The 55,426-nt window shown below is 61.6% G+C and carries 54 protein-coding genes and 3 tRNA genes (1 of these 57 cut by a window edge); 37 read left to right on the top strand and 20 right to left on the bottom strand.

What is annotated here, in order from left to right; translation table 11 throughout:
• Positions 1-43: 43 nt before the first annotated feature.
• Positions 44-130 (bottom strand) — tRNA-Leu (locus tag QQJ84_RS07210).
• 107 nt (positions 131-237) lie between these two features.
• Between QQJ84_RS07210 and QQJ84_RS07215 the strand changes: the two genes are divergently transcribed.
• A complete protein-coding gene (locus QQJ84_RS07215) occupies positions 238-2,076 on the top strand; it encodes a transglycosylase domain-containing protein (protein WP_284257453.1) in 1,839 nt (612 codons plus the stop codon).
• Positions 2,077-2,086: 10 nt separating this feature from the next.
• Here the strand turns inward: QQJ84_RS07215 and QQJ84_RS07220 are convergent, their stop codons facing one another.
• From QQJ84_RS07220 to QQJ84_RS07230, 3 genes are read right to left on the bottom strand one after another with little or no spacing between them, the layout of a single operon-like run.
• Positions 2,087-2,533 (bottom strand): OsmC family protein, encoded by a 447-nt coding sequence (locus QQJ84_RS07220; protein ID WP_284257454.1) that lies wholly within the window; start codon positions 2,531-2,533, stop codon positions 2,087-2,089.
• Positions 2,530-3,738: a glycosyltransferase family 87 protein gene (locus QQJ84_RS07225; RefSeq protein WP_284257455.1), complete on the bottom strand. Its 1,209-nt coding sequence runs from the start codon at positions 3,736-3,738 to the stop codon at positions 2,530-2,532. The genes QQJ84_RS07220 and QQJ84_RS07225 overlap by 4 nt, the downstream gene beginning before the upstream one ends.
• A 4-nt stretch (positions 3,739-3,742) precedes the next feature.
• A complete protein-coding gene (locus tag QQJ84_RS07230) occupies positions 3,743-4,927 on the bottom strand; it encodes a UbiH/UbiF/VisC/COQ6 family ubiquinone biosynthesis hydroxylase (protein WP_284257456.1) in 1,185 nt (394 codons plus the stop codon).
• A gap of 364 nt (positions 4,928-5,291) precedes the next feature.
• On the opposite strand from QQJ84_RS07230, the gene QQJ84_RS07235 reads away from it, so the two are divergent.
• The 5 genes from QQJ84_RS07235 (at position 5,292) to QQJ84_RS07255 (ending at position 12,611) form a co-directional block, all read left to right on the top strand.
• Entirely contained in the window at positions 5,292-6,608 is a 1,317-nt protein-coding gene (locus tag QQJ84_RS07235) for an ammonium transporter (protein ID WP_284257457.1), read from the top strand.
• A 489-nt stretch (positions 6,609-7,097) separates the two neighbouring features.
• Complete coding sequence (locus tag QQJ84_RS07240) at positions 7,098-8,462, top strand: ammonium transporter (RefSeq protein ID WP_284257458.1); 1,365 nt, start codon at positions 7,098-7,100, stop codon at positions 8,460-8,462.
• Positions 8,463-8,587: 125 nt separating this feature from the next.
• On the top strand, positions 8,588-10,972 hold the full coding sequence (locus tag QQJ84_RS07245) for an FtsK/SpoIIIE family DNA translocase (protein ID WP_284257459.1): 2,385 nt from the start codon (positions 8,588-8,590) through the stop codon (positions 10,970-10,972).
• A gap of 172 nt (positions 10,973-11,144) precedes the next feature.
• Positions 11,145-11,846: a Crp/Fnr family transcriptional regulator gene (locus tag QQJ84_RS07250; protein WP_284257460.1), complete on the top strand. Its 702-nt coding sequence runs from the start codon at positions 11,145-11,147 to the stop codon at positions 11,844-11,846.
• 321 nt (positions 11,847-12,167) lie between these two features.
• On the top strand, positions 12,168-12,611 hold the full coding sequence (locus QQJ84_RS07255) for a cupin domain-containing protein (protein ID WP_284257461.1): 444 nt from the start codon (positions 12,168-12,170) through the stop codon (positions 12,609-12,611).
• Positions 12,612-12,658: 47 nt separating this feature from the next.
• On the opposite strand, the gene QQJ84_RS07260 is transcribed toward QQJ84_RS07255, so the two are convergent.
• Positions 12,659-13,315, bottom strand: coding sequence for a glutathione S-transferase family protein (locus tag QQJ84_RS07260; protein WP_284257462.1), 657 nt, complete (start codon positions 13,313-13,315; stop codon positions 12,659-12,661).
• Between the two features lie 120 nt (positions 13,316-13,435).
• Between QQJ84_RS07260 and QQJ84_RS07265 the strand changes: the two genes are divergently transcribed.
• Positions 13,436-14,653, top strand: a complete 1,218-nt coding sequence (locus QQJ84_RS07265) for a polyhydroxyalkanoate depolymerase (protein ID WP_284257463.1) — start codon at positions 13,436-13,438, stop codon at positions 14,651-14,653.
• 139 nt (positions 14,654-14,792) lie between these two features.
• On the opposite strand, the gene QQJ84_RS07270 is transcribed toward QQJ84_RS07265, so the two are convergent.
• The 3 genes from QQJ84_RS07270 to QQJ84_RS07280 form a co-directional block, all read right to left on the bottom strand.
• A complete protein-coding gene (locus tag QQJ84_RS07270; RefSeq protein WP_284257464.1) occupies positions 14,793-15,071 on the bottom strand; it encodes a hypothetical protein in 279 nt (92 codons plus the stop codon).
• A gap of 119 nt (positions 15,072-15,190) precedes the next feature.
• On the bottom strand, positions 15,191-15,439 hold the full coding sequence (locus QQJ84_RS07275; protein ID WP_284257465.1) for a DUF3297 family protein: 249 nt from the start codon (positions 15,437-15,439) through the stop codon (positions 15,191-15,193).
• Positions 15,436-16,686 carry a D-alanyl-D-alanine carboxypeptidase family protein gene (locus tag QQJ84_RS07280; protein WP_284257466.1) on the bottom strand — a complete coding sequence of 417 codons (1,251 nt, stop codon included), beginning with the start codon at positions 16,684-16,686 and terminating at the stop codon, positions 15,436-15,438. Before QQJ84_RS07280 ends, QQJ84_RS07275 begins: the two co-directional genes overlap by 4 nt.
• Positions 16,687-16,797: 111 nt before the next feature.
• Here QQJ84_RS07280 and lepB point away from each other — a divergent pair, with 111 nt between their 5' ends.
• Genes lepB through QQJ84_RS07335 form a run of 11 tightly spaced genes read left to right on the top strand, consistent with a single transcriptional unit; the run spans position 16,798 to position 27,926 of the window.
• Positions 16,798-17,544, top strand: a complete 747-nt coding sequence (lepB, locus tag QQJ84_RS07285; protein WP_284257467.1) for a signal peptidase I — start codon at positions 16,798-16,800, stop codon at positions 17,542-17,544.
• Entirely contained in the window at positions 17,541-18,212 is a 672-nt protein-coding gene (rnc, locus tag QQJ84_RS07290) for a ribonuclease III (protein WP_284257468.1), read from the top strand. Before lepB ends, rnc begins: the two co-directional genes overlap by 4 nt.
• Positions 18,209-19,105, top strand: coding sequence for a GTPase Era (era, locus tag QQJ84_RS07295; protein WP_284257469.1), 897 nt, complete (start codon positions 18,209-18,211; stop codon positions 19,103-19,105). Before rnc ends, era begins: the two co-directional genes overlap by 4 nt.
• Positions 19,089-20,402, top strand: a complete 1,314-nt coding sequence (locus QQJ84_RS07300) for a glycosyltransferase 87 family protein (protein WP_284257470.1) — start codon at positions 19,089-19,091, stop codon at positions 20,400-20,402. Before era ends, QQJ84_RS07300 begins: the two co-directional genes overlap by 17 nt.
• Positions 20,403-20,406: 4 nt before the next feature.
• A complete protein-coding gene (locus QQJ84_RS07305) occupies positions 20,407-21,783 on the top strand; it encodes a hypothetical protein (protein WP_284257471.1) in 1,377 nt (458 codons plus the stop codon).
• Positions 21,784-21,837: 54 nt separating this feature from the next.
• A complete protein-coding gene (locus QQJ84_RS07310) occupies positions 21,838-22,956 on the top strand; it encodes a glycosyltransferase family 87 protein (protein ID WP_284257472.1) in 1,119 nt (372 codons plus the stop codon).
• Positions 22,949-24,595, top strand: coding sequence for a hypothetical protein (locus QQJ84_RS07315; protein ID WP_284257473.1), 1,647 nt, complete (start codon positions 22,949-22,951; stop codon positions 24,593-24,595). Before QQJ84_RS07310 ends, QQJ84_RS07315 begins: the two co-directional genes overlap by 8 nt.
• Complete coding sequence (locus tag QQJ84_RS07320) at positions 24,592-25,536, top strand: glycosyltransferase family 2 protein (protein WP_284257474.1); 945 nt, start codon at positions 24,592-24,594, stop codon at positions 25,534-25,536. The genes QQJ84_RS07315 and QQJ84_RS07320 overlap by 4 nt, the downstream gene beginning before the upstream one ends.
• On the top strand, positions 25,526-26,260 hold the full coding sequence (locus tag QQJ84_RS07325) for a class I SAM-dependent methyltransferase (protein ID WP_284257475.1): 735 nt from the start codon (positions 25,526-25,528) through the stop codon (positions 26,258-26,260). The genes QQJ84_RS07320 and QQJ84_RS07325 overlap by 11 nt, the downstream gene beginning before the upstream one ends.
• A gap of 36 nt (positions 26,261-26,296) precedes the next feature.
• Entirely contained in the window at positions 26,297-27,127 is an 831-nt protein-coding gene (locus QQJ84_RS07330) for a carbon-nitrogen hydrolase family protein (RefSeq protein ID WP_284257476.1), read from the top strand.
• Positions 27,128-27,167: 40 nt separating this feature from the next.
• Positions 27,168-27,926, top strand: a complete 759-nt coding sequence (locus QQJ84_RS07335; RefSeq protein WP_284257477.1) for an NAD kinase — start codon at positions 27,168-27,170, stop codon at positions 27,924-27,926.
• A 64-nt stretch (positions 27,927-27,990) separates the two neighbouring features.
• Here QQJ84_RS07335 and QQJ84_RS07340 read toward each other — a convergent pair whose 3' ends face one another.
• The 3 genes from QQJ84_RS07340 to QQJ84_RS07350 all read right to left on the bottom strand — a co-directional run bounded on the left by QQJ84_RS07340 (position 27,991) and on the right by QQJ84_RS07350 (position 29,967).
• Positions 27,991-28,515, bottom strand: coding sequence for a hypothetical protein (locus QQJ84_RS07340; protein WP_284257478.1), 525 nt, complete (start codon positions 28,513-28,515; stop codon positions 27,991-27,993).
• A gap of 179 nt (positions 28,516-28,694) precedes the next feature.
• Positions 28,695-29,351: a 2OG-Fe(II) oxygenase family protein gene (locus QQJ84_RS07345; RefSeq protein ID WP_284257479.1), complete on the bottom strand. Its 657-nt coding sequence runs from the start codon at positions 29,349-29,351 to the stop codon at positions 28,695-28,697.
• Positions 29,344-29,967 carry a 2OG-Fe(II) oxygenase gene (locus tag QQJ84_RS07350; RefSeq protein ID WP_284257480.1) on the bottom strand — a complete coding sequence of 208 codons (624 nt, stop codon included), beginning with the start codon at positions 29,965-29,967 and terminating at the stop codon, positions 29,344-29,346. The genes QQJ84_RS07345 and QQJ84_RS07350 overlap by 8 nt, the downstream gene beginning before the upstream one ends.
• Before the next feature lie 172 nt (positions 29,968-30,139).
• On the opposite strand from QQJ84_RS07350, the gene QQJ84_RS07355 reads away from it, so the two are divergent.
• Positions 30,140-30,625: a hypothetical protein gene (locus QQJ84_RS07355; protein ID WP_284257481.1), complete on the top strand. Its 486-nt coding sequence runs from the start codon at positions 30,140-30,142 to the stop codon at positions 30,623-30,625.
• Positions 30,626-30,633: 8 nt separating this feature from the next.
• Here QQJ84_RS07355 and QQJ84_RS07360 read toward each other — a convergent pair whose 3' ends face one another.
• Positions 30,634-32,058, bottom strand: coding sequence for an ArnT family glycosyltransferase (locus tag QQJ84_RS07360; RefSeq protein ID WP_284257482.1), 1,425 nt, complete (start codon positions 32,056-32,058; stop codon positions 30,634-30,636).
• A 29-nt stretch (positions 32,059-32,087) separates the two neighbouring features.
• Here QQJ84_RS07360 and QQJ84_RS07365 point away from each other — a divergent pair, with 29 nt between their 5' ends.
• The 4 genes from QQJ84_RS07365 (at position 32,088) to QQJ84_RS07380 (ending at position 33,171) form a co-directional block, all read left to right on the top strand.
• Entirely contained in the window at positions 32,088-32,567 is a 480-nt protein-coding gene (locus QQJ84_RS07365) for a DUF192 domain-containing protein (RefSeq protein WP_284257483.1), read from the top strand.
• A gap of 64 nt (positions 32,568-32,631) precedes the next feature.
• Positions 32,632-32,708, top strand: a tRNA-Pro gene (locus tag QQJ84_RS07370).
• Positions 32,709-32,761: 53 nt separating this feature from the next.
• On the top strand, positions 32,762-33,067 hold the full coding sequence (locus QQJ84_RS07375) for an ETC complex I subunit (RefSeq protein WP_284257484.1): 306 nt from the start codon (positions 32,762-32,764) through the stop codon (positions 33,065-33,067).
• A gap of 27 nt (positions 33,068-33,094) precedes the next feature.
• Positions 33,095-33,171 (top strand) — tRNA-Arg (locus tag QQJ84_RS07380).
• Between the two features lie 138 nt (positions 33,172-33,309).
• Here the strand turns inward: QQJ84_RS07380 and QQJ84_RS07385 are convergent.
• Positions 33,310-33,840 (bottom strand): Hsp20/alpha crystallin family protein, encoded by a 531-nt coding sequence (locus QQJ84_RS07385; RefSeq protein WP_284257485.1) that lies wholly within the window; start codon positions 33,838-33,840, stop codon positions 33,310-33,312.
• A gap of 404 nt (positions 33,841-34,244) precedes the next feature.
• Between QQJ84_RS07385 and QQJ84_RS07390 the strand changes: the two genes are divergently transcribed.
• From QQJ84_RS07390 to QQJ84_RS07425, 8 genes are all read left to right on the top strand, one after another.
• Entirely contained in the window at positions 34,245-35,741 is a 1,497-nt protein-coding gene (locus tag QQJ84_RS07390) for a basic amino acid/polyamine antiporter (protein ID WP_284257486.1), read from the top strand.
• A gap of 35 nt (positions 35,742-35,776) precedes the next feature.
• A complete protein-coding gene (locus QQJ84_RS07395) occupies positions 35,777-38,155 on the top strand; it encodes an Orn/Lys/Arg family decarboxylase (RefSeq protein ID WP_284257487.1) in 2,379 nt (792 codons plus the stop codon).
• Positions 38,152-39,378, top strand: a complete 1,227-nt coding sequence (locus tag QQJ84_RS07400) for an arginine deiminase (protein ID WP_284257488.1) — start codon at positions 38,152-38,154, stop codon at positions 39,376-39,378. Before QQJ84_RS07395 ends, QQJ84_RS07400 begins: the two co-directional genes overlap by 4 nt.
• A 110-nt stretch (positions 39,379-39,488) precedes the next feature.
• Positions 39,489-40,487: an ornithine carbamoyltransferase gene (gene argF, locus QQJ84_RS07405; RefSeq protein ID WP_284257489.1), complete on the top strand. Its 999-nt coding sequence runs from the start codon at positions 39,489-39,491 to the stop codon at positions 40,485-40,487.
• 4 nt (positions 40,488-40,491) lie between these two features.
• Positions 40,492-41,493: a carbamate kinase gene (gene arcC / locus QQJ84_RS07410; RefSeq protein WP_284257490.1), complete on the top strand. Its 1,002-nt coding sequence runs from the start codon at positions 40,492-40,494 to the stop codon at positions 41,491-41,493.
• A 63-nt stretch (positions 41,494-41,556) separates the two neighbouring features.
• Positions 41,557-42,033, top strand: a complete 477-nt coding sequence (locus QQJ84_RS07415) for a CBS domain-containing protein (RefSeq protein ID WP_284257491.1) — start codon at positions 41,557-41,559, stop codon at positions 42,031-42,033.
• Between the two features lie 85 nt (positions 42,034-42,118).
• Complete coding sequence (gene ftsH / locus QQJ84_RS07420; RefSeq protein ID WP_284257492.1) at positions 42,119-43,960, top strand: ATP-dependent zinc metalloprotease FtsH; 1,842 nt, start codon at positions 42,119-42,121, stop codon at positions 43,958-43,960.
• Positions 43,953-45,503, top strand: a complete 1,551-nt coding sequence (locus QQJ84_RS07425) for a bifunctional aminoglycoside phosphotransferase/ATP-binding protein (RefSeq protein ID WP_284257493.1) — start codon at positions 43,953-43,955, stop codon at positions 45,501-45,503. The genes ftsH and QQJ84_RS07425 overlap by 8 nt, the downstream gene beginning before the upstream one ends.
• A gap of 94 nt (positions 45,504-45,597) precedes the next feature.
• Here the strand turns inward: QQJ84_RS07425 and QQJ84_RS07430 are convergent, their stop codons facing one another.
• Genes QQJ84_RS07430 through QQJ84_RS07440 form a run of 3 tightly spaced genes read right to left on the bottom strand, consistent with a single transcriptional unit; the run spans position 45,598 to position 47,815 of the window.
• A complete protein-coding gene (locus QQJ84_RS07430) occupies positions 45,598-46,341 on the bottom strand; it encodes a YiiX/YebB-like N1pC/P60 family cysteine hydrolase (RefSeq protein ID WP_284257494.1) in 744 nt (247 codons plus the stop codon).
• 4 nt (positions 46,342-46,345) lie between these two features.
• Positions 46,346-46,897, bottom strand: a complete 552-nt coding sequence (locus QQJ84_RS07435; RefSeq protein WP_284257495.1) for a nucleoside 2-deoxyribosyltransferase — start codon at positions 46,895-46,897, stop codon at positions 46,346-46,348.
• Between the two features lie 9 nt (positions 46,898-46,906).
• On the bottom strand, positions 46,907-47,815 hold the full coding sequence (locus QQJ84_RS07440; protein ID WP_284257496.1) for a helix-turn-helix transcriptional regulator: 909 nt from the start codon (positions 47,813-47,815) through the stop codon (positions 46,907-46,909).
• 108 nt (positions 47,816-47,923) lie between these two features.
• On the opposite strand from QQJ84_RS07440, the gene hslV reads away from it, so the two are divergent.
• From hslV to QQJ84_RS07460, 4 genes are read left to right on the top strand one after another with little or no spacing between them, the layout of a single operon-like run.
• Positions 47,924-48,475, top strand: coding sequence for an ATP-dependent protease subunit HslV (gene hslV / locus QQJ84_RS07445; RefSeq protein WP_284257497.1), 552 nt, complete (start codon positions 47,924-47,926; stop codon positions 48,473-48,475).
• On the top strand, positions 48,475-49,782 hold the full coding sequence (hslU, locus tag QQJ84_RS07450; protein WP_284257498.1) for an ATP-dependent protease ATPase subunit HslU: 1,308 nt from the start codon (positions 48,475-48,477) through the stop codon (positions 49,780-49,782). Before hslV ends, hslU begins: the two co-directional genes overlap by 1 nt.
• Before the next feature lie 7 nt (positions 49,783-49,789).
• The gene (locus QQJ84_RS07455) at positions 49,790-50,260 is read left to right on the top strand and encodes a disulfide bond formation protein B (protein ID WP_284257499.1); all 471 of its coding nucleotides are present in this window, start codon (positions 49,790-49,792) and stop codon (positions 50,258-50,260) included.
• On the top strand, positions 50,257-50,766 hold the full coding sequence (locus QQJ84_RS07460; protein WP_284257500.1) for a demethoxyubiquinone hydroxylase family protein: 510 nt from the start codon (positions 50,257-50,259) through the stop codon (positions 50,764-50,766). Before QQJ84_RS07455 ends, QQJ84_RS07460 begins: the two co-directional genes overlap by 4 nt.
• A gap of 134 nt (positions 50,767-50,900) precedes the next feature.
• On the opposite strand, the gene dnaQ is transcribed toward QQJ84_RS07460, so the two are convergent.
• The 4 genes from dnaQ to QQJ84_RS07480 are packed head-to-tail and all read right to left on the bottom strand — an operon-like array spanning position 50,901 to position 54,098.
• Entirely contained in the window at positions 50,901-51,572 is a 672-nt protein-coding gene (gene dnaQ, locus QQJ84_RS07465) for a DNA polymerase III subunit epsilon (RefSeq protein ID WP_284257501.1), read from the bottom strand.
• A complete protein-coding gene (gene coaE, locus QQJ84_RS07470; protein ID WP_284257502.1) occupies positions 51,569-52,153 on the bottom strand; it encodes a dephospho-CoA kinase in 585 nt (194 codons plus the stop codon). Before coaE ends, dnaQ begins: the two co-directional genes overlap by 4 nt.
• Positions 52,150-53,001 (bottom strand): shikimate dehydrogenase, encoded by an 852-nt coding sequence (locus QQJ84_RS07475; protein WP_456304811.1) that lies wholly within the window; start codon positions 52,999-53,001, stop codon positions 52,150-52,152. Before QQJ84_RS07475 ends, coaE begins: the two co-directional genes overlap by 4 nt.
• Positions 52,884-54,098 (bottom strand): glycosyltransferase 87 family protein, encoded by a 1,215-nt coding sequence (locus tag QQJ84_RS07480; protein ID WP_284257504.1) that lies wholly within the window; start codon positions 54,096-54,098, stop codon positions 52,884-52,886. Before QQJ84_RS07480 ends, QQJ84_RS07475 begins: the two co-directional genes overlap by 118 nt.
• Positions 54,099-54,139: 41 nt before the next feature.
• Here QQJ84_RS07480 and QQJ84_RS07485 point away from each other — a divergent pair, with 41 nt between their 5' ends.
• On the top strand, positions 54,140-55,333 hold the full coding sequence (locus tag QQJ84_RS07485; protein ID WP_284257505.1) for an aspartate aminotransferase family protein: 1,194 nt from the start codon (positions 54,140-54,142) through the stop codon (positions 55,331-55,333).
• Positions 55,330-55,426: the 5' end (the start) of an ornithine carbamoyltransferase gene (gene argF / locus QQJ84_RS07490; protein WP_284257506.1), read on the top strand. The gene runs 839 nt beyond the window's last position; 97 of the gene's 936 nt are visible here — the first part of the coding sequence; it begins with the start codon at positions 55,330-55,332; the stop codon falls past the right edge of the window. The genes QQJ84_RS07485 and argF (QQJ84_RS07490) overlap by 4 nt, the downstream gene beginning before the upstream one ends.

Genomic DNA, 55,426 nt, shown 5'->3' on the forward strand with positions numbered 1-55,426 from the left:
GCTCTTTGATTTGACTAATTCTTTTCAATTCAGCCAGTTATGCTGGTGCGGGTGGGGGGACTCGAACCCCCACAGGACTATGTCCCAACGGATTTTAAGTCCGGTGCGTCTACCATTCCGCCACACCCGCACACCGTGCCGTCTATAAGGGCTCGCCGGAGCGAAGCCAAGAACCCGCGCACGCCCCCTCGCCAACCCCATTGACGCGGCGCGCCCGCTCTTGGCAGCAACAGCCCCATGGCCCGCCCATCCCCTCCTCCCGCTAAACCATCCAGGGCGAAACGCGCAGCGCCGCCGCCGCCGCCAGCGCGCGTCCCGGTTCCGGTGCGCGCGCGGCAGCATTTGCGTGTCGCCGCGTTCCTCATGCGCCATTTCACCATCATCGCCATCTGGGGCACGGCCGCCCTCGGCCTCGCCGGTCTCTGGTTCACATGGGACATGCCAAACCCCGCCACCGCCGTCACCACCGCGCGCCGCCCGGCCATTATGCTGCTCGACCCCGCGGGGCATCTGGTCGCCCGCTTCGGCGACGCCTCGGGCCGCGTCGTGCTGCCCGCCGAACTGCCGCCCTACGTCCCCGCCGCCTTCATCGCCATAGAAGACAGGCGCTTCTACGCGCACGGCCCGTTTGACCTGCAAGGCGTCCTGCGCGCCGGCGTGTCCGACCTCTTCCACCGCCGCATCGTGCAGGGCGGCTCCACCCTCACGCAGCAGGTCGCCAAAACCCTGTTCCTCACCGACAAACGCACCATGCGCCGCAAGGTGCAGGAAGCCGTCCTCAGCCTCTGGCTAGCCAAACATTATTCGCAGGCCGACATCCTCGGCATCTATCTCAACCGCGTCTACCTGGGGGAGGGCGCCTACGGCGTTGACGCCGCGGCCAGACTCTATTTCGGCGTCCCCGCCTCGCAGTTAACCCTCGCCCAGGCCGCCATTCTCGCCGGGTTGCCCAAAGCCCCCTCCAATCTCAACCCGCTGGCCAACCCGCAAGCCGCCGCCGCCCGCGCCACCCAGGTGCTGGACGCCATGGTTGCCACCCAGGCCATCACTTTGGACCAGGAGAACGCGGCCGAAGCCCAACTCGCCAACGCCGCGTCGCCCAGCTCGCGCACGTCCTGGTTCGCGCTGTGGCTCATGCAGAGCCAGGGCGCCGCGATCCCCGAGGGCGAGGATGTCACGCTCAAAACCACCCTCAACGCCGGGCTGCAAACCGTGGCTGAAGCAGCCCTCGACAACACCATAGCCCTCCAAGGCCCGGCCATGAACGTATCCCAGGGCGCGGTGGTGGTGCTCGATGCCCACACCGGCGCCGTGCGCGCGCTGGTCGGCGGCGTGGGCGACCGCGAGGGCTATAACCGCGCTGTTCTCGCCCGCCGCCAGACCGGCTCGGCGATCAAGCCCATCGTCTGGCTCGCGGGCCTGCGCGCGGGCATGTCGCCATCGGACACCGTGTTCGACGGCCCGCTCTACCTGCATGGCTACCACCCGCATGACTATGAGGCGAGCTATCGCGGCAATGTCTCCATGACCGAGGCGCTGGCCGATTCCATGAACACCGCCGCGATCAGAATCCTGCTGCGCGCGGGCGGCGCGCGCCGCGTCATCGCCTTGGCGCGCGAGCTTGGCCTGAACGACAATTTCCCGGATGATGCCACCATGGCGCTGGGCTCCGGCGCCGTCGGCGTGCTGCAACTGGCCGGCGCCTACGCCACCTTCTTCAATGGCGGCAACCGCGTCACCCCTTACGGTGTCTCCGCCATCAACGGCGTTCCCGTCGCCAACCCCGGCCCCGTGCCGGTTGTCAGCGCCAGTCAGGCCCAGGCCGTCGCGGGCATGATGCGAGCGGTCGTCACCGGCGGCACCGGCACCGCCGCTTTCATCCCCACGGTCTTCACCGCGGGCAAAACCGGCACCACGCAGGATTACCGCGACGCCTGGTTCGCCGGCTACGCGGGCGGCGACATCATCGCCGTATGGCTGGGCAATGACGACAACTCGCCCACCAACAAGGTGCTGGGCGGCACGCTGCCCGCCCAGATATTCAAAACCATCGCGACGGGCCTGGGAGGCTCATAACCCGGCGGCTTCAGCCCTTCACCATGGTTCCGGTGCCGTCCGTCACCGTGACCCGTGTTGGAATACCCCGCGCCACCGCCGCGCCCACCGTGCAGAACGACTCGAACTGTTCCAGCACGCGCGCCAGATGGCTGACGCTTGCGGCCTCCGCCGCGAAATGGATGGCGATTTCCAGTTGCTGCACGCGCAAATGGTTCGCCTCGTCGCGGCCCACGGTGGCGGTGGCGGTGGTGTTGATGGCGCCGGGCGCCTCGCGGAATTTCTTCATCGCGAAATTAAAGCTGGAGGACATGCACGACCCCACGGCCGAGAGCAGCAACTGCACCGGACTAGGCCCCGCCGCGGCGCCCAGCGGCGGTGGCTCGTCGGAGATGAGTGTGGGCTTGCTCCCACCATAATCATGCGAGAACTGAAAATTCTCCACCTGCCGCAAGGTGATGCTGTGGGTTTCCGTCATGTCATCCTCCATGTCCTGAAATTGTCAGCCAGCAGCGGGGCGCCCTTCAGCGCCAGCCGTGCGATGCTTAAAAACATCAACGCCTCCAGCACGATATAAATGAGACATATATCGGCGTTGCGGCTGATCGCCAGCGGAAACACATAAACCGCCAGGAACAGCGCCAGCAGCGGGGTGGAAATACGCATCCCCCGCGCGGCCATCCACTCGCCCGCCAGCAGCAGCGCCACTGGGAGGAATACCGTGTCATAAACATAGTCATGCGGCGCGGCGAGCGCGGTGCCTGCCAGCAGCGCCGCCACCGCCAGCCGGTAATCCGCCCGGCGGAAGCAGACCCACACAACAAGCGCAATCGCGATGCCGCCGATAAGCTGCGCCGCCAGGGCAACGCCCGCGCCCGCATGCAGGTCCAGCGCCGCGGCGTTGAGGGTCGCCATGAAATGCGACAATTGCGCCGTGTTGCCCTCCATCACTTGTTGATAGCGCGGCAGCACCCGCAGCCAGGCCCGCCACAGGCTGAAGGGAAATACCAGCAGCGAGGCCCCTGCAAGTCCCAGCGCGGTCAACCCGGCGGTAACGATCGCTCGCCAGTCGCCGCGCGCCAGCAGGGCAATGGGCACCAGCACGCCCAGTTGCGGCTTCAGCGTCAGCAGCCCAAAGGCAATGCCCGCCAGCACAGGGCGCGCGGGCAGCCACGCAAACCCGGCCATCAGCAGGGCGGTGCCAAAAAACGCGGTCTCCCCGATCGTGGCGTTCAGCAGCGAGGCCGGGGCCAGCGCGATCGCCAGCAGCGCGAACCCGCGCAGCGGCGGGCGGAACATCACCCAGCCAGCCCCTGTCAGCAGCGCCAGCCCCGCCACGGTCCACAGGGATTTTGCCAGCCCGATCGGCAAATGCCCCAGCCAGGCGATCATCGCCAGAAAGCTCGGCGGGTAAGGGCAGGGGTAGAAGCCGGCGAAATCGGGCGCGGCTTCCTGTTGGAACGCCTGCAGCCGCGCGAAATCGTAAATCCCCGCCCCCGGATGCAGCACGCTGAACCGCGCGAACGACCAGATGCCGAAAAAATCCTCATGCAAATCGGGACCCAGCCAGCCGATCCAGGCCAGATCGTTCAGCCCCACTGCCGCGCAGCCCGCCAGCACCGCCAACAGGCACCACCGCAACGCCCGCCCGTTTATGTCCCAGCCGGACTCCTCGGGGGGCAAACGCCTATCGCCCCATTGCCGTCAGCATGAACCGCCGTTTCAGCCGCGGCATCCGCTCCACCGCCGCCAAACCGGCGTCCCGTGCCAGCCGCAGCAGCGGGTTGTTGGTGGAGAACAGCCGGTCCAGCGCATCGGTCGCCACCAGCATGAGCATATTCGCCGGCCGCCGCGCCGCCTGATACGCCGCCAGAAGCTCGGGCGCCCCGCAGTCGGCGGCTCCGGCCAGCAACTCCACCAGCGCGATCGCATCCAGCAGACCCAGGTTCAGCCCCTGACCCGCGATCGGGTGTATTCCATGTGCCGCATCGCCGATCAGCGCCAGGCGCGTGTCATAATATCGCGCCGCGTACATCGCCGAGAGCGGATACGTCCACCGCCGCCCCGCCAGCGTCACCTCGCCCAGGTGCTCCCCAAGCCGCTTGCGCACTTCGGGCAGGAAGCGCGCGTCATCCATCGCCGCCAGCCGCTTCACGGTCTCATGCCGGTCGGTGAACACAATCGCCGAGAGATGCGGATGCGCCAGCGTTCCGGTCATCGGCAGCTGCGCGAACGGCCCGCCGGGCAGAAAATGCTCCAGCGCCACGCCTTTATGCGGCTTCTCATGCGCGATGGCGCAGACCACGGCCGACTGCCCATAATTCAGCCGCGTCACCACTATTCCGGCCTGCCCGCGCAACTGCGAGCCCCGGCCATCCGCCGCCACCACCAGCCCGGCCGTGAAAACCTCCGCGCCCACGGTTATGCGTACGCCATGCGCATCGCGCGACACTGTTGCCTCCGCTGGCGCGCGCAACGTCACCCCCGGCGCTTCGTGCAGCCGCTGGTTGATGGCAACGCGTAGGCTGCGCGCCTCGATAATCCAGCCAAACGCACCATCGCCGACATCGCCCGAATCAAAATGCAGCTGCAGCTTTGAGGCCGGGCGCCCCACCTTGCCGTCCGTCACGTCGATCTTCTCGATAGGGCAGGGGGCAAAGGGCAGCGCCTCCCACAGCCCGGCCATATCCAGCAACCGCCTGCTTCCCGCCGCGATGGCATAGGCCCGCCCGTCAAAATCGGGGTGTTCCATCGGCGGCAGCGCCGCGCGGTCCACCAGCAACACCTTTTTCCCTTGCGCGGCCAGGGCGCAGGCCAAAGCGCCGCCAACCGGTCCGGCTCCGATAATCGCAATGTCATGGCTGAATGTCATGGCGCATATGTGCCTGAGCTTTGGCGCGGCGCAACCCATTTCCACGGTTTCCAGCCCGGCGCGGCGCGTGTTTCCATAAAATGGCCAGGACGCCACGGATTGCATAAAATATAATCATATTTTGCCGTCCAGTTGAGCAAATGTGCGCTGTGCAACTCATCAGCTCCGTCCGGCGCCGCGAACCCGAGGCCGGTAAATAGGTGTACGCGGGATGCCGCATCTTTAATTTTCCTGCCGGGGCAGGAACGGCACGGTCCTTGCTTTCCTCTTGAGCGCTACCCTTAAGAGCTCTCCACAACGTGCTCTGCTGACCTGCCCAGGCTCCAGGTCTCTAAAAGCAGAGGAAAAGAGGAATAAACACTCGATGAGTAAACGATCGATATTGGCGGTCCCGGCAGGTTTAGGCTTGCTCGTCGCAGGCGCCGCGCCAGCCTTGGCGCAAACCGCAGCCCCCACGTTGAACTCCGGCGACACCGCCTGGATGCTGACCTCATCGGTCCTGGTTCTGATGATGACGGTCCCCGGCCTGGCCCTTTATTATGGCGGGCTGCTGCGCCGTAAAAATATTCTCGCCATGTTGATGCAGTGCTTCTTCGCCACGGCGTTGATCTCGGTGCTCTGGGTCATCGTCGGCTACAGCCTTGCCTTTACGGCTGGCAGCGGCCCCAGCGCGCCCTTCATCGGCGGTTTCTCCCGCGTCATGCTCAACGGCACCGGCCTCAACGGGCTTTCCGGCACCATCCCGGAGACCGTGTTCGCCATGTTCCAGTGCACCTTCGCGATCATCACCCCGGTGCTGATCCTGGGCGGCCCGGCTGACCGCCTGAAGTTCTCCTCCTCCATGGTGTTCCTCGGCATCTGGCTGCTGGCGGTCTATGCCCCCATCGCGCATATGGTCTGGGGCCCTGGCGGCTTCCTCGCCAACGCGGGCGTGCTGGATTTCGCAGGCGGCACGGTCGTGCATATCAACTCCGCCGTGGCTGGTTTGGTTGCCGCCATCATGGTGGGCAAGCGCACGGGCTATGGCCGTGACAACATGGCCCCGGCCGATCTGGGCTACACCATGCTCGGCGGCGCGCTGCTCTGGGTTGGCTGGTTCGGCTTTAACGCCGGTTCCGCCCTCACCTCCGGCGGTCAGGCTGGCATGGCGATGATCAACACCCATCTCGCCACCTCGGCCGCCGTGGTCTCGTGGACCCTCACGGAATGGATGCTCAAAGGCAAACCCAGCCTGCTGGGTGCCGTCTCTGGCGCCGTCGCCGGCCTTGTCGCCATCACCCCCGCCTGCGGCTTCGTGGGTGTCAGCGGCGCGCTGGTCATCGGCCTGGCCGCCGGCGTGGTCTGCTACTGGGGCGTCACCGGCTTCAAGGGCATGTTCAAATATGACGACGCGCTCGACGTCTGGGGCGTTCACGGCCTGGGCGGCATCTGCGGCGCCATGCTGACCGGCGTGTTCGCGCTCACCGAAGTCGGCGGCCATGCCGGTCTCATCGAAGGCAATGCCCACCAGCTGCTGATCCAGGCTGAAGGCATCGTCGTCACCATTCTCTACAGCGGCATCGTCAGCTTCATCATCCTCAAGCTGATCGACCTGACCATGGGCCTGCGGGTCAGCAAGGAAGAGGAAATCGAAGGACTGGATATTTCCCAGCACGGCGAGGTCCTGCAGCACCTCACCTAATTCGTGACGCACCATCCGGCGCCTGCGTGCCGGATGGTGTCCCTCATTTGTCTGGGTTGAGGCACACCAGCTTCAACCCAGATTTTGATTCTCACCCCTCGACAAGACAAGGCTGACGCCGCCGCCGCGGCCAGGGCATAAATCCCTGGCTGTCTTTGTGCAGAAATCGGCATATTTCTGGCTATCGCTTGGGCAATGGCGCTTTTTTAACCTGCGGTGGCTTGTCTCCTCCCCCCGCGCGGCGCCGCCGCTTGCGTGAATCGCTCATACGCCGCGCGGCCGGATGCTTTGGTTTTGCTCCGCCCCGGCTCTCCCGGCCCAGAATTTGCGCCGGATTCCCCTCCCGCCGGAAATTGCCCGCCTAACACGCCATCGTTCGCCCAAGGGTTGGCACGGAAGCTGCTTGTTAATCCGTGATGCGGCGTGGCCGTGCTGCCGCGAGGCATATTGGTGCAACACACACGGCTGGGATGTGAGGGAGTCGAGAGAATGACAATCGTGCAAGCATTGCCAGGAAACTGGCTTGATACAGGCGACAACGCCTGGCAGTTGACCGCCGCGACCTTCGTGGGGATCATGAGCATCCCCGGTCTGGCCTTGCTCTATGGCGGCGCCGTCAAAAAGAAATGGGCGGTCAACTCCGCGTTCATGGTCTTCTACGCCTTCTCGGCGGTTCTCATGGTCTGGGTACTGTGGGCCTATAACATGTCCTTCGGCAAACCATGGTTCCAGGTGCCCGGCGGCCTCGGCGCGTGGATCGGCCATCCATGCCCCACCACATCGGCCTATAACATGGAGAAGGAGGCCATCATCCCCTCCGCCGCCGCGGCCATGCCAGCTCTTGGCTACGGCCAGGCCACGATGGTCTACTTCCAGTTCGTTTTCGCCGCGATCACGCCGATCATCCTGCTCGGCGCCATCCTCGGGCGTGTATCCTTCAAGGCATGGATGATCTTCGTCCCGCTTTGGACAACCTTCATCTACTCCGTTGGCGCCTATTCGCTGTGGGGCGGCGGCTGGCTCGGCTCCATGGGCGTGGTCGACTACTCCGGCGGTTACGTTATTCACTTGGCCTCGGCCTTCTCCGGCTTCACCGCCGCCGCGGTCATCGGCCCGCGTATGCCGCGTGACCGCGAAAACTTCCAGCCGAACAACCTGCTTATCACCATGGCTGGCGCGGGCCTGCTCTGGCTCGGCTGGTCCGGCTTCAACGGCGGCGACCCTTTCACCGCGAACGCCGATGCCGGCGTGGGCGTGCTCAACACCCACACCGCCACCGCCGCCGCGCTGCTCACCTGGGTCGCGCTGGATGTCATGGCCTATGGCAAGCCCTCGATCCTGGGCGCGGTCAACGGCATGATCACCGGCCTCGTCGCCATCACCCCGGCTGCTGGTTATGTTAACGGCACCGGCGCCATCATCCTCGGCGTGGTTGCGGCAACCTTGCCCTGGATGACCTGGAACTGGCTCGGCAAGACCCGGCTCATGCGCAAGGTCGACGATGTGCTTGGCGTCATCCATACCCACGGCGTCGCCGCCCTGGTCGGCGGCATCGGCACGGGTGTCCTGGCCGACCCCAAGATGATCGAATGGTATGGCACCAACAACGACGCCGTCAGCATCACCGGCTGGTGGTACGGCAATTTCCACCAGGTCATCCTGCAGCTCTACGGCGCCGCCTTCATCATTGTCTTCAACGTGGTTGGCACCTTCATCCTGCTCAAGCTTATTGGCCTCTTCGTCTCGCTGCGCTTCGATGATGAAACCCTGCTGATCGGCGACGACGCGATCCACGGCGAGGAAGCCTACGCGATCTATGCCGACGGCCAGAAGATCCCGGTCATGGGCGACTGATCCACCCAGACCTGCCTGCCTGAAGGAGCCAGCGCCCGCGAAGGCGCTGGTTCTCTTTGCGTGCGGCCGCGCCCGCCGCACAAAATGACTTTGAGAATCAGCGGGCTCCCCCATATACTCAATCCATGGCGGTAAATTTCGAGGCGCGGCGGTTCATATCCCCGGCACTGCGGGCGCAGTTGCGCCGGCGCGTGGCGGAGCTTGGCGCACTTGCCTGCGCCCTGGCCGGCCTGACCCTGCTGCTGGCGCTGGTCTCCTACAACCCCGCCGACCCCTCGTTTGACACCGCGACCGCGGCCCCGGCCGGCAACCTCGCGGGCATGCTGGGGGCCGGCTTTGCCGACCTCACGCTGCAAGGCTTCGGCATCGCCGGGTTCATCCCGCCGATGATTTTGCTGGCCTGGAGCTACAAGCTCGGCACGCGCGGCGCCATCGGCCGGGTCAAACTGCGCATCGTCCTGGGCGGGTTCTCCATGCCGCTGGTGGCGGCGGCGCTGGCCCTCGGCCTTGCCATCATCCCAGGCCCGCCAGCCTCCTGGCCCGTGCCCGCGGGTATCGGCGGCACCGCGGGCGCCATCCTTTCCAGCGCCTTCGCGTCAGCCAGCGCCTCTCTGCTGGGCCGGGTCGGCAGCGGTGTCATGCTGTTGATTATCCTCATCCTCGCCATGTCAGCCTTTGGCTATGCGCTGGGCTTTACCCCCGGCGAATGGCGCTCGGGCGGCGCCAAGGCCGCGCGCGCGGCGGCTGCATCGGTTGCCCAGAGCCGCCGCGGCGCCGAGGCTGTCTCCTCCTGGATCACGCCATTGTTCGCGGGCGCGCCCGCCGCACCGGCCCGCGCCGTCATCGCGCCCCGGCCGCAACCCGCCGCGCCCGAGGATGAAACCGGCGGCGCCACCCCCATCCCCTTCCTGCCGCTGCGCGCCAAGCCGCTCATAAAGCCAGCGGCCCCGGCCAAAAAAGCCCCCGCCAAACAGGAGCGCCTGCCGCTGCTGGAAGTGGGCTGGAACTGCCCGCCGCTCGACCTGCTGCGCCCCGCCCCCGCGCGCGCCAGCACCGGCCCAAGCGCCGAATCCCTGGAATCCAACGCCCGCCTGCTGGAGACCGTGCTGCAGGACTACGGCGTGCAGGGTAAAATCGTGGAAATCCGGCCCGGCCCGGTGGTCACGCTCTACGAGCTGGAACCCGCCCCCGGCATCCGCTCCTCGCGCGTCATCGGCCTGGCGGACGATATCGCCCGCTCCCTCTCCGTCGTCGCCGTGCGCATCGCCACCGTCTCGGGCCGCAACGTCATCGGCATCGAAGTCCCCAACGCCAAGCGCGAGACGGTCTATCTCTCCGAGCTGCTGGGCTCGGAGATGTGGGATGGCCAATCAGGCAAGCTCTCCATCGCTCTGGGCAAGGACATCTCCGGCGCGCCCATCGTGGCTGACCTCGCGCGCATGCCGCATCTGCTCATCGCGGGCACCACCGGCTCGGGCAAATCAGTCGGCGTCAACGCCATGATCATGAGTTTGTTGTTCCGCCTCTCGCCCGAGCAGTGCCGGCTCATCCTCATCGACCCCAAGATGCTCGAACTCTCCGTCTATGACGGCATTCCCCATCTGCTCTCTCCGGTTGTCACCGAACCGGCCAAGGCGGTCGCCGCGCTCAAATGGGTGGTGCGCGAAATGGAGCGCCGCTACCGCTCCATGAGCCAGCTCGCGGTGCGCAATATCGCCGGCTACAACGAGCGGGTGGAAGAAGCCCGCTCGCGCGGCGAGGTTGTCACCCGGCGCGTGCAGACCGGGTTTGATTCCGAGACCGGCAAGCCCGTGTTCGAGGATCAGCCGCTCGCGCTGGAGCCGCTGCCCTTCATCGTCGTCTTCATCGATGAAATGGCGGACCTCATGATGGTCGCGGGCAAGGAGATCGAAATCGCGGTCCAGCGCCTGGCGCAAATGGCGCGCGCCGCCGGTATCCACGTCATCATGGCCACCCAGCGCCCCTCGGTCGATGTCATCACCGGCACCATCAAGGCCAACTTCCCCACCCGCATCAGCTTCCAGGTCATCTCCAAGTTCGACAGCCGGACGATTCTGGGCGAGCAGGGGGCCGAGCAGCTCCTCGGCCAGGGCGACCTGCTCTACATGCAGGGCGGCGGGCGCATCACCCGTGTCCACGGCCCCTTCGTCTCCGACCAGGAGGTGGAGGCCGTGGTCGCCTATCTGCGCGAGCAGGGCGAACCTGCCTATCTCGATGAAGTCACCGAACCGGCTGACGATGAAGCCGCCAGCCTCTCGGGCGGCACCATTGGCGGCAACACCACGGGGGAGAACGCGCTGTATGATCAGGCAGTCTCCCTGGTCGCGCGCGAGGGCAAGGCCAGCACCTCCTTCATCCAGCGCCACCTGCAAATTGGCTATAACCGCGCCGCCAAGCTGATCGAGCAAATGGAAAAAGACGGCGTCGTCAGCCAGGCCAACCATGTCGGCAAGCGCGAAGTTTTGGTCCGCCGCGAAAAAGATGATTAGAGGATGCTCGTTTAAGGCTCACTCAGGTGAACGAGCCGGAAACGTGACGCCTGCGGGAAAAAATAAATAGAGCACGATCGAACATAAATCGATAACCTAACATAATCTTACTGGTCTTGAATATTTTGATAAAATTTTATTTTGGATGAATAAATTGGACAAGTCTGCAAATATGAGTCCCCCCCTCATCGCCGTCCCTTTGCGTGCTGATAAAATAGGTATTTCGAAGCCGTTTCTCAGCGTTGAGGGCCGGCAAAAACTGGCCCTGATCGCCTCACTCAGCCATTATGACGCTGGCGACATCCTGTTTCACGAAGGCGATCGCGCAACCTCCATCCTCAACATCGTGTCCGGCGTCGGCAAATCCTACAGTTTTTTGCCCGATGGCCGGGAGGTCATCCAGGCATTTTTATTCCCCAACGACCTGATAGGTCCCCTGGATGGCGATTATTTCGTCAACACCGTCAAGGCGATCACCCCGCTGGTGGCCTACACCCTGCCGCTCACCGCGCTGGTTCAGTTGCTACAGTCAGACCCCAACCTGCAGTGGCAATTTCTCACCAAGGCGTGCCATGAGTTGCGTCTGGCGCAGCAGCACGCCATCGCCTTGTCGCAGAACAGCGCCAAGCAGCGTCTGCTGATGCTGCTCAACCTGCTACGGCTGCACAATGAGCCGCGCGGCGCGAATGCGAGCCAGATCCATCTGCCGATGAGCCGTGCGGATATCGCAGACTATACCGGGCTGGCGGTTGAGACCGTAAGCCGGGGGCTGCATCAGCTCCAACGTGAGGGGATTATCCGGCTTATCAACCAGCAATGTATTGAAATTATTGACCAAAAAGTCTTCACGGCGGCGCTGGTCTCGGAAGCCTAGTACCCTGCGTCATTCATGACGCAGGGTACTGCGCGCGGGTTGGTGGGCGGCGCGCGCTAAATATGACACTAGTGGGACACGGCATTTTCAATGACGTGTCCCACTAGTGTCCCGATCGCTTTTAAGTGCGATCAGGCTTTGGCCATTTTTCTGAGGGCGATTCACGCTTTCGGCTCGCTTGGTTGAGCGAACCTCAAACGATCGCTCTTAAGCGCCTTGCCTCGTAAAATCATGATAAAAATGCTGCACTGCAAAATTTTCTCGCCGAACATCTGAATTTATGCCATAATTATCCTCTATTCCTTCGTGGAGGAGGTGCCGATGCTCGATCAGCCGCCCGTGAACCTGTTTTCGCACAACAAACCAGATGACACACCCTGGCGTAGCGATGGCCTGCGCGATTTTTTCCTCTACCGCGATCTTGGCATAGCCGCCTCAACCGGCGGGCGCGTCATCGCCCAGCTTGTCAAGGCCAATCCGGCGTGTCCTCCCCAACAAGGGACTGGCTGGCACAGGCACATAGCGGATTTTCATATTGTCATGATGACCAAGGGCTGGGCACGCTTCATGTACGGCGAGCAGGAACACCTCGTCGAAGCCGGTGACTGTGTGCATCAGCGGCCCGGCATCACGCATTATTTATTCGATTACTCCCCCGACATGGAATACCTGGAAATCGCCTCTCCCGCTGAATTCGGCACGGTCGAGGTAGAAGGCCCTTGCCCGGTTCCGCTCCCCACGCCATGGCCCGGCGGGAGCCGGTAAAAAGGGCCGGTTTAACCGGCCCTTTTAGAAAAGTCCTTATGAAGCCTTCAAAAATCCAGATCCAGTTCGATGATTTCCTGTGGCTCCTCGCGCGAATCCGCAACCCACTCCTTCATCGGTCCCCATTTCATGATCGTGTCGCAGTAATCCTGACAGACCGGACCAACCGCCACATCATAGCTCAAAAACCGCGCCACCACTGGCGCATACATCGCATCCGCGATGGTGGGCCGCCGCCCGAACAGAAAAGGGCCTTTCCAGGTCGTCAGGCAGTCGGTCCATATCGTGGTGATCCGGTCGATATCGGCCTGCGCCGAGGACCATACGGTAAAGCCTGGCTTACGGAAGCGCAGGTTCATCGGCAACGAGGAGCGCAGCGCCGCGAAGCCGGAGTGCATTTCGCCCGAGATCGAGCGGCAGCGTGCCCGCGCCACTTTATCGGTTGGCAGCATCAGCGCTTCGGGGAACAACTCGTTCAAATACTCGGCAATGGCCAGCGTATCCCAAACGGTCACGTCGCCATGAAGCAGGCAGGGCACCAGAATCGAGGACGTGCGCATCAGCAGTTCCTCCTTGGCGCGCGGGTCGTCGGGGGATACGCGTTCCTCCGCAAAGTCGATTCCGGAGAGTTTGGCGAGGAGATACCCCCGCAGCGACCAGGAGGAATAATTCTTGCTACTGATCAGCAGGGTCGCCTCGGTCATAATCACCCTTTCCTTTTCACAAAAATAGACACATTATTATCAAACGCGAGTCAACCGTACAATGACGTACTAGCCTATATCTGAAACACACCGATAACTTCTTCGGTTTAGGATTGAACTATGATCTACCAGATGTATCAGGCGCAAGCCGATATCATGGACCCGTTCCGCTTATTTGCCCGCAACAGCAGCACCCTGCTGCGCAGCATCACGCCGGGCCAGCCCTACGGTATCGCACTGCGCCACATTACCGCGGCGCTGGATGTTTTCGGCTATTCCGGCACCACCCATAAGCGGCCCGACTACGCCATTGACGATGTGCAAATCGGCAACAGCATCGTCAAGGTTGAAGACGAGGTTGTCTACGCCACGCCGTTCGCGAGTCTGGTACACTTCAAAAAAGATACCGGCCGCAAACAGCCGAAGGTCCTTCTTGTCGCGCCGTTGTCCGGCCATTTCGCCACATTGCTGCGCAACACCGCCGAGGTGCTGCTGCAGGACCATGATGTCTATATAACCGACTGGCATAACGCGCGTGATATCCCGGTTGATGCCGGGCGCTTCGGTTTTGATGAATATGTCGAGCATGTCATTAAATTTCTGGAATATCTCGGTCCGCGCAGCCATGTTGTCGGCGTCTGCCAGCCCACGGTGGCGGTGCTCACCGCGGTTTCCGTCATGGCGGAGGATAACAATCCGGCGACCCCGCGCAGCATGACGCTCATGGCCGGCCCGATCGACACGCGCCGCAACCCGACAAAAGTGAACATGCTCGCCAAGACCAAAGATATTTCCTGGTTCGAGAAAAAAATGACCGATGTGGTGCCGTGGCGCTACCGGGGTGCCGGGCGGCGCGTCTACCCGGGCTTCATGCAGCTAACCGCCTTCGTGTCGATGAATCTGGATAAGCATATCGGCGCGCATGTCCGCCAGTTCCGCTCCCTGGCCGCCGAGGATAAAGAGGCCGCCGCCAGCCACCGCGAATTCTACGATGAATATCTCGCGGTCATGGATCTGCCGGCCGAATTCTATCTTGAGACCGTGCAGCGCATTTTCATGGATCATGAGCTCCCCAAGGGCGAGCTGAAATACAAAGGCCGTCAGGTTAACCCCGGCGCCATTAAAAAAACCTTTGTCTTCACCGTGGAAGGTGAGCGCGATGACATTTGCGGCCTTGGCCAGACCTCGGCGGCGTTAGACCTTTGCTCCAATCTGCGTCCATTGCTCAAGCGCCATCACATGCAAACCGGCGTCGGCCATTACGGCGTCTTCTCGGGCAAGCGCTGGCAGAACGAGATCTACCCCCTGGTTCGCGAGGTCATCGAGTTCAGCGCCTAAAACGTTGCGCGCCTTGTTCAAAATGGCTGGCGCATGGCAGCGCTTAAAGCGATCCTGCTCCAGGAGCCGCATGGCCTGAGCGAATCGCGCCGCGATTCGCTCAGGCCATGCGGCTCTCCAAAACGCCGTCTCTAAAAACTCACACCCCGGCTTCGAGCGGGAAGTCGCGCGTGGGGTCAACCCCCGCGGCTTCCAGGAACTTGCGCATTTCCACGACCTCCTCCTTGGAGAGCGAATGCTGCGTGTCATGAAACCCGTGTGTATGGCCGTTCAGCTTCACCTTCACATGGCCGCTGCCGCCATGGGTCACCTCACCGCCCAGCCCCTCGATCACGGCATATACCAGGCGCGGGTCGATATTGCTGCTGACCGGATGCGCGAACAGGGCGTGCAACGTGTTGCGATGCTTATGATTCATTTAAATTCAGCCTCCTTGATAACCGGCATTCCCAGGATAGGGCGATCTCGCGCCCCAATGGCGTCATGATAGACCTCTGCGGACCTGCTTGAAATCCCGCCGGGCGCGCACCGCCGCCTTTAATCCGCGGCGGCTTCCTTGAAATAGGCTTCCACCTTACCTTTTAAGCGCATTGTCAGCGGCTTGCCGTGGCGGTCCACGGTTTTGCCCACGGCAACGCGGACCCAGCTTTCAGAGATGCAATACTCCTCGACATTGTTCTTCTCGACTCCGTTGAAGCGGATGCCGATGCCGCGCTCCAGCGCCGGCTCGTTAAAGAACGGAGATTTCGGATCATTGCTCAGATGGTCGGGAGGGGTATCGCTCATAGATATTTGCTCAGCTTGCGTTTGAGTTTCGTGACAAAACTGGCGGGCGCTTCGTCCGCCAGGGCAATCGCCGGGGTGGTGGCAATCGTCTTGCCGTCCAGCGTGTAGGTAATCGTTCCCAGCGTTTCGCCCTTGGTGGCGCCGGGTGTCAAATCGGCGGTGTAGGCAATGCTGTGGGTAATCCGCCCGGCGGCATCGCTGGGCAGGGTGAGGGTGATATCCGCCCCTGGGCCAATCGCCACGCTGCCGGTGTTCAGCGCGTCGCTGGCCAGCGTGGCCAGTTGCTGCCCGGCGGTGGCAACTTTCTCGTCGGTGAAGAATTTCTGCCCATAATCGAGCAGCGCCTCGATCGCGGCGGTGCTCGCGGTCCAGGTCGGCCCGCCCATAACCACGGCGATGAGCCGCATGTTGCCGCGCAGGGCGGTGGCGTCGATGCAATGGCCGGAGGCGTCGGTCAGCCCGGTTTTCATCCCGTCCACGGTGGGGTCATGCGCCAGCACCGGGTTCCAGCTCGCCTGCGTTATGTTGTTGTAGGTGTAGCTCTGCTCCTTCGAGATATTCAGGAACTCCGGCTCATCGGCGATGATGTTGCGCGAGAGAATGGCGACATCCATGGCGCTGGTATGCTCAGCCGGGTCGGGCAGCCCGTCCACATTGGTAAAGACCGTATTGGTCATTCCCATCGCGGCGGCGTCCTTGTTCATGATCTGCACGAAGGCGCTCTGCGTGCCGGCAATCTGTTCGGCCAGGGCCACCGCGGCGTCATTGCCGGAGACGATGATCAACCCGTGCAGCAACTGGTCCACCGTGACCGTGCTGGTGGTATCGATAAACATGGTGGAGCCGCCGGCGTGCCACGCATCAACACTGATCGGCACCACCTGGTCGGATTTCAACGAACCGCCGTGCAACGCCTGGAACGCGATATGCGCGGTCATCAGCTTGGTCAGGCTGGCCGGGGCCACCTGCAGGTCGGGCGCCGCCTCGGCCAGAATCGCGCCGGTCGCGGCGTCCATCAGCACATAGGCGGTGGCCTGGGGCAGGGTCGGCGGGGCAGGGGTGTTTTTGTCGGCGGTGGGGCTGTCAGGCACTGGCGCGGGGCCGGTGGGCGCGGCCGTGGCGGTGTCCTTGTTCTTGGCGCTGGGGGCTGCGGCATGCGCGCCGTGATGCGGCGTTTTGGCAAGCGCCGGGGCGGCGGCCATGGCAAGGCTCAGAACCATCAGGGAAATGCCGGTCGATTTCTTCATGCACAGCTCTTTCTTCATGCGGGGCAGACGGGTGGGGGGCTTTCTGCACCGATTTCTTGACAAGCCGCAAGCGCCGGGCTTGATGCGCCAACTCAACCGACAGGCTTAAACATGGCACGGCACGAAAGCAAAACCGGCACGGCGGCAGAATTCTTCAAGACGATCTTCTATGCCGGGCTCATCGCGGTGGGCATTCATACCTTTCTTTATGAACCATTTTTCATCCCATCGGGCAGCATGGTCCCCACTTTGCTGGTCGGCGACTATCTGTTCGTGAACAAATTCGCCTACGGCTATTCGCATTACTCCTTCCCCTTCGCGCCGGATATTTTCTCCGGCCGCATCATGGGCGAGCTGCCGCCGCGCGGCGCCGTCGTCGTCTTCCGCCCGCCCGGCCTGCCGAGTGAGGATTTCATCAAGCGCGTCATCGGCCTGCCGGGTGACACCATCCAGGTCACCAACGGCCAGCTCTACATCAACGGCCAGATCGTGCCGCGCACGCCCGTCGGCACCTATACCGACACCAGCTCCGGCGGCCCGGTGGTGGCGCAGGACTACACAGAGACCCTGCCCAACGGCAAAACCCATGCGATCCTGAAGGAAACGGACGGCGGTTTCGCCAACAACACCCCGCTTTACACCGTCCCCGCCGGTGATCTGTTCATGATGGGCGACAACCGCGACGACTCCGAGGATTCCCGTTTCATGGACGGCCCGGTCGGCTATGTCCCGATGGAGAATGTCATCGGCCCGGCGGGCTATATTTTCTTCTCCATCGACCTGCAGCATCCCTTCGCCGAATTCTGGTACTGGCCCTTTGAAATCCGGTGGGACCGGATGTTCCACAAAATCTCTTGAGCCGGCTGGACCATGCCCAGACGCTGCTGGGGCACCGCTTCACCCGGCCAGAGCTGCTGGCCGAGGCGCTGACGCACCGCTCCGCCGCCGGCGCCAAGGGGGTTGGCTCCAATGAGCGGTTGGAGTTCATCGGCGACCGTGTGCTGGGGCTGATTGTGGCGGAATGGCTGATCGAGCGCTTCCCCAACGAGCAGGAGGGCAAGCTAGGCCCGCGCATGGCGGCCCTTGTCTCCAAGCCGGCGCTGGCTGAAATCGCGCAAAATTACGGTCTGGCGCCGCTGCTCAACGTCGCGGCGGGCGAATCCAAGCGCGGTGTGCGCAACCAGGCCACCGTGCTGGCCGACGCGCTGGAGGCGGTCATCGGCGCCTTGTATCTTGATGCCGGATTGGACGCATCACGTAATTTTATCCGCCGCGTTATGGGTGATGTGGTGGACAAACAGTTCATTCCGCCGAAAGATCCAAAAACGGCCTTGCAGGAATGGGTGCTCAAGCGGGCCTTGCCGCTGCCGGTCTATGAGGTGGTGGAAATGTCCGGCCCTTCGCACGCGCCGCATTTTGTTATCAAAGTAAGCGTGGGCGACGCGGCGGGACGAGGCGAGGCAGGCTCCAAACGCGCCGCGGAGCAGGCGGCGGCGCAGGCGTTATTGGGAGTTTTACCGGAATGACGACAAGTAAATGCGGCTTCATCGCGCTCATCGGCGCGCCGAACGCGGGAAAATCCACCCTGCTCAACCGGCTGACCGGCGCCAAACTCTCGATCGTGACGCCCAAGGCCCAGACCACCCGCGCCCGCGTGCTGGGCATTTTGCCGCGCGGCGAGGCGCAGATTTTGTTCGTTGACACGCCAGGCATCTTCGCCCCCAAGCGAAGGCTGGACCGCGCGATGGTCGCCGCCGCCTGGGATGGCGCCACCGAGGCTGATTATGTGCTCCTGCTGGTGGACGCCAAACAGGGGCTTACCAATGCGGTGCGCGAAATTGTGAGCCAGATCGCCGCCACGGGGCGCAAACTCTCCCTGGTTCTCAATAAGGTCGACCTTATTGACCGCCACAAGCTCCTGCCGCTCACGCAGGACCTCGCCGCCCTGGCCGATTTCGAACAGGTCTTCATGATCTCGGCCGCCACCGGCGACGGGCTTGAGGTGCTGCTGGATTTCTGCGTCGCCAAACTCCCCGAAGGCCCGCATCTCTACCCCGGCGACGAGCTGACCGACCTGCCGGACCGCCTGCTCGCGGCCGAGATTGTGCGCGAGCAGATCTTCCTGCAAACCCGCGACGAAGTACCCTACGGCACCACGGTCGAGACCGAGAGCTTCAAGGTGCAGAAATCGGGCGTGCGGATCGACGCGGTGATCTACGTCACCAAGGCCAGTCACAAGGCCATCCTCATCGGCGCCAAGGGCGCACGGATCAAGGAGATCGGCATGCGCGCCCGCAAGGAGCTGACCAAAGTGCTGGAGACCAAGGTAGACCTCTTCCTGCGCGTGAATGAGCGCCCCGGCTGGGACGAAGAAGCCGCCCGCATCCGCGCCACGGGGCTGAATGACCCGAAGGTCTGAACAACTCCTGTTCCGCTGGGCGCCCAGCTTGGCGGGGGCAGGGCTCTACCTGCTCTTCGCGGGGCTTTGGCTATATGCGCCCCAGGCTTATAGTCGGCTGCTTTTAGTCACCGGCGCCGCGCCGCTGGAGGCGCATCCATTCGGCGACTTCGCCGCCATCCTCCAGGCCGGGGCATGCTGGCGGGAGGGGGTGAATGTCTATGCTCCCAGTGTCTGTATGCATGGCGGTGTTTATAATTACTCACCATTTTTGCTGCGCGCGGCTTATTTGCCGATAGGTTTGCAAGATCAGATGCCGGGCGGCATCATACTGGGCGTATTGTTCCTGGCGGCTCTCGCCTGGCTGCCCCCTGCTCAGTCTCGCGCCGAACTCTTGACCCGCATTTGCGCCACCTGCTCTGAAACGGTTATTTTCGCGCTTGAGCGAGCGAATTTTGATGTTGTAATCTTTTTGTTGGTAATGCTGAGCGTCATGTTGCTGCTCACAAATCGTTGGGCGGCTCTCGCGGGCTATGTGGTGTTGCTGTTCGCCGCCGCCATGAAGTTTTATCCCGCGGCCCTGCTGGCGCTTGTGCTGCGCGAACGGCGCCGGCAGATTTTCATCGTCTCGGCCGCCATTTTTGTCTGCGCCGTTGGCTATATGCTGGCTTTCTCAAGGGGGACAGCCGCAGCAATTAGCATCCTGCCGGGTGGAATGAGCTTCCGCGGTGTATTTGGCGCGCTCAATTTACCATTTGGTCTGGTCCTGGTGCATTTTTTGCCGGTTTTTACGCTGCACCCGAATTTAGCACAGTATCTAAGCGTGGTGGATCGGCCTTATGCACTGGCGTATAAAACATTGGCCACCGGTATCCTAGCATTTGCAGCCATCATCGCGGCCGGCATGGCCGCACCCCGCTACACGCAAACATTCAAAAACCTTGGTCAAAAGCAGAGCCTCTTGCTACTGGCCGGAGCGATTACAATTACATTTTGTTTTTTTATAGCACAGAATATCACTTACCGCGCCATATTTATGCTGCTGACCCTGCCTGGATTATGGGAAATGGCCAACCAATCAGGGGACTTCGCGCGCCACAGGATATTGCTGCTGATCTGCGCAATCCTCTTTCTGTTATGGGTGGATTTCTTTGGCGATCTCGTTGGCGTGAGTGCGATCTTTCTGCTTAAGCCATCGCAACAGGCCTATCCAGAATTTGCATTTTGGTTGTTTGCGCAATGTGTCTGGTGGTGGGTGGTTGTGCAATTTTGTGCAATTATTTGCTGTTTTTTTCGTGATTCAGCCGTCAGGGTGTAACCAAATGGATGAAAGCCAGACTGCAGCAATGCTTGTGCCTGAAGCGATTTACCGCAGGTTTTTTACCCGCTTTGGCGTAAGCTTCGTAGCGATGCTGCTATACTCTGCATTTATTGTATTTAGATTTTATGTCCCTGATTTATATGATTTTTTTCTGGGTGCGACCGATGTCACCCGCAAAAGTCAGTTGTTTGATGATTTGCACTCAATTTTGCTGGCCGGTGCCTGCTGGCGCCATGGGGTGAATGTTTATATCCCGAACGCATGCATGGGGGGCGGTAACTATAATTATTCGCCATTGCTGTTGAGGGCGGCACTACTCGGAGCTGGACCGGCTGAGTTGGATGTAATCGCGATTATCTCGGGACTTTTGTTTTGCTTGTCTCTTTCGATTTTGCCACCAGTGGAATCTGTGGTGGAGTTTGTGCTTCGTATCGTTGCGGTTTGTTCCGGCGCCGTCCTGCTTGCGCTTTCGACGGCAAATTTTGATATTGATATTTTTGTAATGACGCTGATTGGAATCGCTTTTGTTCTAGCCAATCGGATGTTTTCACTCGCGGGATACGGCTTTTTTTTAATTGGAGCCGCATTGAAATTTTATCCGGTGATATTGCTCGCTTGTATTGTGCGAGAACGCTGGCAACGCATTTTCATGGTGATAACCGTTTCCGCTTTGCTGGTGGGTATTTATTGGGTGCATTTTTCGGCAACCACGGTTGTGGCGGTTACGCATCTTCCCAAGGGGTTGCCATTTGACTTTTGGTTTGGCTCAGAGGATTTGGCTTATGGCCTGCTCGTGCTGCACTACCTCCCCGTCTTAACCATGCATCCCACATTAGCGCAATATGACATTGCGGTGGCCCGCCCCGTTACCGGACCGTTTATTGCTTTGACAACAGAAGCACTTATTGTTGTGGCACTCTTTATTGTCATCATCATCTCTCCCCGATATGCCAAGGCGTTGGCCAGGCTAGACCCTCAACGCGGTTTGTTTTTCTTTGCGGGGGCAATGATTGTGTCGTTTTGTTTTTTTGCGACACAAAATGTGGATTATCGAGCAATATTTCTATTGCTTGCCTTGCCGGGACTTTGGACAATGGGAAATTGGTTCAAGGGCAATGGAGATCGTAGCATGCAGATATTGCTTGTGTCCGTTGTGTTGTTGCTGTGGGAGGCATATCTTCGTAACTTTATAGGGTTTCTTGGCGGCGTGGTTGTGGGGGCGCCACGTGCAGTGTATGTCGAAATCATTTTTTTTCTGTGCCGGGAGGTGTTGTGGTGGTGGGTCGCCATTCAGCTTGCGGCCTGCGTGCTGTGTTTTTTGCGTCAATCGATCGGACTTTTAGCGATTAGAAGCAATCTTTTTGCAAGAAAACAATAAGCGGCGCCAAAATACGTTTTTTAAGCGATCATTTGATAGGGAAGTAGGCCTCATATGTTCTGGCTCATCATTCTGGTCGAATTGGTTGTGGTTATCATCGACACCAGAATTTTTAGTGGTCAGTTCGGAATAACGGGATTTACCCTGCCGCCGGATATGCAATGTTTCTGGGCCAATGGCGCGTTAGCTTTGCATCCCGGCATGGTTGCAAGCGCCATAGCTGCGCGAATCTGCCCCTTTATGTACCCTCCTCCGTTTTTGATGCTTGCGGCCCCGTTGTCCTGGCTGCATCCGCTTGCGGCCTTTGCCGCGTGGACAAGCCTGACAGCCCTCAGTCTTGTTCTGGCGGGCCGGGCCTTAAGCCTGCCCTGGCGCGTTATTGGCATCGGCGTTCTGTCGCCACCTGGTCTGCTTTGCGCCACGGTCGGACAGACCGGAATGATTGTTTCAGCGTTGCTGCTCATTGGTTTAGGGCTGGCCGATACCAGCCCGCTGCTGGCGGGCATTGCGGCGGGTTGTTTGGTTATTAAACCACAGTTTGCAATTTTATTTCCGATTTTTTTTCTCGCGTCGCGGAATTGGCGCGCTTTGGGTGCCTCGGCGGCAAGCGCCATTATTGGCTGTTTGGTGTCTCTGTTGTTCTTTGGCCCTGGTGTCTGGCAACAATTTTTTCATAACCAGATTGGCTTGGCCGGAGCAGTCCTGGCCCGCCCCTGGCCACAACCGTTTCAGCATATCATGATCTCCAGCTTCATCTTGCTACGCAGTCTCGGCGCCGGGTTGCCCATGGCCTACGCCGTGCAATTTGCCGTAACCGCCGGCGCCGTTTTTGTTGCCTGGATGTTGTGGTCCTCTCGCATATGGCGCATGGCCCCTCTGGGGCGTCTGGTTGCTTCTCTTCTCCTGGTTATGCTGGCAACACCCTATGCTTATGTTTATGATTTGCCTGCGCTGGCCTTGGCATTAACCGGCTACGCGTTACAGGAAAAGCCGTTTACCTTATTACCGCTCGCGATATTTTTTCTGGTTACGGGCTTATACTTCTGGCTGGCCGCGTTCGGGTGGCCCCCGGCCGGAGCCTTTTTTCTGTTGCTGTTACTAGTTTTTGTTTTGTCACACCCTATAAAAATTCAAGGTGCTACTGATCTGAAGTGGGGCATTCCCCATGCCTGACCCTGTCTGGAAAAATGCATGGAAATGGCACATTTTCGCTCTGGCGCTCTACACTGCGCTCGCAGCTGTCTTCATCGGCCTGGGCGCCTCCATCACAAAAACCATTTACGGGCATAGCAATGACCCATTCATTTTTATCTGGTTTTTCAGCTGGTGGCCCTGGGCGCTGGCGCATCATCTCAATCCGTTTTTCACGCAGTTGATATGGCAGCCCACCGGCCTCAATCTTGCCTGGACCACCAATGTGCCCTTTCTCGCCTTGCTGGCGGCGCCCCTGACATTCCTTTCCGGCCCGGTATTCGCCTATAATGTTCTCACTCTCGCCGCTCCCGCCCTCGCCGCCTGGGCGGCTTATTTTCTCTGCCTATATGTCAGTCGTGTTCCCGGCGCCGCCCTGCTCGGTGGCTATTTATTCGGCTTTTCCAGCTACCAGATGGCCCATACCGGCTTACACCTCAACCTTACCTTCACAGCGCTTATCCCCTGCCTGCTGTTGCTCGCCCTGCTCCGGCTGGACGGCCGCATTTCCCGCTGGCCGGCCATCCTCGGCGCAGCCTTCCTGGTGGCCGGTCAGTTCGCCATTTCGGCTGAATTATTGGCCACCACCCTGATGTTCGGTGCCATTACCTGGGCGCTGGCATACTGGCATTTCCCGGTGCGGCGTTTGCCCCTCCAGCATCTGGCGGGTGAAGGCGTTCTCGCCGGGCTGTTCGCGGCGATGCTCGTATCGCCGCTCCTATGGGGCATGTTCAGCCGCCCGCGGGGTATCCAACTGCCCCCGCACTGGCCGTTGGTCTTCGTCACAGACCCACTCAATCTCATAGTCCCCACCATTGTCACCGCGCTCGGCGGGAGTTGGGCGCTGCCGCTTACCCGTCATTTCTCAGGCTTGCTTGACGAACAGGGCGCCTATCTCGGCCTGCCGCTGCTGTTCATCCTCTGGGGTTATTGCCGCGCGCATTCGCGTTTTTTTGGTCTGCTGCTGGGCGTCATCATTTTGCTCAGCTGCGGTCCCCAGCTCCGGCTCGCTGGGGTTGTCACCCATATTCCGCTGCCCTGGGCTTTGCTGCGGCACCTGCCGTTCATCGGCATGGCGCTGCCGGCCCGCTTCATGCTCTACGCCTCCCTGGCCGGCGCGCTCATCGCGGCGCTCTGGATCGCCGAATCCCCTTCCGGCCAGCCCCGGCGTTTGCGCCTTCTCGCCGGGCTGCTCGCCAGTGTGATTCTACTTCCCGCCCCGCATGGCGGCCAGCCGGTTCCCAGTTCAAGCTTCTTTGCCCCTGGGCATGTCCAGGGGGCGCTGGGCAACAACAAGCGCCTGTTAATCCTACCCTTTGGCATCATGGGGCCCTCCTCCTTCTGGCAGCAGGAAAGCCGTTTCAGCTTCGCACAAACCGGCGGTTATCTGGGCTTCCCACCCGCCGCCATTCAATCCGACAAGCCCATCCTGTGGTTCTATTTCGGGCTGGACTACCCCGGGTTCACGCCTGATTTCATCCGTTTCTGCCAATCCACCCATACGGATTTCGTGGTTGCCGGCCCCGGCACCAGCGCCCACGCCATGGCGCAGATGCAGGCACTTGACTGGCGCGCGCAAAAAATCGACGACGTAACCGTGTTCACCGTACCCGCGCCATGACCGATCTGATCTCCCTCGTCGTCCCGTTTTATAATGAGGCCGAGGCGATCCCGTATTTTTGCGCCACGCTGCTGCCCGCGCTGGAAGCCATTGCCGGAACGGACTGGGAAATCATCTGCGTCGACGATGGCAGTACCGACACCACCCTGTTGCAGCTCGTCGCGCTGTCCCAGGCCGACCCTCGCTTCCGCGTCATCGAATTCTCGCGCAATTTCGGCAAGGAGGCCGCGCTGACAGCGGGGATTGACGCAGCCCGGGGGGCGGCGGTCATCCCCATTGATGCCGATCTGCAAGACCCCCCGGAGCTGATCGCCCAGATGCTTGCCGCCTGGCGGGCAGGGGCCGAGGTCGTGCTGGCGCGCCGCACCGACCGCGCCAGCGATGGCATGCTCAAGCGCAAGACCGCCGCCTGGTTCTACCGTTTGCACAACCACATGTCGCACACGAAAATTCCCGAAAATGTGGGGGATTTCCGGCTTATGGACCGCGTGGTGGTCAACGCGTTAAAACAACTGCCCGAGCGCCAGCGCTTCATGAAGGGCCTGTTCGCCTGGGTCGGCTTCCGCACCGTCACAATCGACTACGCCCGTCCCCCGCGCGCTGCCGGGGCCACCAAATTCTCCGGTTTCGCGCTGTGGAATTTTGCCCTGGAGGGTTTCACCAGCTTCTCCACCGCGCCGCTGAAAATCTGGACATATCTCGGCGCGCTCACCGCGCTGGGCACTGTCCTCTATGCGCTCTACATCGTCATCTACACAGTGGTATTCGGCAACAAAGTTCCAGGCTATGCCTCGCTCTTCGTTGCCATCACCTTTTTTGGCAGCGTGCAGCTCATCAGCATCGGCCTGCTCGGTGAGTACATCGGCCGCATCTATGTTGAGACCAAACAGCGGCCGAGCTACCTCATCCGCAAAACCCATGGGCGTTTTGATGGAACCTGAAGCCTATCTCGACATGGCGGCGGTCGAGGCGCGGCACTGGTGGTTCGCTGGGCGGCGGCGCATCCTGGCTGCGCTCATCGGCAGCCTGAAGCTCCCCGCCGATGCGCGAATCCTTGAACTCGGCTCAGGCACCGGCGGCAATTTCGCGTTGCTGACTCAATTTGGCAGCGTCACCGCGGTTGAGATGAACGAGACCGCGCGCGAGATTTCCAAGGCCAGGGGAGGGGAGGCGGCCGTCCACCACGGCATGCTGCCTGGCAACCTGCCGTTCGAAGGCCATGAATTCGATCTCGTATGCCTGTTAGATGTGCTGGAGCATGTCGAGGCGGACGAAGCGGCCTTGCGTGAAATCCGTGGCCTGCTGGCGCCGGGGGGGCGCGCGCTCATCACTGTCCCGGCGCATCCCTCGCTGTTTGGCCCGCATGACATCGCCCTGCACCACAAGCGCCGCTACACCAGCGCAGAACTGGCGGCCAAGCTGCGCGCCGCCGGCCTGCAGGTGCAAAAACTCAGCTTCATGAACATGGCCCTGGCCCCGCTCGCCTTTGCGCTGCGCTGGCTGGACCGGCTGCGCGGTGCGAAGCAGGCCAGCGGCGCCAGCATTCCGCCCGGGGGGGTGAACACCTTGTTCACCTGGATGTTCGGCGCCGAGGCCTGGGTTTTGCCGCGGGCCAATCTCCCCTTCGGCCTCTCGCTCCTGGCCGTGGTCAGCGCCGCCGAATAAAGCTATGTTGCGTGCAGATTGAAGGAGAGCGGACATATGCGCATGAGCGTGATTCAAATGTCCCCTGGGGCGGACAAGGCGCAGAACATCGCCCAGGCCCGCGCCCTCATTGAGGGCGCGATCGCGGCGGACAAGCCGGACCTCATCGCCCTGCCGGAAATGTGGGCCTGTCTGGGCGGCAGCCGCGAGCAGAAATTCGCCGCCGCCGAGACGCTGCCCGCCTCCGGTGAAATGGGCGGCCCCGCCTACGAGTTTCTGCGCCAGATGGCCGAGACCAACGGCATCCATATTCACGGCGGCTCCATCGGCGAGCTTGCGGGTGACCGGCTTTATAACACCAGCCTGGTGTTCAGCCCCGTCGGCGTTGAGCTCGCCCGCTACCGCAAAATCCATTTGTTTGACATCACCACGCCCGACGGCCAGGGCTACCGTGAAAGTGCAACCTACGGCGCCGGGGAGGATGTGGTCACCTGCCACGCCGGCGGCACGCATATCGGCCTCGCCATCTGCTACGATCTGCGCTTCCCCGAGCTTTTCCTCGCCCTGCGCCGCAAAAACGTCGACCTTATCGTGCTGCCCGCCGCCTTCACCCTGCAAACCGGCAAGGACCATTGGGAGGTGTTGCTGCGCGCCCGCGCGATCGAGACCCAATGCTGGCTGGCCGCCCCCGCCTGCACCGGCATCCACCATGATGCCGACGGCGAGGCCCGCGTCACCTACGGTCATTCGATGATTGTCGACCCCTGGGGCCATGTCGTCGCCAAAGCCTCTGACGGCATCGGCTGGGCCACCGCCCGTATTGATAAAGCCTTCACCGCCCGCGTTCGCGCCAACATGCCGGTGCTTGAACACCGGAAGCTGGCATGAGCGCGCATGGGACCGGCGGAGCGGCCGCGCACCATACGCCATGAAAATTGCCTTCATCGCGGCCCGCACGGAAATCGCCTCGGCAGCCCAGGCGCGCCTCACCGCCAGCTACGGCAATTGCGATGCGCGTGAGTCAGATGTCATCGTCGCGCTGGGCGGTGACGGCCTCATGCTCGAATGCCTGCATAAAGTGCTGGGCACCAGCCAACCCGTTTACGGCATGAATTGCGGCTCCGTCGGCTTCATGATGAATGAATTTCATGAGCCGGGGCTGCTGGAGCGTATTGCCCGCGCGCACCCCAGCGTTCTGCACCCGCTGCGCATGCACGCCATCACCGCCTCGGGCGTGGTGGAGGAGGCGATGGCGCTCAACGAAGTCTCCTTGCTCCGCCAACTCCGCCAGGCCGCCAAAATCCGCATCCATGTTGACCATACCGTGCGCCTGGAGGAACTGATCTGCGACGGCGTGCTCATCTCCACCCCCGCCGGCTCCACCGCCTACAACCTCTCCGCCCATGGCCCGATCATTCCGCTCAGCGCCAACCTCCTGCCGCTCACCCCCATCTCCGCCTTCCGCCCCCGCCGCTGGCGCGGCGCCCTGCTGCCCTCCACGGTGGACGTGTTGTTCGAAATCCTGGAACCCGACAAACGCCCCGTCGCCGCGGTGGCGGATTTCACCGAGGTCCGCAACGTCGTCTCCGTCGCGGTGAGCGAAGACCGCAGCATCGGCGCCACGGTGCTTTTTGATCCCGACCGCGCGCTGTCGGAGCGAATCATCACCGAACAATTCACCGTCTAGGTATTTCTCGCAAGGCGGCTTACGTTTGCGGCTCGCCTGGATGAGCGAACCTCAGACGATCGCCCTAATCCGCGACAAATCTGGTTGTCACGCCGCCGGGCGTAATGGTGTCCACCTCATCTCCCTGTCCATCCAATCGCGGCGTTACCACCACGACCGTACCGTTGATCTGCGAAATCTCCCGGTTCTCGCTGCATGAGCCAAAAGGCTTGGAGAGTATTGCGGTGTCATTCAGGATCAGCGCCCGGAATTTAAGCGGGCAACCGCTGCCCGGCGCGGCCTGCGCGATCAACACAACGCCATAGCTTTCCCCGGAGCCGCTGCTGGAACTCGAGGAGACAAAATTGCCCGAAGCATCGGAGGATACAAAGCTGGAGGTCGACCCACCCGCGCCAAAAGCATAGGTCCCCGCCACCGATACGGATTGATCGCCGGTGTCATGAAGGACGACGCGGCCATCGGCTATGAGCGTAAAATTCCCGCTCTCGCCGCTCAGCGCAAAGCGATGACCATTGATACGCCCGGAGGTCTCGCCATACGCCACACCCGCCATGAGCATGGCGACGATAAAAACCATGAATTTTGACATTTTATGCCTACGTTCGCTGTGGCCTCAAAACGTCTTATAGCGCCAAACCTTCCACTTTATTTTATAAAGATTTGTTTAGATCAATCGCGCCGCGCCCGATCACCCCGTCATGCCAGCGAATCACCTCGTCATGCCGCGAATCACCCCGTCATGCCAGCGCAAGCTGGCATCCCGGCCCCTCACGCCACAGGCGTTTGCGCAAACGCCAGCTCGTGCCGCGCGCGCCATTCCGGCGTCACATAATTCACGATCAGCGACCGCCTGACCCCGGTGATCCTGCGCTTGCGGAACCCGTGCCAGGTATCCTTGCCCGGCACAAAAATCAGCCCGGCATTCGGGTGAAACGGCGCGGTGCCCACATATTCGCCGGGCGCGGCATAAACATCGGTGCCCCATTCCTCATCAGCGGGCGGTTCATTCAGATACACCAGCATGGTGAAAAACTTCGCGCCAATGTCTGTATGCGGCTCCAGCCAAAAGCCATCCGTATCCAGGCAATACTCAATCCGCAGCGAGCTTCCGCCCAGCTCCACGCCGCACACCTGCTCCAGCCGCCCTGTCACCTCCGGGCTTTGCAGCGCCTGCGCCAGCGCCGCGCACACCGGGTAGCGCGCCTGTTCCTCAACGCCAAAAAACAGCCGCGTGCTGTTATGCGTCTCGCGCCGGCCCAGCGTATCCTCAATTTGCGGCGGCGCCATCGGCAATGCCGCCACCGCGCCGCACATGCCCTCCGGCAGCACATCCTTCAGCAGCCAATGCCGGTAGGGCACCTCCTCGCGGCGGCTGGCGCCCAAACTCTCCAGAAACCGCGCCGCGGTGGCCGCCGCGTCAGACATAATTGAGCACTTTCTTTGCCTGCGCCGAGATTTTATGCCGCATGATCTCGCGTTGCGCGGCAAAGCCGTTGGCCATCCAGTTGATCATCACATAGCGCCGCACCCCCACATAAGGCTCATGCCCATGGAAGGATTTGTCCGACCGGCGGAACGCCACCAGCGTGCCCATGTCGGGCGGCACCTCGGCGATGATGTCGTTCAGATCATCGGGTCCGCGCAGCAGCCGCAGCCGCCCCCCGTCGGCTTCCCAATCCTCGTTGAAATATAGCAGCGCGGTCACCAGCTTGGCCTCGCTATCGGTATGGATCCGCCCGTCCTTCTCCTGGCAGCGCCCGCGCAGCGTCACCATGGTCGGCTGGCCGATCAGGTCCAGGCCGAATTTCTCGCCAAAAGCCTTCGCCACCGCAGGGCTGGTCAGCTCCTCGATCAGCGCCCGGAAGTTCGGGCCGAACTGCGTGGCCTCCACCGGCAGCAGCCCCGGATACGCGATATCGGGGAAATCGCGCATAATTTCGGGCGCGGCCTCATGGCGTATGAAATTTTTCGCCACCAGATATTTAAATGGTTCGTTCGTCAGCGCGGCCGCGCGAAAAGCCTCAAGATCAAGCAGTGCCATATTGTTACCACCGGGGTTGTATCCCGCCCCGGATAGCAAATCGCCCGCCCCGCGCAATTGATGTGGATCAAGCCCGCCCCACCCCCGCCTGTTCGGCGGATATTAACGTATGCGCGTCATAACGGGGCATCCAACAATATGCGGAAGGCCAACTTACATGTTGCAGCAGGAGATGACCGCCGATTCAGGCACGAGCGACGAAGCGGCCTTGCCCGAGCGGCGCGGCGGCTCGCGCCGGCCGGTCATCAGAAGTGCCAAAATATTTACCGGCGTCAACGGCGGAGACTGTGTGTTCAACTGCCTGATTCTCGACCAATCAACCGCCGGCGTCCTGGTTGACATGGGGACTCTGGCCGATCTGCCGGATGAGGTCACGCTGCAAATGGGCGGCGGCGCCAGCTATCTGGCCCGGCGCTGCTGGGCGGCGGGGACCAAGGCGGGGCTGGAATTCATCGGCGGCCAGATCATCACCGAGGAGACCTCCCAGCGCATGGCCCGCATCGCCGATGTGCTGCAACGCCAGGGGGTCGCAGCCGCGGTCGCCACATTGCGGACCGCGCGTTTTCTTGACCATCAGGAGCTGCGCAACATCGCCGAGGCCGCCGAGGCCGCCGTGCAACAGCTGGAAGCCGTGCTGACCGGCCAGAAATCCCTCTGATCAGGAGCCTATCTGAGCTTGTAAACCACAACCCCCGGATAGGTCCGCCACAGCCGGTAGCGCGCGGCAAGCGCCTGTTGCAGTTGCGCATACACCGCCGGGTTCACCACCGCCGGGTTGGCGGGCGCGGGGGCGCGGCAGACGATGAATTGCGGATTCCCGGCCAAAATCCGCGCCACCTCCGCCCCGGCATCCACCCCCGCCACTCGCGGCAGGCTGCGCCCCACCAGTTCTGAGGGCAGCACATAGCGCGTCGGCGGCGTCTGCCCGCTCAGCGCGTAGAGAATCGGCTGCGAATCAAACACATACAGGCTCGCCGGGTGTTGTGCCGCCAGATCAGCCCCCACCTGCGCGATCACATCCGGCACCATGGCGTCATGCAAGGCAATCTTCGCCGCCCAGGCGGGCAGCGCCAGCGCGGCTACCACAAACCCCGCCCGCACCACCCGCCCGCGCGGCAACAGGCTGAACCAAAACCCCAGGCTCACGCACAACACCGGCAGAACCTGCAAAAAATAATGGTCATAGAACGATTTCGCCACCGCCACCCCGGCCAGCCCAGCCAGCAGCCAGGCCGCCAGAAACCGCGCCTCACGCCGCCAGATGGCCAGCGGCAACATGGCAAACCCCGCCAGATATAGTGGCCCCCAGCGCCAAAGCTCGGTGCGCAGCGCATAATCCAGCGCCCCCGCGCTGAGCGGCACATCCACCCGGCGGAAGTTGGAAGCGATAGAACAATCCCACCACAACCCCAGCCGCCCCGCCGCCGCGTAGAGTGCCACCACCGCCAGCAGCGGCAGCGCCGCCCCCAAAATCACGCCAACCCCCGCCCCAATCCGCCGTTGGCGCAGCATGAACAACAAAAACACCACCGGCGCCTCGAACACCGCGACATATTTCACCATGAACGCCGCCCCCAGCAGCGCCCCCACCAGCCAGCCCGGCCGCCCCGCCAGCACCGCCCAAACCGAAAGCGCCGTGAACGCCGCCATGAACAGCTCGGTATTCGCCGAAAGCCCATCATTGCTCAGCGCGCACAGCACCAGCGCGCCACCGGCCACCCAGGCCGCCGCGCGGTCCCGGGCAAGCTGTTCGGTGATTTTGAACACGCTGAAGCCCAGCAGGCTCACACAGGCCACGCTGGCCAGGCGCATCGCCAGCACCTGGCCGCCGAACACCGCCTGAAAAGCCGCGAAAATAACGTAGATGCCGAGCGGCTTGTTGTCCCAGATGGTGGTGTAGGGCAGGTGGCCATGCAGCCACGCCCGCGCCATCAAAAAATACAGGCTCTCATCCCAGTCCAGCACCGAGCGGCCAAGCACCGGCACCCGGCTGGCCAGCGTGGCCATGGTGAGCAGCAGCGCCACGGCGGCGGCGGGCAGGGGAGCACGTTTCACCCCATGGTGATTGCAGCCGGCCCCGGCTTTGTCCATGATTACCCCATGCAGACGATGAGGGATTCATGAAAATTTTAGCGTATACCATGGCGGCGGTGCTTCTGGCGGCGGGCGCCGCGCGCGCGCAGAGCGACGATCCCACCGGCCCGCAGCCCAAACTGCCCACCGAATCTCTCACCATCATCGGGGCGGATGGCAAGCAGCATGTCTTCACGGTTGAGCTACCCGTCACCCAGCAACAGCAGGACACGGGCGAGATGTTCCGCACCTCCATCCCCGCCGGTTCCGGCATGCTCTTCATGTGGCCACAGCCCGAAACCCAGGCAATGTGGATGAAAAACTGCCCCGTGCCGGAGGACATGGTCTTCATCGGCGCTGACGGCATTATCAAATCCATCGCCGAGATGACCGTCCCCTACAGCCTCACCCCCATCTCCCCGGGTGTGCCGGTGCTGGCCACGCTGGAGCTGCAAGGCGGCATCACCGCGGCGCTGAATATCAATGTTGGCGATAGGGTCATTGCCAAGCAGTTTGGCGGCGGCTAAGCCAGCCCCGCAACCGTGACGCCCGGGGCTTTAACCGGGCTTTATTGGTGGCGGGACTATGGTTCGGGGCGTGGCGCAGCCTGGTAGCGCGCTTGTTTTGGGTACAAGAGGCCCCCGGTTCGAATCCGGGCGCCCCGACCAGTTGTTTTGGTTCAAGTTGTTTGGGTTCAAGTTTAAGCAGGAGCTAAGGTTTCATGCGGGCACGTATCTTCCTTCCCCCCAAATCCGCCATGCAGTCCGGCACCGCCAAGACTCACCGCTGGATGCTGGAATATGAACCCGAGACCGCCAAAATCCGCGACCCGCTGATGGGCTGGACCGGCTCGGACGATATGCGCAGCCAGATTCGCCTCAGCTTCGCCACCCGCGAGGAGGCCATCGCCTACGCCAAGGCAAACGAAATCCCCTACGACCTGGAAATCCCCACCCCCCGGGTCCGCAAGCCAAAGCTCTACGCCGATAATTTCCGCGCTGACCGCAAGGAAAACTGGACGCATTGAAAGCGGCGGTTTACCACACGCCGGCACGCGCCCTTAGCTCAGCTGGATAGAGCACGAGACTTCTAATCTTGAGGCCGATGGTTCGACTCCATCAGGGCGCGCCAAAATACAATTCCTCGTATGGCCGGGCCAACGCCCCGGCCACCCCATGGCTCATGAGCCGCACAACCCACTCCCAGGCGGGCGGGTGACACACCCTCCTCCCGCCATATGCCAGATATTAACCCGCCAGACCGCCTGGCCTATCCGGCTTTAACTTCAATCTTCTTGCTGTTGCTTTGCGCGGCAGGGGTTTTGGGCAGCGTAACGGTTAGTACACCCTTGGCGATATGCGCCGAGATCTTGTCGCGGTCCACGCCATCGGGCAAATACAAGCTCCGCGCGAAAGCGCCGTATGAACGCTCCGAGAGGTAGTAATTCTTCTCCTTCCGCTCGGTTTCCTGCTGCTTCTCTCCTTTAATGTTGAGGATCGAGCCGTCGACGGACACATCTACATCTTTGTCTTCCAGTCCGGGCAGTTCCGCGGTGATCGTATAGGCGCTGCCGTCTTCGATAACGTCCATCGAGGGCGCCAAAGTGCCCGTGGAGGAGAAGAACGGCGCGAAAACCCCTGTGTCCGCGCTTGGAAAAAACGAAAACCTGCCGAAACCGGGCGAAAAACGATCGAATAGATGATCGACCTCGTTCCGCAAAGCCGTCCACACATCCGTGCGGCCAGATTTTGCCGCCTCGGTGGATTTCTTTACCTCGACTTGCTTGTTAGCCATGATCATTCCTCCATTCCATGAAATAAAAATCAGAAATCACGACACTTTCCAGCGGGCGCGCAAAGCGCAACGCCGCCACCACACCTGACTGATTTGAACACTTAAAGGAAAAATCCACGGACATTCGTTCCGCCGGACCCCGTTCATGCGGGGGGTAATTAGCAGCCGCCTTTAGCCGTTGCATTGATTTCGATCAAATCATCGAGAGCAGGCGGCTAATCAAGCCGAATCACCCTGTAAATACCGCGCCGCAGCATGAAAATTTCTTCCTGCATGTTCGTTGCGGTGATATGAATTATTTTCGCATGATTTCGTTTTTTTATGATCGATATCAATGCCAAATGTATTTTTTTATTAAAATATAAAACCACGAGGAGATTAACGAGAGCAACGAAACAAGGAGGCCAATCGTGAGCCAGTCTTTTTCCAGTCAGACTTTTCCCAAATCGAGTCAGGGAGCGGAAAACGCTGCCAGCCAGCCAGAAAGCCGGAAACTCGGGGTCATTTTGCTCAGCGGCGTTGTCGTTGGTTCGATGATCGGCGGCGGCGCATTCAACCTCCCCGCGAACATGGCCAGCGGCGCCGGGTTGGTGGCCATTGGCATCGCCTGGATTATCACATTTGCCGGAATGTATTTTCTTTCTAACAGCTTCCGGATTTTGGCTGACCAGCGCCCAGATCTGAAGGCCGGCATCTACTCCTATGCGCAAGCCGGATTCGGCCCCTTCGCCGGCTTCCAAATGGCGTGGGGTTACTGGCTCAGCTCGGTATCCGGCAATGTCGCCTTTGCCGTTCTGGTCATGCAAATTCTCGGTTATTTTTTTCCTGTGTTCGGAAATGGCCAGAACTGGCCTTCCATTATCGGCGCATCGGCGCTGATCTGGGTCATGTGCGCGATCGTGCTCTCGGGTGTAAAACGCACGGCCATGCTCAATGTGATGGCAAGTTTCCTTAACATCATCACGATCAGTTTCGCATTGCTGGTCATGGCATTCTACGCAACCGGGGGGCATTTCAGCTTTGACATCTGGGGGCAGCAGAATCATCTCGGCAGCCTGTTCACGCAGGTTAAAAGCACCATGCTGGTCACACTCTGGGTATTTATCGGCATCGAGGCCGCGGTTGTGGTCTCCGACCGTGCGCGCAAAATGTCTGATGTCGGGCCAGCGACGTTTATCGGCCTGGGGGTTTGCACATTGCTCTATGCGATGTTGTCCATCCTCCCCTTCGGCATCCTGCATCAGGGCGATCTTGCCGGGTTGGCCAATCCCTCCGCGGCCTATGTGCTCGCCGCCGCCGTGGGCAAATGGGGCGCGGTGTTCGTAAACATGGCGCTGCTGGTCTCCGTGCTCAGCTGCTGGCTCGCCTGGACCATTCTGATCGCGGAACTGCCGCATGAAGGCGCCAAAGGTGGCGTATTCCCAAAATTTCTGGCACGTGAAAATCATTTTCACGCGGCGGCGCCCTCGCTGGTTATTTCAAGCCTGATGATGCAGGCAACGTTATTCATCGTTCTGTTCGCGCATAATGCGTGGATTTGGCTGATCTCCGTGACAGGTGTGATGATTCTGCCACCCTACTACGCCAGCGCGCTGTTCCTGCTGTTATACGCCTCACACCCTGAATATGTGGCGACGCATTCGCAAAGCCGCATGACCGCGCAGATCACCGGGTTGCTGGGCGCTATCTATGCCGCCTGGCTGCTCTATGCCGCCGGACCACAGTTTTTGCTTCTCTCCACCATTGTCTTTGCTGTGGGCGTGCCGGTGTTCTGGTACGCCAGACGCGAACATACGCCGCAAGAACCGGTGTTTTCCAAAATGGAGACGGTCGCGGTTACCGTACTTCTGGTAGCGGCCGTGGCCGCGGTTGCATTGTTCGCCAATGGTGTGGTGGGCATTGCATGAAATTTTTAATGAGGCTTGCGACCTGGAGGTTCTGAATGTCCTTTGAAACGCGCCTGCGCATACTTGTCTGCAGCCGGATTCTAAAAACCGAATTCCAGGAAGCGGTGCATCTGAGGGAAATTTTAGGAGAGCTAAAAAAACTTGGTTATGCGGTGGTGGAGACATACTCGATTGCAGATGCCTCCACCGCGATCTATGCCGATGCCGCGCTAGGCTGTCTCCTGCTCGAATGGGGCGAGGGTGACTGGCGCAAGGAAATGGACGCGCTTATCAGGCTCGCACAGGCGCGTGGCCTTGAGGCGCCAGTGTTTTTGCTGGTCGGCCGGCAGTTGCTGGAGGATGTGCCGATTGATGTCATGAACCATGTGAACGGATGCATATACCCGACTGAGGACATCCCCGATTTCGTGGCCAAAAATCTTAGCAGCCATGTAAAGATTTATGCAGAAACACTGAAGACACCATTTTTTGGCGCCATGCTCGAATATGCCGATGCGGGGAATCACATGTGGACCTGCCCGGGACATAATGGCGGGATCTTCCATTGGAAGAGTTCCATCGGCCGGTTGTTCGCCGAGCATATGGGGGAAGCAGTTTTCCGCAGCGATCTTGATAATTCATCGGTGGAGCTTGGAGATCTGCTGATTCCCGAAGGTCCGGCAGCGGTCGCGCAGAAAGAGGCCGCAAAGATATTTGGCGCCGAGCGAACTTATTTTGTGTTGAACGGCACATCGGCTTCCAATAAAATTGCCCTCGGCGCCATTGTCGCACAAGGCGATCTTGTACTGTTTGATCGTAACAATCATAAATCAGCCCATCATGGTGCGCTGGTCCTTGCGGGCGGCATCCCTGTTTATCTGGAGACGGAACGCAATCATCATGGTCTGATGGGACCTATCGACTACAACGCGCTGGACGAAACGGTGATCCGTGAAAAGATTAAAACGCATCCTCTGATTACCGATGAACTGGCATGGCTACGCAAAAAACCCTTCCGCGCCGCAATTATAAACCAATGCACGTATGACGGAACAATCTACAATGTGCACGCAATTTATGAGAAATTGAGTCCGCTGTGCGATTACATCCTGTTCGATGAGGCCTGGGGTGGATTCATGAAGTTTCACCCCCTGTTCCAGGGGCGTTTTGCCATGGGATTAAAAAACATGGGCCCGGAGGATGCCGCGGTCATTGCCACACAATCCACGCATAAGCAGCTTGCCGGTTTCTCCCAGGCATCGCAGATTCATGTCAGAGACTCCCACGCGAAAACGCAGAAGCGTCATGTACCGCACCAGCGCTTTAATGATTCATTTATGATGCATTCTTCAACATCTCCATTTTATCCATTGTTTGCCTCGCTTGACGTTGGGGCACAAATGATGAAGGGCCGCGCGGGAGAGGTGCTCTGGGATGACTGCATCCGCATGGGTATCAAACTACGCAAAAAAATCCGCGCGCTCGCGCATGAGTTTGCCGCAACGGCGACGGTTGATGAATTCAAATGGTTTTTTGATCCGTTTGTGCCGGATTTTGTCGAATTTGAAGATAAACATGGCACGCGCCAGTTGCTGCGGTGGGAGAGTGTGCCGACGGACCGTCTGGCAATTGATTCACAATGCTGGGATATGACGCCGCGGGCGGCATGGCACGGTTTTCCGCATATGGTCTCCGGTTATGTGATGACCGATCCAAACAAGCTGACGTTGCTGACACCTGGAATTTCATCGGTGACCGGCGAATACGAGGCGCACGGCGTTCCCGCCGCCATCGTTGCGCAATATTTGCGGGCAAATAAAATCGTGGCTGAGAAGCATGATTTTAACAGTCTTCTTTTTCTGTTGACCCCCGGCATGGAAGCGGGAAAAGCTGGGACCTTACTAAGTGCGCTCGTCAGTTTTAAAAAATTGCATGATACAAACGCTGATATGTTCAAAGTTATCCCAGAATTCGCGGCGCGTTATGGTGCGCGGTACGCAGGTATCGGGCTTTATGATTTTTGCCAGGAGATGCATGATTTTTACCGGGAGCATAATGTTGCCACGTTGCAAAAGGCAAAATTCAGGCTCGAGCATCTTCCTGCCATCGCCATGAGTCCACAAGCCGCATCACAAAAATTCATCCGTAACGAGGTTGAATATCTCCCGATTTCCGGGATCAAGGGTCGCATCGCGGCAACCCTGGCCGTGGCTTACCCGCCGGGCGTCGGCATGATTGTTCCAGGCGAACGCTACGATGAACGTGCGCAACCGGTGCTGGATTATCTGGCAATGCTTGAAAAAGCTGCGAATCTGTTTCCAGGATTCGAAAATGAAATTCAAGGATTCTACCGCGAGATAGGTGAGGACGGACAAATTTGTTACTACACCTATGTCGTTGACGAAACGCAGAGCGATCAGGACCATGGCACATGAACCCAACATTGGGCGTATATTCTGAAGTAGGTATTCTGCGCGAGGTTCTGGTACATCGCCCAGATTTAAGCCTGACCCGGCTGACACCAGGCAACTGCCATGAATTGTTGTTCGATGATGTTATATGGGTAAAAAAAGCCAGGCAGGAGCATGATGCTTTTGTCGATACACTGCGTGATCGTAATGTTGTGGTGCATGAATTCGGCGCGCTTTTAACGGAAACACTGGCCGATGTAGCCGCCCGCGCCTGGCTGCTGGATCGCCGGGTAGACGTAACAAATCTGGGCTATGGCACCTCGGGAGAGGTGCGTGCGTGGCTGGATGAACTTCCAGCGGCGCAACTCGCCGCATATTTGGTCGGCGGCATAGCACGTGGAGAACTTCCCTTCACGCCAAAAGGCCTTTTCGCTCTCACACGCGCGGAGCATGAATTCATCTTGCCGCCCTTGCCCAATCAGTTGTTCACGCGTGACAGTTCCTGCTGGGTAGGCAAGGGCGTGTTCATCAACCCCATGTACTGGCCGGCGCGGCGGCTTGAGGCCGTCAATCTGGCGGCGGTGTACCGCTTCCATCCACGCTTTGCGGGGAAGGATTTCCATCGCTACGTGGATGCCTCTGAGGAATATCTTGGTAGCATGAGCGTGGAGGGTGGCGATGTGATGCCGCTTGGCAATGGCGTTGTGCTGATCGGCATGGGTGAGCGCAGCACGCCGCAGGCGGTAACTGAATATGCCAGCCGGCTGTTCAGCCATGGTGGCGCCTCCCGCGTTGTGGCGGGGCTCATGCCGCGTGAGCGCGGCAGCATGCATCTGGATACAGTGTTCTCCTTCTGCGACCGCGACCTGGTAACGATCTTTCCTGATGTGGTTGACCATATGAGGGCATTTTCACTCTACCCAGACACAACGTCCACAGGGCTGCGCGCGGTGCCGGAGACCGCGAATTTTGTTGATGTCGTGGCTGAGGCGATCGGCGTTAAAAATCTGCGCCGCATCCCGACCGGCGGAGATTCTTTCGAGGCGGAAAGAGAACAATGGGATGACGGCAATAACGTGCTGGCTGTGGCGCCCGGCGTGGTGATCGGTTACGATCGTAATGTTTATACCAATACCGTTCTACGTAAAGCGGGAATTGAGGTGATTACCATCGAAGGCTCTGAGCTTGGCCGGGGGCGTGGCGGCGGGCATTGCATGAGCTGCCCGCTCAGCCGTGATGCAATATAGCCCGCGTGGATTTTGTATGGATTTGTTGTGTTGACTGAAGAGCGGTTCAGTGGCTGGGCGGTCGGTTGGGTGGTTCAACCTCACGTCTGTTTCTGGTGGAGGTGATGAAAATGGCAATCAATTTACATGGGCGAAGCATTCTGGCGCTGGAGGATTTCACGTCTGCGGAGATGCGTTTTTTGTTGGACATGGCAAAGGAGTTGAAATCCGCCAAGCGCGGTGGATTTGAGCGCCAGCGGCTGTCGGGAAAAAATATCGTCCTGATTTTTGAGAAGGATTCCACCCGCACGCGCAGCGGGTTTGAAGTGGCGGCCTACGACCAGGGTGCGCATGTTACCTACATGGGGCCAAGCGGCAGCCATATCGGCCAATCTGAAACCGTGAAGGACACCGCGCGGGTTTTGGGCCGGATGTATGATGCCATCGAGTTTCGCGGATTTGCGCAGGCCGATGTTGAGAGCCTCGCGCGTCACGCCGGTGTTCCAGTCTACAACGGGTTGACCGATGAGTCGCATCCGACACAGGTTCTGGCTGATTTCATGACAATGCGCGAGTTTACGCACAAGCATCTCTCCGATATCAGTTTTGCCTTCATGGGCGATGGGCGCAATAACATGGCCCGTTCGCTGGCGGTTGGCGCTGCGAAAATGGGCATGCAATTTACCATTGGCGCACCAAGGGTACTGTGGCCCGGCGCGGGGTTTCAGGAACATGTTTCTAAGATCGCCAAAACAACAGGCGCCAGCATAAAGTATGATGATAACGCCGTTGCCGCCGTGGCAGGAGCGGATTTCGTCTATACCGATGTCTGGCTCTCGATGGGAGAAGATCCGGCGCAATGGGGTGAGCGTATCAAGCTCCTGCTCCCCTACCAGGTGAATGCCGCGCTGATGCGCGCGGCAGGCAATCCATTTGTGAAGTTCATGCATTGCCTTCCATCCTTCCATAATGCCGATACAAAAATGGGCAAGGATATTGAAATCCGTTACGGTGTACCCGCGATGGAAGTCAGCGACGAGGTATTTGAATCGGCGGCCTCCATTGTTTTTGACCAGGCGGAAAACCGGATGCACTCAATTAAAGCGATACTGATCGCAACCTTGGGGTAGAAAAATGAGAATTGTCGTGGCGCTTGGCGGTAATGCTTTGCTCCCCAGGGGTGAAGTTTTATCTATGGAAAATCAGCAGAAAGCCATTTTGAGTGCCGCGCGCGCTTTGGCTGATGCGGTTTATGCGGGGCATCATCTGGTGATAACCCATGGCAATGGTCCGCAGGTGGGGTTGCTGGCGTTGCAGTCCCAGGCAGGCCCCGCGGGAGGCGCCATGCCGCTGGATGTTTTGGGCGCGCAAAGCGAGGGGTGGATCGGCTATGTGCTGGAGCTGGCGTTAAGCAACGCTTTTCCGGAAGGGGCCGCGGTGGTGACTGTGCTGACGCAGACCTTGGTGGATGGGAATGATCCGGCGTTTGCCAGGCCGGTGAAGCCGATCGGCCCGGTCTATGAGGAGGAGGCCGCGCAGCGCCTGCAAGCCCTGCAAAAATGGCCAATGGTGAAGGACGGTAAAGGCTGGCGGCGGGTTGTGGCCTCTCCCAAACCGCTCGGGATCGTGGAAATTCTTTCCATCAAGAGGCTGATCAACAGTGGCGTGACGGTGATTTGCGCTGGCGGCGGGGGCATTCCGGTCCGCGCCGGGGCTGATGGTAAACTTGTGGGGGTGGAGGCTGTGGTCGACAAGGATTTGACCGGCGCGTTGCTGGCGCGCCAGGCCGAAGCGGATTTTTTCGTGATGCTGACCGATGTGCCCGGGGTTTATCTGGATTACGGCGGCAAGGAGCAACGGATTATCGCCAGCGGCGGCCCGAAGGCCATGCTGGCGCATGCCGCGGCGTTTCAGGCCGGATCGATGGGGCCGAAGGTTGAGGCGGCGTGTGCGTTTGTGCAGGAGACGGGTCAACCGGCCGCGATCGGCGCGCTGGCGGATTTGACGGAAATTATCGCCGGGCGGCGCGGCACGCAGATCTCGCCCCAGGGCGGCAAGATCAGCTTCCATTATCCAGACGCCGTGGAACCGCGCTCCACCAACGCGGCGGGAGGTTTTGCGAAGCTATATTTTTGATCGAAATCAATGCACTTGCGCCGTGATGACGCGATTTTGCCTCCCTTAAGTGGAGGATCAGACGTGACGCGGAAAATAACATTGGCGGATACGGCAGCCGAGATCATGACCCGCGATGTGATTACCGCCAGCCCGGCTGACACGGCTGCGGGAATTGCGGCAAAGTTGAGTGAGCATGGCATAAGCGCCGTGCCGGTGGTGGATGCCGAGGGCAGGCTGGCGGGGATTGTGAGCGAGGGGGATCTGATGCGCTCCTTTGGCCTGCGAAACGCTATGCACCGTGCCTGGTGGCTGGATATTCTGGCCGAAGGGGAGGAGCTTGCGCCGGAATTTCTGGACTACATAAGGGTGGATAACCGCCGGGTGAAAGACCTGATGACCCGTGATGTTATCACCGTGGCGGAGACCACCGGCATCGATGATATCGCTGATCTGCTGACGCGGCGCGGGATTAAGCGCGTGCCGGTGCTGCGTGGCGGGCGGGTGGTCGGCATTGTAAGCCGGGCGGATATTGTTCGCGTGCTGGCTGGCGGGGGATGATCGGGCGCGGGCTGTTTGCTAAACAGGCTCGGCGGCATAGAGTTGCGGCGGTAAGGTTTACATACCGGAAGCCGGGAGGGCCGTGATGGCAAAAAAGCGTGAATCATTGTGGACTTCCGGGCTTATATGGCTTGTGTTGTTTGTGCCGCTGCTGATCCTGTCGATATTTAACCAGGAAAATCTGCCAAAGGTACAAACCATTCCCTACAGCCAGTTTGAAACGCTGTTGCAGGCGGGGCAGGTGGATAATCTTGTGGTGGGAACCAACGAGATCACCGGCACGTTGAAAAATGTTGCAGCCGGGCAACCCGCGCAATTCACGACTGACCGCGTGGACCCAGCGCTGGCGCAGGATCTGGCGAAAGCCAAGGTGACCTTTGCCGGGGAGCCGGCGCCAGGGTGGTTTGCCTCGCTCCTGGGGTGGGTGGCGCCGATGCTGTTGTTCGGGGTGCTTTGGTTCGTGCTGCTGGGCAGCCGCATGGGCGGGGCGGGCGGGGGGATGCTCGCTGTCGGCAAAAGCCGGGCGCGGGTTTATGCGGAAAGCGCCGTGCCGGTGCGCTTCAAGGATGTTGCCGGGGTGGACGAGGCCAAGGCGGAGTTGAAGGAGGTTGTGGATTTTCTGAAAGACCCTGGAGCCTACGGGCGGCTGGGGGCGCATGTGCCCAAAGGTGTGTTGCTGGTGGGGCCGCCGGGGACGGGCAAGACATTGCTGGCGCGGGCCGTGGCGGGGGAGGCGGGGGTGGCGTTTTTTTCCATCTCCGGCTCTGAATTCGTGGAATTGTTCGTGGGCGTGGGGGCGGCGCGGGTGCGCGATTTATTCGTGCAGGCGCGCCAGCAGGCACCTGCGATTATTTTTATTGATGAGCTGGATTCATTGGGGCGCGCGCGCAACGGCATGTTGCCCGGTGGCAGCAATGACGAGAAGGAGCAAACGCTTAACCAGCTCTTGGCGGAGATGGACGGATTCGACCCTTCGAGCGGCGTGGTGCTGCTGGCGGCGACCAACCGGCCGGAAATTCTGGACCCGGCGCTGCTGCGCGCGGGCCGGTTTGACCGGCAGGTGCTGGTGGACCGGCCAGACCGTAAGGGGCGGGTGGATATCCTGAAGCTGCATATCCAGAAGGTGAAGCTGGAGGCTGATGTTTCCATTGAGGAGATCGCCGCGATGACGCCGGGGTTCACCGGTGCTGATTTGGCGAATCTGGTGAATGAGGCAGCACTTTTGGCGACGCGGCGCAATGCCGCGGCGGTGACGCTGGAGGATTTCAACCAGGCGGTGGAACGGATCATCGCGGGGCTGGAGAAGCATAACCGGCTGCTGGCGCCAAAGGAGCGCGCGGTGGTGGCGCATCATGAAATGGGCCACGCGCTGGTTGCGATGGCGTTGCCCGATGTCGACAAGGTGCAGAAAATTTCGATTATTCCGCATGGCATCGCGGCACTTGGCTACACCATGCAGCGCCCGGTGGAGGACAGGTTTCTGATGGGGCGCCTGGAACTGATCAACCGCATGACCGTGCTGATGGGCGGGCGGGCGGCGGAGACGCTGCTGTTTCCCGATGTTTCAACCGGGGCGGCGGATGATTTGATGCGCGCGACGGAGATTGCGCGCTCCATGGTGGTGCGCTTTGGCATGGATGAGAAGCTGGGGCAGGTGACGTTTGAGCCTGAGCAGTCGCGCCTGCTGGGCGGCGGCGGGGTGGATTGGCGGCCGCGCCAGTATAGCGAGACGACGGCGGCGGCGATTGATGCGGCGATCCGTGGGTTGGTGGAGACGGCGTTTGCGCGGGCCAAGGTGATATTGCAGGAAAACATGGCGTTGTTGCGTGAATCGGCGGCCGGGCTGCTGGAGGCGGAGAGTTTTTCCGGTGGGAAGCTCGATGAACTGGCCAGGCGGGTGAAGCCGTGGCGCGAAGAGAATGGCTGAGGCGCAGGCTGAGGTTATCGCGTTTCTGAGCGATGGGGCCGGTTATGGTGCGCCGGGGGGTCCGGTTGAACGGATCGAGACTCATATATCGATTGTGTTTCTGGTAGGTGAGCGCGCCTACAAGCTCAAGCGGGCGGTGAGGTTTTCGTATGTGGATTACTCCACATTGGCGTTGCGGGAGACATATTGCAGGCGTGAGCTGGAGCTGAATCGGCGGAGTGCGCCGGAACTTTATTTGCGGGTCAGGGCGATTACGCATGTGCCTGGTGGCGGGCTGGAATTTGACGGCACCGGACAGGCAGTGGATTTTGTTTTGGAAATGCGCAGGTTTGCACAAGAGAGTTTGCTGGACCGGCTGGCGGACTGCGGCGGGCTGACGCCCGGGTTGATGCGCGATGTGACCGATACGATTGCCGCGTTTCATGAGGCGGCGGCGGCGGTGCCGGGGTTTGGCGGCGCGGCGGTGATGCGGGCGGTGATTGCCGGGAACGCGGAAAATCTGTCGCGGGCGGCGCCGTTGTTGGACGGGGCCGCTGCGCGCGAGGTGAGCGAGGCGGCGCTGGTTGTGTTGGAGACCATGGCGCCGCTGCTGGAGGCGCGCAAGGCGGCGGGGAAGGTGAGGCGCTGCCATGGGGATTTGCACCTGCGCAATATCTGCCTGCTGGAGGGCAAACCACTTTTGTTTGATTGCATTGAATTCAACGAGGCGTTTTCCTGCATCGATGTGTTGTATGATCTGGCGTTTTTGTTGATGGATTTGTTGCACCGGGGATTTTCCGCGCAGGCCAATGCGGTGTGCAACCGGTATCTGGATCGCACCGGGGACTGGGGAGGGGTGGCGCTGTTGCCGCTGTTTATTTCCATGCGGGCGGCGGTAAGGGCGCATGTTTTGGTGGCGCAATATTGCAACATTTTGGCGGCGCAGACACTGGCGGCGGCGCGGGCGTATCTGGCGTTGGCGGGGCGGGCGCTGGTGGGGCGGACGCCGTTTTTGGTGGCGATCGGCGGGTTGAGCGGGACAGGGAAATCAACCGTTGCGGCGGCGTTGGCGGGGCGCTTTGGGCCGGTGCCGGGGGCGCGGGTGATCCGCAGCGATGTGGTGCGCAAGATGCTGTCCGGCGTGGCGCCGGAGGTTAAGTTGCCTGCAACGGCCTATGATGTTGAGACCAGTGCGCGGGTTTACGCGGCGATGTGGGCGCAGGCGCGGGCGGTGTTGGCGGCGGGGTGTCCGGTGATTTTGGATGCGGCGTTTTTGGCGGCGGGGATGCGGGCCGAGGCGCGGGCGCTGGCGGCGCGGGCTGGCGTGGGGTTTTGCGGGGTGTGGCTTCAGGCGCCGGTGGCGGTGTTGGAGGCGCGGTTGGCGGAGCGGCGGGGGGATGCGTCGGATGCGGATGTTTTGGTGATGCGCGGGCAGGCGGTGGAAGGGGTGGTGGATTGGCTGGTGGTGGATGCGGCGGCAGGGGTTGAGGCGCAGGTGGAGCGGATTTTGGATGCGCCGCTTTGGGGTGCTTCACGTGAAGCAGTTGTGAGGAAGATGTTATAACATACTGTTGGTAAATTAAAAGATTTTGCTTGCACCCCAATTTGTGCGGGTTTGGTACGAAAAAACAATGAAAATGTGGTTTGCGGGGGGCGCTTTAGTCGAGCCAGGTGAGGCGGCGGTAGTCAAAATGGCTGGGGGTTTCGGGCTTGATGATTTCAAAGAAGGGGGAGACGTCGAAATCGCGCGGGACGAAGAGTTCGGAGCCGTGGATGTGGAAAATTTCCATGGCGCGGCGGCGGGTGGCGGGGTGGGCCAGGGTTTCCTCGGTGATTTCGGGCAGGATGGGGTAGCCGATGCTCTTGAAGGCCTGGGCGATGAGGGTGGAGCAGATGGCGCGCGTGGGGTCGGCGGAGAGGAAGCCGATGGCGCGCCGCCGGAGACGCTGCGGCACGGGGATGGGGAAGAGGTAGCGCGCGAGGTCGATGATGTAGCGCAGGTCGTATTTTGTGCCGAGCCTGCTGGTGGCGTAGTCGATGACGGTCTGGCGGTCGGCGGGGCTGAGGCCGATGGGGCGGCAGATGCGCACATGGTAGGGCAGCAGGTCTTCCAGGTTGAAGCGGCGCACGCCGGCGATGATGTCAGCCTCGATGCAGTCTGGCCCGGTGCCCGCGCCGGGGATGGCATCGCCGGCATAGAGCGCGGAATGCGACCAGGTGGACTGGGTGAGGTATTTGATCATGGAACTGATGCGCAGGCGGCCTTCGACGAGAATGACGTCGGCGGGTTGCAGCAGGGCGCGGAATTGTTGGAGGTCGAGCGGAAAAACGGGCGGGGCGTCCACCGGGACGGTGAGGAATTTGGCGATGGCGTGGCCGATGGCCTGTTGGATGCGGCGCATGGGGTTAGACTCGCAGGTGGCGCGCGGCGGCGGCGACGCAGAGTTCGAAGATATCCAGTGAGTCGAAGGGGCGGGAGATGTTGTCAGGCGGGAGGGTGACGGGCAGGCCGCCGCCGTATTCGACGGCGCCGGGGACCATGAGATTGTCGGGCAGGTTGAAGGTCTCGATGGCCAGGTTGGGGAGCGGGTCGGCCATGGCGGCGGTTTGCGCGGCGCTGCGCGCGGCGAAGGGGGCGGCGGTGTTGGAATAGCCGAACACCGGGCGGGCGCGCCCGAGAAACCAGCCGACTTCTACCAGGGTGCCGGCATCGGCGGAGGCGCCGCGGAAGGGGGTGAGGTTGGCGATGATGAGGTCGCTCGCCTGCATCATGGCGATGTCGTCAAGGTAGATCTGGCGCCAGAGGGTTTCGGGGGGCTGGGTGTAGTCAATGTTCGGGTTGAAGGGGGCGAGGCCGGTGAGGCCGTGGCGGGCGCAGATGGCGATTTTGGCCGCCGCGTTGGCTGAGGCGCGGGGCAGAAATACGTCCGGTCCGGCGAGGTAGGCGGTGAGCGGCATGGGTGGGGGTCAGGCCGGTTTGAGCTGATGCGCGGCCAGCGCGGCCATTAGCCCGGCGAAGGCTTCATCGACGGTTTTGCCGCTGGTGTTATAGGCGAAGTCGGCCTTGGCGTAGAAGGCGGCGCGGCTTTCCAGGGTGACGCGAAGGTCGTCGATGGCTTTGCGGCTGTCGGCCATCTGGCGCTGCTCGCCCTGGGCGATGACGCGGTTCATGTGGTCCTCGGGGTCGGCCTGGAGCCAGATGGTGAGGCAGTTGGTGAGCAGCAGGTCAAACGTTGAGGGGTCGCCGACGAGGCCGCCGGCGGTGGCGATGACGCAGTTGGGGTGGGTTTGCAGGGCCTCCTCCAGCGCCTGGCGCTGGTAGCGGCGGTAGGCGTTGGAGCCGTAGAGGGCCTGGATTTCAACGGGGCTGCAGCCGGCGAGGCGGGTGATCTCGGCCCGCAGCTCGACGAAGGGCCAGCCGAGCTGGGCGGCGGCCATGCGCCCCAGGGTCGATTTGCCGGCGCCGCGCAGGCCGACGAGGGCGATGTGGTTGCGCCGCTGGCCGGGGGTGGCGGCGCCGAAGAGTTCGGCCAGGGCCTTATGGGCGCGCTGCAGCTCCTCCGGCCCGCGGCCATGCAGGAGCTTGCGGATCATCAGGCCTTCGGGGGTGCTGGTGGTCTCATCGCCCAGCAGCTCGGCCAGGGAGGAGCCAAGCGCCATCGCCACCTGCTGGAGCACCAGCACGGAGACATTGCCGATGCCCGATTCGAGGTTGGCGAGATGGCGCTCGGACACGCCGGCCTCCTCGGCCAGCATGCGCCGGGACATGCCGCCGCGCGCGCGCAGCAGTTTGACGCGCTGGCCGAGGCCGGCCAGGAGGGGGTCTTTGTCGGGGCCGCTGGGGTCCATTGCTTTAAAGAGGGATTGCGGGCTCATACGCCTGTGTATCATCGCCTTTCAGCCGCCAAAAGGGTTTTTACGAAATATATTGCAGGGGCGGGGGCTCCCTTGTCTGCGCGCGGTTGAGGTGCCATTTCTGCGGGTATGACAAATCCAAATGATCCGGTCGGCTGGCATGGCACGACGATTTTATGTGTGCGGCGCGATGGCGCGGTGGCGATGGCCGGGGATGGCCAGGTGAGCCTGGGCAACACGGTGGTTAAAGGCAACGCGCGAAAGGTGCGGCGCATCGGCAATGGGGCGGTGATTGCCGGGTTCGCCGGGGCGACGGCGGATGCCTTCACGCTGCTGGAGCGGCTGGAGGCGAAGCTGGAGCGCTTCCCCAACCAGCTGGAGCGGGCCTGCGTGGAGCTCGCCAAGGATTGGCGGATGGACCGTTATTTGCGGCGGCTGGAGGCGATGTTGATTGTCGCCGACAAGGAACGCGGCTTTACCATTACTGGGAACGGCGATGTGCTGGAGCCGTCGGACGGGATTATCGCGATTGGCTCGGGCGGGAATTATGCGCTCTCGGCGGCGCGGGCGCTGATGACGGTGCCGGACCTGGCGGCCGAGGAGATTGCCCGGCGCGCGATGAAGATTGCCGCGGATATTTGTATCTACACCAATGAAAACCTGATTGTTGAAACACTGTAATGGACACACCCGTTTATTCGCCGCGCGAAATCGTGAGCGAGCTTGACCGTTTTATCATTGGCCAGAACGACGCCAAGCGCGCGGTGGCGATTGCGCTGCGCAACCGCTGGCGGCGGCTGCAGCTGCCCGAGGATATGCGCGATGAGGTGGTGCCGAAGAATATTCTGATGATCGGGCCGACGGGGTGCGGCAAGACCGAGATCGCGCGGCGGCTGGCGAAGCTGGCGCAGGCGCCGTTTATCAAGGTGGAGGCGACGAAGTTCACCGAGGTTGGCTATGTGGGGCGCGATGTGGAGAGCATTGTGCGCGACCTGGTGGAGGCGAGCATCACCATGCTGCGCGAGCAGAACCGCAAGGGCGTGGAAGCCAAGGCGGAGCTGGCGGCGGAGGAGCGGTTGATTACCGCGCTGGTGGGCGAGGGGGCTTCGGCCGACACGCGGGTAAAATTCCGCCGGATGCTGCGCGCGGGCGAGCTTGAGGACAAGGAGATCGAGATTTCGCTCAGCGAGGGCGGGGGCGCGCAGATCGGCATGATGGATATGCCGCAGAACGGCGCGATCAACCTTGGGGATATGATGAAGGGAATGTTCGGGCGCCAGGCCAGCAAGCGCAAGATGCTGGTGCCCGATGCGCGCCGGGCGTTGGAGCGCGAGGAGGCTGACCGGCTGCTGGATACCGAGGCGCTGACCAAGGATGCGTTGCGCCATGCGGAGAGCAACGGCATCGTGTTTCTCGACGAGATCGACAAGATATGCGCCAAGACCGAGGGCGGGTTTAGGGGCGGGGATGTCTCGCGCGAGGGCGTGCAGCGCGATTTGTTGCCGTTGATCGAGGGGACCACGGTTTCGACCAAATATGGGCCGATCAAGACCGATTATATTCTCTTCATTGCCTCGGGGGCTTTTCATGTCGCCAAGCCGGCTGATTTGTTGCCGGAGTTGCAGGGGCGGTTGCCGATACGGGTGGAGCTATCATCGCTCTCGCGCGAGGATTTCAAGCGGATTCTCACCGAGCCGGAGCATTCGCTGCTGAAGCAGTATACCGCGTTGCTGAACACCGAGGGCGTGAATTTGACGTTTGCCGATGACGCGGTGGATGCGCTGGCCTCGCTGGCGTTTGATATTAACGACCGGGTGGAGAATATCGGCGCGCGGCGGCTGGCTACGGTGATTGAGAAATTGCTGGAGGAGATCAGCTTCTCGGCGACTGACCGCGCGGGGGAGAGCGTGGTGGTGGATGCGGCCTATGTGAACGAGAAGGTCGCGCCGCTGGCCGCCAAGGGCGATTTGAGCCGGTTTATTCTGTGAGCGTTTGATGAGGCATCGTATCGCCGGCGCGCTGACTGCTGTTGTGGCCCTGGGCGCGCTGGGGCTCGCGTATTTCGCGCAATATGTGTTGCTGCTGACGCCGTGCGAGCTGTGTTTGTGGGAGCGCTGGCCGTATCGGGTTGTCGCGGTGCTGGGGCTGGTGGCGGTGTTGTTGCGCCGGAGCAGCGCGCGGGTGGTGCTGGGGCTGGCCGGGCTGGTGATGTTGGGCGATGTGTTGATCGCCGGGCTGCATGTGGGGGTGGAGTTTGGCTGGTGGGCCTCGCCGCTGCCCGAATGCAACGGGATGCTGACACCCGGCGCGGCGTTGCCGATGGTGCCCGCCACACCTTGTGACAAGCCGGTGTATCTGATCGCGCATTTGCCTGTCTCGATGGCGATGATGGATTTTTGCGGGGCGCTGCTGTTCGCCACGGCGCTGCTGGTTTATGTGCTGAAAAAGCCGAGGAAATTTAAATGAGCGCGCAGGTGAAACGGTTTATCCGGGTGGACCATGCGGGGGAATATGGCGCGGCGCGGATTTATGCCGGGCAGATGGCGGTGCTGGGGCGCGGGGCGCAGGGGCCGGTGATAGGGCAGATGCAGGCGCAGGAGCAGGAGCATCTGGAGCGTTTCGCCGGGATGATCGCCGCGCGCCGGGTAAGGCCGACGGCGCTGCTGCCGTTTTGGCATATCGCGGGATTTGCGCTGGGGGCGGCCACGGCGGCGCTGGGGGAAAAGGCGGCGATGGCCTGCACCGTGGCGGTGGAAGAAGTGATAGACGCGCATTATGCGGCGCAGGAGGCGGCGCTGGGCGAGGGGGAGGCGGCGTTGCGCGAGACCATTGCCACGTTCCGCGCCGAGGAGCTGGAGCATCGCGATATCGGCCTGGCGAACGGGGCGGAGCAGGCGCCGGGATACCGGCTGCTGACGGCGCTCATTAAAACCGGCTGCCGCGCGGCGATAAAGCTTAGCGAACGGATTTAGGGGGCGATCGTTTGAGGTTCGCTCGCCTGAGCGAGCCGAAAGCGTGAATCGCCCTCAGCAAAAATGGCCAAATGGAATTTCGGCCTGAACCCGGCGGCCATGCCGCGGCGTGAGGGGCGGCCAATGATCAGATGTTATTGATTCCAGACGGGGTCTTTGAGCTTGGCGACGAACGCGGCGTGTGTGGCGCGTGTATCATCGTCCACGGCGATCAGCCGGGGGGTGCGGGTGCCTGAGCGTTCGTATTGCGCGAAGGAGAGGGCTTGCTCTGTCTCCAGGGTGAGGCCGCGCTGGCGGCCGCCGGTGAGTTCGACATAAACGTCGGCCAGCAATTTGCAGTCCAGCAGCGCATTATGGGTGGTGCGGGCTGAGAGGTCGACGTTGAACCGGCGGCAAAGCGCATCCAGGCTGTTGGGCATGCCGGGGAAGCGGGCCTTGGCCATCACCAGCGTGTCGACCATGCGGGCGCGCTCCAGCTTGGCGCGGCCGATGCGGGTGAGTTCGAAGTCTATGAAGGCGAAGTCGAAGGGGGCGTTGTGCGCGACGAGGGGGGAGTCGCCGAAGAATTTCAGCATCGCCTCGGCCACGTCGGCGAATTTTGGTTTGCCTTCGACATGCGCGTTGGTGATGCCGTGGACGCGGGTGCTCTCGGTGGGGATGTCGCGCTCAGGGTCAAGCAGGGCGTGGAACTGTTCGCCGGTGGGCAGGTCGTTGATGAGTTCGATGGCGGCGATTTCGATCACGCGGTCGCCGGTTAAAGGCTCGAAGCCGGTGGTTTCAGTGTCGAACAAGACGCTCCGGCTCATTTGCGTAAATCCTCGATGATGTGGCGCACGGCGCGCTGGGCGTGGAATTTGGAGAGGCCGGTGGGGATGACGTGGCCGGCGCGGCGGCGCTTTTCAGCATCGGGCATCTGCCGGGCGATGATGGCTTCAATCTGTGCCAGCGGGAGGCCGCGCTTGAGCACGCGGGCGATCTGCACATCGCGCGGGCAGGAGACGGTGATGGTGCGGTGAACGCGGCGGTAGCCGCCAGCCTCGAAGAGCAGCGGAATATCCAGCAGCACGGCGCGGCGATGGGCGCGAAAGGCCGCGGTGCGGAATTTTTCCTCCTCGCGGTAGACCATCGGGTGCATGATGGCTTCCAGCCGGCGCATGGCGGCGTTGTCGCGCAGCACGAGGGCGCGGAGTTTGCTGCGGTCAAGGACGCCGTTGTTCACCGTGCCGGGAAAAGCGCGGGCCAATGCGGGGATGGCGCGGCCGCCGGGGGCTTGCAACTGGTGTACGGCGGCATCGGCGTTGAAGCAGGGAATGCCGTGGGCGGCGAACATTTTTGCCACCGTGGACTTGCCCATGCCGATGCCGCCGGTGAGGCCGAGAACGATCATCCGCCGGAGACGATGCGGTAGAGCTCGTCATCGACCTCGGGGGTGACGCCGAACCAGGCTTTGAACCCTGGAACGGCCTGGTGCAGGAGCATGCCGAGACCCTCCACGGCTGCAAGGCCAAGCGCGCGGGCGGTTTTAAGGAGTTCGGTCTCCAGTGGGGCGTAGACGATGTCAGCCACCGCGAGCGCCGCTGTGGCGGCTTCGAGCGAGATATCCAGCGGCTCGTGGTGGACCATGCCGAGCGAGGTGGTGTTCACCAGCAGGGCGTAGTCGCCCAGGGCGGCGCTGCGATATTCCCAGGGCAGGACATTCCCCGGCGGCAGGGCGGCGGCCAGGGCGATCGCGTTGCGCTCCGTGCGGTTGCAGAAGGTGACGGGGGTGCCTTCGTCCTGCAAGGCGGCGGCGACGGCGCGGGCGGCGCCGCCCGCGCCCAGGATGAGGGCGGGGCCGGCGGCGGGGTTGACGCCATGGGCGCGCAGGTTGGCGATGAAACCGTAGCCATCGGTGTTGAAACCCTCGATGCCGGTCTCGGTGAAGACCAGGGTGTTGACCGCGCCGATTCGCGCGGCGCCGGGGTCGATACGGTCACACAGCGCCATGACGGAGATTTTGTGCGGGATGGTGACGTTGAGCCCGGCGAAACCGGTCTTGGCCAGGGCGGGGACGAGCTGCGCCAGATCCGCCGGGCCGACGGGCAGGGGTAGATAGGCGCCGTCAATATCATGGCGGTTTAGCCAGGTGCCGTGGAGCCTGGGGGAGCGGGAGTGGGACACTGGCCAGCCGATGACGCCGGCGAGACGGGCGGAGCCTGAGAGGAGTCGCATGGCGCGACACCACCACGGCGCCATGCGCTTGCCAAGAGCAGCAGCAGCACGAGCGGTGCGCCGTGGGCATATTGCGGCGCCCAGGGCAGCAGGCCGGGGCCGAACCAGGCGAGGAAGAGGAGAACGGGCTCAAAAGGGGCGAAGCCGGTGGCCATGCGTGTTTCCACGATCAGCGCCACGGCCAGGGCGGCGGCCAGCAGGTCGTAGTCATGCAGATAGGGGCTGGCGAGCGCGGAGAGGATGAGCAGCGCCGGGATGGAGCGGGTTTGCGTGGCGGCGGCGATGGCGGCCAGGGTAACGGCGGCCTGGATGAGCAGGGCCGGGTGCAGGCCGAGCGGGCGGGCCAGGGCGAATACGCTGATCAGCCCGCCGGAGAATTCGTGCGGCTGGCCGGTGAGCAGCACGTTGCTCATGGCCGGGCTGGTGAAGTGGATGAAGCCGTTCCAGGCGGCGGGGCCGAAGGCGTAGAGCGAGGCGGCGGCGAGCAGCGTGGCGGCCAGGGCGGCGTAGGCGAAGGCGGCGGGCGCGCGGCGCAGCAAATAGAGCGGCAAAACGAGGCCAAGCTGGGGTTTGACGGTGGCCAGGCCGATGAGGATGCCGCCCAGGCGCGGGCGGGTCTGCGTGAGCAACAGGCCGCCGCCGATGAGTGCCGTGAGCAGGGCGGCGTTTTGGTGTTCCAGCACACTTTCCAGACTGGCCGGGGCGAGCAGGACGGCGGCGGTGAACCACCAGGATTTTTTCGCGAGGCGCAGCGCCAGGGCAAGGAGAATGAGCGAGGACGCATCAAAGGCGAACACGGCGTGCCAGGGGGAGAGCCAGTCAAACGCGGCGGCGAGCAGCAGATAGTTGGGGGGGTAGCTCCAAAGGTGATAGGGCAGATGGCCGTAGATGCCTTCGAGAAAACTCTGATAGGCGGTGTGGTCAAAAAGGATGGGGAGCTGGTGGTTGAGGGCGAGGAAGCCGCCGGCCCAGAAATCCAGACCATCGCGCAGGGCCTTGCCGGCGAGGCCGTGGCGCTGGCCCCAGAGGATGGCAAATGCCTCAAAACAGGAGGGGAGCGCGCAAAGCGCAACCACCAGGCCGAGTTTGAGGCGGGGCGATGTTTGACTATTCTGGTTCATTTGCGCAGTATTCCGTGCTTTCCCGTCTAGAAAGCACAATCATGATCGCCGCGCTAATGCCGAACTATAACCGTGCCAACATTGCCTTTTCCTATGGCGAGGGGGCTTGGTTGTTTGATGAGCGTGGCCGCAAATTTCTCGATTTTGGGGCGGGAATCGCCACTTCCTCGCTGGGGCACGGGCATCCGCATCTGGTGAACGCGATCGCTGAACAGGCCGCGAAGGTGATCCATGTCTCCAACCTGTACCTGGTGCCGGGGGCGGAATTGCTGGCGAACCGGCTGGTGGCGGCGAGTTTCGCCGATTCGGTATTTTTCTGTAACTCCGGCGCCGAGGCCAATGAGGGGCTGGTGAAGGCCATGCGCAAAACCTGCGCCGATGCCGGGCAGCCGGAACGCTACCGGGTGATCTGTTTTGAGGGCGCGTTCCACGGACGCACGCTGGCGATGATCGCGGCGACCGGGAATGCGAAATATCTGGCCGGATTCGGGCCGCTGGTGGACGGGTTTGACCATGTTCCCTTCGGCGACATCGCGGCGGTGCGCGCCGCCATCGGCCCGCAAACTGCGGGGGTGTTGATCGAGCCGGTGCAGGGCGAGGGCGGGGTGCGGCCGGCTTCGGTGGAATTTTTGCGGGCGTTGCGGGCGCTGTGCGATGAGCATGGCATTTTGCTCGGGCTGGACGAGGTGCAGTGCGGCATGGGGCGGACGGGGAGGCTCTTCGCGCATGAATGGGCGGGGATTGAGCCGGATGTGATGTCGGCGGCCAAGGGGATCGGCGGCGGGTTCCCGATGGGGGCGGTGCTGGCCAAGGAGCATGTCGCCAGGGCGCTGGTGCCCGGCAGCCACGGTACGACATTCGGCGGCAGCCCGCTGGCGGCGGCGGCGGGCAATGCGGTGCTGGATGTTGTTTTGGCGCCGGGGTTTCTGGAGGGGGTGGAGGCAACCGGGCGGTATTTGGGCGGGGAGCTGAGCGGATTGTGCGCGCGCTTCCCCGGCGTGTTTGAGGATGTGCGCGGGGTGGGGCTGCTGCGCGGGCTGAAATGCGTGGTGGCGAACACGGATGTGCAGGCGGCGGCGATGGAGGAGGGCTTGCTCACCGTGGCGGCTGGCGAGAATGTGTTGCGGCTGATCCCGCCGTTGATTGTGGGAACGGCGGAATGCGATGCGGCGGTGGCGCTGCTGGAGCGGACGGCGCTGCGGTGTTCGGCTGGGGTGGAGGTTGGCGTGAAATGAGTGCGCTTTTGGAGTTAAGGGCGAACGGCCCGCGGCATTTTTTGGATTTGAAGGATTTTTCCGGGGCGGAGCTGCGTGCCCTGCTGGACTCGG

It is taken from the genome of Acidocella aquatica, from assembly GCF_030160635.1.
Lineage (GTDB): Bacteria > Pseudomonadota > Alphaproteobacteria > Acetobacterales > Acetobacteraceae > Acidocella > Acidocella aquatica.

Excerpts from the sequence above, each read along its gene's own strand:
- QQJ84_RS07215 (WP_284257453.1), top strand. The coding sequence starts at position 238 with ATGGCCCGCCCATCCCCTCCTCCCGCTAAACCATCCAGGGCGAAACGC.
- QQJ84_RS07220 (WP_284257454.1), bottom strand. The coding sequence starts at position 2,533 with ATGACGGAAACCCACAGCATCACCTTGCGGCAGGTGGAGAATTTTCAG.
- QQJ84_RS07230 (WP_284257456.1), bottom strand. The coding sequence starts at position 4,927 with ATGACATTCAGCCATGACATTGCGATTATCGGAGCCGGACCGGTTGGC.
- QQJ84_RS07235 (WP_284257457.1), top strand. The coding sequence starts at position 5,292 with ATGAGTAAACGATCGATATTGGCGGTCCCGGCAGGTTTAGGCTTGCTC.
- QQJ84_RS07240 (WP_284257458.1), top strand. The coding sequence starts at position 7,098 with ATGACAATCGTGCAAGCATTGCCAGGAAACTGGCTTGATACAGGCGAC.
- QQJ84_RS07245 (WP_284257459.1), top strand. The coding sequence starts at position 8,588 with ATGGCGGTAAATTTCGAGGCGCGGCGGTTCATATCCCCGGCACTGCGG.
- QQJ84_RS07250 (WP_284257460.1), top strand. The coding sequence starts at position 11,145 with ATGAGTCCCCCCCTCATCGCCGTCCCTTTGCGTGCTGATAAAATAGGT.
- QQJ84_RS07255 (WP_284257461.1), top strand. The coding sequence starts at position 12,168 with ATGCTCGATCAGCCGCCCGTGAACCTGTTTTCGCACAACAAACCAGAT.
- QQJ84_RS07260 (WP_284257462.1), bottom strand. The coding sequence starts at position 13,315 with ATGACCGAGGCGACCCTGCTGATCAGTAGCAAGAATTATTCCTCCTGG.
- QQJ84_RS07265 (WP_284257463.1), top strand. The coding sequence starts at position 13,436 with ATGATCTACCAGATGTATCAGGCGCAAGCCGATATCATGGACCCGTTC.
- QQJ84_RS07270 (WP_284257464.1), bottom strand. The coding sequence starts at position 15,071 with ATGAATCATAAGCATCGCAACACGTTGCACGCCCTGTTCGCGCATCCG.
- QQJ84_RS07275 (WP_284257465.1), bottom strand. The coding sequence starts at position 15,439 with ATGAGCGATACCCCTCCCGACCATCTGAGCAATGATCCGAAATCTCCG.
- QQJ84_RS07280 (WP_284257466.1), bottom strand. The coding sequence starts at position 16,686 with ATGAAGAAATCGACCGGCATTTCCCTGATGGTTCTGAGCCTTGCCATG.
- lepB (WP_284257467.1), top strand. The coding sequence starts at position 16,798 with ATGGCACGGCACGAAAGCAAAACCGGCACGGCGGCAGAATTCTTCAAG.
- era (WP_284257469.1), top strand. The coding sequence starts at position 18,209 with ATGACGACAAGTAAATGCGGCTTCATCGCGCTCATCGGCGCGCCGAAC.
- QQJ84_RS07300 (WP_284257470.1), top strand. The coding sequence starts at position 19,089 with ATGACCCGAAGGTCTGAACAACTCCTGTTCCGCTGGGCGCCCAGCTTG.
- QQJ84_RS07305 (WP_284257471.1), top strand. The coding sequence starts at position 20,407 with ATGGATGAAAGCCAGACTGCAGCAATGCTTGTGCCTGAAGCGATTTAC.
- QQJ84_RS07310 (WP_284257472.1), top strand. The coding sequence starts at position 21,838 with ATGTTCTGGCTCATCATTCTGGTCGAATTGGTTGTGGTTATCATCGAC.
- QQJ84_RS07315 (WP_284257473.1), top strand. The coding sequence starts at position 22,949 with ATGCCTGACCCTGTCTGGAAAAATGCATGGAAATGGCACATTTTCGCT.
- QQJ84_RS07320 (WP_284257474.1), top strand. The coding sequence starts at position 24,592 with ATGACCGATCTGATCTCCCTCGTCGTCCCGTTTTATAATGAGGCCGAG.
- QQJ84_RS07325 (WP_284257475.1), top strand. The coding sequence starts at position 25,526 with ATGGAACCTGAAGCCTATCTCGACATGGCGGCGGTCGAGGCGCGGCAC.
- QQJ84_RS07330 (WP_284257476.1), top strand. The coding sequence starts at position 26,297 with ATGCGCATGAGCGTGATTCAAATGTCCCCTGGGGCGGACAAGGCGCAG.
- QQJ84_RS07335 (WP_284257477.1), top strand. The coding sequence starts at position 27,168 with ATGAAAATTGCCTTCATCGCGGCCCGCACGGAAATCGCCTCGGCAGCC.
- QQJ84_RS07340 (WP_284257478.1), bottom strand. The coding sequence starts at position 28,515 with ATGTCAAAATTCATGGTTTTTATCGTCGCCATGCTCATGGCGGGTGTG.
- QQJ84_RS07345 (WP_284257479.1), bottom strand. The coding sequence starts at position 29,351 with ATGTCTGACGCGGCGGCCACCGCGGCGCGGTTTCTGGAGAGTTTGGGC.
- QQJ84_RS07350 (WP_284257480.1), bottom strand. The coding sequence starts at position 29,967 with ATGGCACTGCTTGATCTTGAGGCTTTTCGCGCGGCCGCGCTGACGAAC.
- QQJ84_RS07355 (WP_284257481.1), top strand. The coding sequence starts at position 30,140 with ATGACCGCCGATTCAGGCACGAGCGACGAAGCGGCCTTGCCCGAGCGG.
- QQJ84_RS07360 (WP_284257482.1), bottom strand. The coding sequence starts at position 32,058 with ATGGACAAAGCCGGGGCCGGCTGCAATCACCATGGGGTGAAACGTGCT.
- QQJ84_RS07365 (WP_284257483.1), top strand. The coding sequence starts at position 32,088 with ATGAAAATTTTAGCGTATACCATGGCGGCGGTGCTTCTGGCGGCGGGC.
- QQJ84_RS07375 (WP_284257484.1), top strand. The coding sequence starts at position 32,762 with ATGCGGGCACGTATCTTCCTTCCCCCCAAATCCGCCATGCAGTCCGGC.
- QQJ84_RS07385 (WP_284257485.1), bottom strand. The coding sequence starts at position 33,840 with ATGATCATGGCTAACAAGCAAGTCGAGGTAAAGAAATCCACCGAGGCG.
- QQJ84_RS07395 (WP_284257487.1), top strand. The coding sequence starts at position 35,777 with ATGTCCTTTGAAACGCGCCTGCGCATACTTGTCTGCAGCCGGATTCTA.
- QQJ84_RS07400 (WP_284257488.1), top strand. The coding sequence starts at position 38,152 with ATGAACCCAACATTGGGCGTATATTCTGAAGTAGGTATTCTGCGCGAG.
- argF (WP_284257489.1), top strand. The coding sequence starts at position 39,489 with ATGGCAATCAATTTACATGGGCGAAGCATTCTGGCGCTGGAGGATTTC.
- arcC (WP_284257490.1), top strand. The coding sequence starts at position 40,492 with ATGAGAATTGTCGTGGCGCTTGGCGGTAATGCTTTGCTCCCCAGGGGT.
- ftsH (WP_284257492.1), top strand. The coding sequence starts at position 42,119 with ATGGCAAAAAAGCGTGAATCATTGTGGACTTCCGGGCTTATATGGCTT.
- QQJ84_RS07425 (WP_284257493.1), top strand. The coding sequence starts at position 43,953 with ATGGCTGAGGCGCAGGCTGAGGTTATCGCGTTTCTGAGCGATGGGGCC.
- QQJ84_RS07430 (WP_284257494.1), bottom strand. The coding sequence starts at position 46,341 with ATGCGCCGCATCCAACAGGCCATCGGCCACGCCATCGCCAAATTCCTC.
- QQJ84_RS07435 (WP_284257495.1), bottom strand. The coding sequence starts at position 46,897 with ATGCCGCTCACCGCCTACCTCGCCGGACCGGACGTATTTCTGCCCCGC.
- QQJ84_RS07440 (WP_284257496.1), bottom strand. The coding sequence starts at position 47,815 with ATGAGCCCGCAATCCCTCTTTAAAGCAATGGACCCCAGCGGCCCCGAC.
- hslV (WP_284257497.1), top strand. The coding sequence starts at position 47,924 with ATGACAAATCCAAATGATCCGGTCGGCTGGCATGGCACGACGATTTTA.
- hslU (WP_284257498.1), top strand. The coding sequence starts at position 48,475 with ATGGACACACCCGTTTATTCGCCGCGCGAAATCGTGAGCGAGCTTGAC.
- QQJ84_RS07455 (WP_284257499.1), top strand. The coding sequence starts at position 49,790 with ATGAGGCATCGTATCGCCGGCGCGCTGACTGCTGTTGTGGCCCTGGGC.
- QQJ84_RS07460 (WP_284257500.1), top strand. The coding sequence starts at position 50,257 with ATGAGCGCGCAGGTGAAACGGTTTATCCGGGTGGACCATGCGGGGGAA.
- dnaQ (WP_284257501.1), bottom strand. The coding sequence starts at position 51,572 with ATGAGCCGGAGCGTCTTGTTCGACACTGAAACCACCGGCTTCGAGCCT.
- coaE (WP_284257502.1), bottom strand. The coding sequence starts at position 52,153 with ATGATCGTTCTCGGCCTCACCGGCGGCATCGGCATGGGCAAGTCCACG.
- QQJ84_RS07475 (WP_456304811.1), bottom strand. The coding sequence starts at position 53,001 with ATGGCGCCGTGGTGGTGTCGCGCCATGCGACTCCTCTCAGGCTCCGCC.
- QQJ84_RS07480 (WP_284257504.1), bottom strand. The coding sequence starts at position 54,098 with ATGAACCAGAATAGTCAAACATCGCCCCGCCTCAAACTCGGCCTGGTG.
- QQJ84_RS07485 (WP_284257505.1), top strand. The coding sequence starts at position 54,140 with ATGATCGCCGCGCTAATGCCGAACTATAACCGTGCCAACATTGCCTTT.